Origin of the sequence: Mesorhizobium sp. LSJC285A00, from assembly GCF_000503155.1 — a bacterium.
GTDB lineage: Bacteria > Pseudomonadota > Alphaproteobacteria > Rhizobiales > Rhizobiaceae > Mesorhizobium.
Map to the genome: position 1 here is coordinate 54949 of NZ_AYVK01000008.1, position 56593 is coordinate 111541.

Consider the following 56593-nt stretch of genomic DNA (forward strand, 5'->3'; position numbering starts at 1 on the left):
ACCGCAAGCTGGTCCGGAAGGATAGGTATCATTCGATACCAACTGTCGTTCACTGGGTCGGTTGATGTTCCTAGATGATTGAAAAGTCACGTTGGAGGGATGGCCGAGCGGTTTAAGGCACCGGTCTTGAAAACCGGCGTGGGTGCAAGCCCACCGTGGGTTCGAATCCCACTCCCTCCGCCAGATATTTGGCTACCGTGCTGAATTGCCTCTGTATTTTCAAAGAGGGCCAAATCTTTCCTAAGTTATTCCTAACTTCCTAAAACGAAGAAGCCTGCCACCGCGAGGCAGCGGGCCAGCGTGAGCGCAAACGTTGCGCCAGCCTCAGGATCAACGTTCGTCCTGGCGATAGAGCCGTTTGGTCGCGCGGTCGCTTTCCATGCGTTCTGCAGGACCACGGTGGCGTCGGGTCATAAGAACGTATGCCATCAATAGGGCCAGCAACAGTGGCCCACCAGCAACGACGATCAACCACATCACACTTTCAAACATGAGGCATCTCCTTCACGTCACAACCGTCAAGGAGAAGAACCGTTCCGTTCAAAGTTACAGCAACACCAGCACCTCCTGCGACTGAGGGCCGTTTTCCCATGTGACCGTTTCGGAAATCCGGGCTCCGCTGCAACAAAAGGCTGCGGCTGCACGTTGCGGTTGATCATTCAACCAGGAGCAAAGCAAATGGCTGACGACAAAACGAAGACGGACTTCCGCGATCGGGACCGCGTCTCTGCCGATGAGGATTATGAAGTCGAGTATTTCGCCACCAAGGCCGGCATCACCCCGCAGCAGGTCAAGGAATTGATCGCGAAGCACGGCAACCGACGCGAGACGCTGGAGCGGGAAGCGAAGGCTCTGGGGAGCGGTAGGTAGGCCGGCATGCCAGAGTACCAGGTGGAAGAGTGGCATGGAGAGGAGTGTGTCTCAACTCAGGCCACGAGCGCCGATGATCCGTTATCTGCGGTAGAGAAGGTCACGGGCCAAAGGGTGTCGCCTAGAGCGCTTCAGGAGCATTGGTTTCGTGTGGTCGATGAAGATGCGCGAAGCACGCATGAATTCAGCCTTGAGGACGGCGGCCCGGCTGGAGATTTCGCAAAATAGCCATGACCAGAATCTCGGACCTGCATTGGGACCAACGCTGCAGATAGGCGAGAAAGGTGCAGCCGCCGGGCGGACCCGACGGCTTATCGTCGATTGGATCGCTGCCGCCGCATGGGGCCTTAAGGCGCGGCCGGCGCCAGCTTGGCGGCTACTTGGTCGATCTTGTCGGCAAGTACGCTATTGGCCCAATCTGTCACCTCAGGGTCAACGGGCTTGTTGGCCATTTGGGCAAGGGCTGCATCGATCGATGGGACGTTGGCAGCGGCAGCTGTGGCGGCGGTCTGAGCAGCGGCCGCATCCTGGGTGGCGTCATCGAGCGCTGCCTGTGCTGCATCGAGGTCGGCCTGCGTCGGGACATCTTCGGGCGGGGTATTCGGGTCAGCCGCTTTCGCATTCAGCGCGTCGAGCGCCGCTTTGGCGTCGGCAACCGCCTGATTAGCGGCATCGAGCGCCGATTGAGCGTTCTTGGCTATTGCCGACTGTGTCACAAAAGCCTGCACGCCAGCGAAGTTCTTGCTCTTGGAGTGCATAAAGGCGTTGGCGTTGCGCTGCAGTGAGTTCAATCGGCCCAGCTTGGCATGGATATTCTTTTCCTTGGACACTGAACCGGTAGCGGCCTTGGCGACCTGGCCCTTGGCGGATGCCGACTTGCCGAGCGAACCGCCGCCTCCGCCATTGCCGCCAGCATTACCGTTTCCTCCGCTATTGCCATTGCCATTACCATTGCCGTTACCATTGCCATGGCCGTTACCATGGCCGTTGCCACCAGCAGCAGCCAGGGCCGGCGACACCAGAAGCGAGAACACCGCAAATGCAGCAAAAAGGGTCTTTCGGGATGTCATAACTACCTCCGAGATTGCCACCGCCACTAACCGCTATAGCGGGCAACATGAGGAATCGCTAACACAAAGGGTAAACTTGGATATAGCTGTGCTTTCATTGCGAGAACGAAGCGGCCGGCCGGCGAAACGCCAACCAGCATAACTCTTTGAAATTGCTGAAGTAGATCACCCTCGTTGGGACCGGCCGGCCTTCCGAACTCAAAGGTCCTAGACCGCTCGGACCAAGGTCTTAAGCCGTGGTTTCGGCCGCGACTCAGAAGTCGTGACGGCGCGGCGACCTTCGGTAGTCGGCACCGTATCGGCCTGAGGCCGAGCTCGACGTCGATCCGCTGCTGTGTCCCAAAACACCGCCTAAGTGGTTGTATTCTCTGTCTTTTGATATAAGCGCTAGTCTGAGGTAAATTTCGACCGGCATCTGGCGGGCTTACGTTATGCAGCATCGAACGTTCTTTCGCGGCAAGGTCACCGAGATCCCCACTTCGTTACATTGCGATCCCAGGGGAATGCTGACCGCTATCGAGTTCAGCCGTTACAATTTCCAAGCCGTGCGGGCGTTCGTCGTCACCGCGCCGCGCGGCACGTCGCGGGGCGGACATGCACACGGCTCGGGCCGGCAATTGATGATGCAGCTGTCGGGCGAGATCGGCATCGAATTTCGCTACCAGGAACAGGTCGAACGGCTGACGCTCACCGCATCGAACCGCGCGGTGCTGGTCGATGCCCCGGTGTGGGCGCTGCAGACCTATGAAGGCGAGAACCCGTCTTTGCTGGTTTTCTGCGATACCGAATACGACCCTGAAAACTACGTATCGGACCCCTGAGGACACTCATCGGGAAAGGAGAGGCCGCGATGCGCGCCAGGACATGACAGCGCCTCGCGGCAGAATGGCTATTCTCGGCGCCGGCATGATGGGCGCCAGCCTCGCTCTCATGATGGCCCGCAGAGGCTACGCGGTGTCCCTCTTCGACAAGGAGAGCGAGCCGATGGCCTGCGCCAGCCGTTGGAACGAGGGCAAGATTCATCTCGGCTATCTCTACGGGAACGATCCCTCGCTGCTGACCGCCCGGCATCTGCTTTCGGGAGGACTGTGTTTCGGCAGGCTTGTTTCCGAGCTGATCGGAAGCAATCTGGAAGCGCACACGACCTTTTCGGAAGACCTTTATCTGGTCCATCGCAACTCGATCGTCGCTGCCGAGGCGCTGGGGGCGATCTTTGAACGTGTGGATGTATTGGTGCGCAGCCACGCTGACGCCACCAGCTACCTTGCCGACGTATCGGCGGCGCGATCGAATCGGCTTTCCAAAACTGAATTGGCCGATGTCACCAACTCGGACCAGATCGTCGGGGGCTTCCAGGTGCCGGAGCGATCCGTCAACACGCGATGGGTTGCCGACCGGCTTTGCGCCGTGCTTCGGGGTGAACCCAACATCAGCTTGCGGATGACGTCCAAAGTCCTGTCGGCACAGCCGGTGGACGGAATTGACGGGAAATGGCGCGTGGCGGTCGCAGGCGAGAAAAGCGAGGCGTTCAACATCGTCGTCAATTGCCTTTGGGAGGGGCGGCTGGCTGTCGACCGCACGGCCGGCATCGAGCCGGTTCTCGGATGGTCGCACCGCTACAGGCTTTGCCTGTTCGGCCGCACCAGGCAGCCTGTCGATGTGCCGTGCGCGGTCGTCGCCCTTGGCCCGTTCGGCGACATAAAAAACTATGACGGGCGCAACTTCTATCTCTCCTGGTCCCCGAGCGGGTTGCTTGCGGAGAGTGGCGAATTGTCGATCGAAACGCCGCAAGCGCTCGATGCCGACGCACGACAGCGGTTCATCGGCGACGTTCGCGCCACGCTCGCCCGGTTGGTGCCCAGTGTTTCCAGCATGTTCGACGATGCCGAGGAGCTTGAGGTACGCGGCGGCTTCGTGTTTGCGCAAGGGCGTGGTTCGCTCAGCGACCCGAAAGCCACGATCCATCGCCGCGACCAATTCGGGGTCAACCGCCTGGGCAACTACATCTCGGTCGACACAGGTAAATATTCGACGGCGCCGTGGCTTGCCGACAGGCTGGCGCGGCAAATCTGCGGGATCGAGTGAATGGGTGAGACAGAACAGGGCGGCGCGAAGCAGGTAGCGCAGAAACAAGTCCAGCTTCGATCCGGCTGGCGGCCGAAGGTCACGGCGCTGGTGCCATGCTACAATTCGGCGGCATTCATTTCGCGTACGCTGGACAGCCTCGCCGCGCAGACCTGGGACAATATCGAGATCCTGGTCGGCGAGGACAATTCGACCGACGCGACATTCGAGATGGTTTCAGCCTTCGCCAGCGGCCGCGACGATGTCCGTATCCTGCGCCGGGACAAAAACCTGGGATGGCTGAAGAATTCCAACGATCTGATGGCCAATGCCAGCGGCGAATTGATGTTCTTTGCCTTCCATGACGACGTCATCGATCCAACCTATATCGAGGCGTTGGTGCGGGCGCTCGATGCCAATCCCGAGGCCGTACTGTCGTTCAGCGATGTCGAAGTGATCGAAGTAAGCGGCGAAAGTGCCACGTGGAAGTTCGACCTGCTGAAGGGCTTGCAGGACGGTTTTGCGCGTGGCCGGGCGATGGCGCGCCAGCCGCATGGATGGTGGGTTCCCAATCGTGGGATATTCAGGGCCTGGGCGTTCCACCGTAGCGGCGGGATCAAGCCCAACAGCCAAGGCGAATTCAGCGCCGACTGGACCTGGCTTCTGCATCTGTCGCTGCTCGGCGGCTTTGTCCGCGTGCCGCAAGTGCTCTGCCACAAATACTACCGGGCGGGCAGCATCAGCCGGCGCTGGGACCGCAACAGCACCCAACGAAGGGCCTTGCGGGCGGCGGGGATAAGGGAGGTCTGGCACAGCGAGGCCGGCCTTGCACAAAGAGCCTTCCTCGCTGTCTATATCGCCTTGCGGCCGTGGCGGTGGGTGCCGCGATCGCGAGAAGCGCAAAGACGGCGAAACAGGCAATCGGTGCATGGCAGCCCGGACAAATAAGAATGGCGCCGGCGACGTATCAAAGCGGCTGCGCCTGCCCGGCTAACGGCGATTCCAGGCATATCCGGCTGCCCCAAAATGGCACTCCGGTTGATTTTTCACGCGAGTTATGGTCGTTCTCCCGTCCATGAAAAAACTATTCCTTGCGGCGCTGGCCTCGGTGACGCTGGCTTTACCCGCCCACGCGATGGACGCCGCCCTGCGCGCCGGCCTGCTGAAACTCGACCCGGAGACCCGGCTGGAGCAGAGATGCGACGCCGAAGTGCTCGACCGCATCAGCCATGACGACCACAAGTACAAGGCAGACCGCGTCGTCGCCTACGCCTTCGCGACGCCGGAAATGAAGGCCGATGCCATCCGCAGCCCGGGCGCTGCCTTCCGCAGCAAGGGGCAGTGGTACCGGCTGAAGTTCAAATGCGAGACGGCGCCTGACCATATGGAGGTCCTGCAGTTCCGTTACCGCATCGGCGACGAGATTCCGGAAGCCGACTGGGCGAAGTACAATCTCTACGACTGAATTCGCTGCGACCAGAATTCTCTCTGGCAGAACGACCTTCCCTATTCCCGTGGCTTTCAGCGTCGGCCGTTGGAGCGGTTCAGCTTTTTATAGAGCAGCTGACCCACCTAAAGCGCGTCGCGTTTGAACGGACTCAGGCGACGCGCTTTAGGTCTTTGTTTTTATGCATGTCGTTGTCTCAAAACCGGGGCCACTTTTGAGCGACATGCACTAACTCTTTGTTTTTGCATAATTCCGGACGGAAAGCCGCTACGCACTTTTCCTGGAATTGCGCCGGCAGTCTCTTGACGCGCGGGAACCATACACGTTAGGGCGTCGGCATATCCGACGACGAACACGCCGATACAGCAAGGGGCTCCGGTCGATGGACATTTTCAGCGCTGCAAGCATGACGGCCCTCCTCCAGGTCATCGCCATCGATCTGGTGCTTGCCGGCGACAATGCCATCGTCATCGGCCTTGCCGCCGCCGGCCTGCCGGTCGAGCAGCGCAAGAAAGCCATCCTGATCGGCGTGTTGGCGGCGACTGTGCTGCGCATCCTGTTTGCCGCCGTCACCGTCAAGCTTCTTGCCATTGTCGGCCTGCTGCTGGCCGGCGGCATCCTTTTGTTGTGGGTGTGCTGGAAGATGTGGCGCGAGCTGCGGACGTCGCATGCCGACGAGTTCGAGGCGACCGAGGCGCTGTCCGATTCCGACCTCAATAGCGACAGAACGGTGGGTGGCAAGGCGCCGCGCAAGACGCTCGGCCAGGCGGCCCTGCAGATCGTCGTCGCCGATGTTTCGATGTCGCTGGACAATGTGCTGGCGGTCGCCGGTGCGGCGCGCGATCATTTTCCGGTGCTTGTCATAGGCCTGGTGCTGTCGATCGCCTTGATGGGCTTGGCCGCGAGCTTCATTGCCAAGCTGCTGCATCGCCACCGCTGGATCGCCTATGTCGGCTTGCTGATCATTCTTTACGTCGCGATCGATATGGTCTATCGCGGCGTTGTCGAGGTCTGGCCGCATGTCAGTCCTGTGGTGAGCTGACGCAGCCGGTCCCACAGCTTCTGTAGCAGCATGGGTATCTGCCGGAGGCAGTGGTCGCGTTCGCCGCAGCCGCTGCCCATACCAATGCCGCAATAAGTGTGGTACTGGCCGCCGATCCCGAAAAACCCGGAATGTTTTCTCATGTCTGCGCCTCGCGTCAGTTTCGTCAGCCTTGGATGCCCGAAGGCCCTTGTGGATTCCGAGCGCATCATCACGCGCCTGCGCGCCGAAGGCTATGAGATCGCGCGCAAGCATGACGGCGCCGACCTTGTCGTCGTCAACACCTGCGGCTTTCTCGATTCAGCCCGCGACGAATCGCTCAACGCCATTGGTTCGGCGCTTTCGGAAAACGGCCGGGTGATCGTCACCGGCTGCCTCGGCGCCGAGCCGGACGTCATCCGAGAGAAGCACCCCAACGTCCTCGCCATCACCGGCCCGCAGGCCTATGAGAGCGTGATGGCCGCGGTGCATGAGGCGGCGCCGCCCAGCCACGATCCGTATATCGACCTTCTGCCGCCGCAAGGCGTCAAGCTGACGCCGCGCCACTACGCCTATCTCAAGATTTCCGAAGGCTGCAACAACCGCTGCACCTTCTGCATCATTCCCGCACTGCGCGGCGACCTCGTCTCGCGCCCGGCGGCCGATGTGCTGCGCGAGGCCGAGAAGCTGGCCAAGGCCGGCGTCAAGGAACTGCTGGTCATCTCGCAGGACACAAGCGCCTACGGCATCGACATCAAGTACCAGACGTCGATGTTCGGCGACCGCGAAGTGCGGGCGAAATTCCTCGACCTGTCGGAGGAGCTGGGCAAGCTCGGCATCTGGGTACGCATGCACTATGTCTACCCCTACCCGCATGTCGCCGATGTCATCCCGCTAATGGCGGATGGAAAAATCCTTCCCTATCTGGACATCCCCTTCCAGCACGCCTCGCCGCAGGTGCTGAAGAACATGCGTCGGCCCGCGCATGGCGAAAAGACGCTGGAGCGCATTCGCGGCTGGCGCGAGGTGTGCCCGGATCTGGCGATACGCTCGACCTTCATCGTCGGTTTCCCCGGCGAGACCGACGAGGATTTCGAGATGCTGCTCGACTGGCTGGACGAGGCCAGGATCGATCGCGCCGGCTGCTTTAAATACGAGCCGGTACGCGGCGCCCGCTCCAACGATCTCGGCCTCGAACAGGTGCCGCAGGAGATCAAGGAAGCGCGCTGGCATCGCTTCATGCAGCGCCAGCAGAAGATATCGGCGACGCAGTTGGCCAAGAAGCTCGGCAAGCGCCTGCCGGTGCTGATCGACGAGGCGCATGGCACGTCTGCCAAGGGCCGGACAAAATACGACGCGCCCGAGATCGACGGTTCGGTGCATATCCAGTCGCGCCGCCCGCTGCGCCAAGGCGACATCGTCACGGTCAAGATCGACCGCGCCGACGCCTACGACCTTTACGGCTCGGCGGTTTAGAAAATTACCAAAAAGGGCGCCTCCCGGCGCCCTCGGATTTTTGGCACAGCCCTCGGCGCGGTTTCGCAGTCGAAGCGTGCAGCCCGCGAATGAAAAAAGGGCGCCGGGCGGCGCCCCTTCTCTTTTGCGTTTCCGATACTTACTGCGGCAACTTGTCGTCGACGCCCTTCACATAGAAGTTCATGCCGAGCAGCGTGCCGTCGTCGGCTACTTCGCCGTCCTTGAGCCACGGCGTGCCGTCCTGCTTGGCGACCGGTCCGGTGAAGGGGTTCCAGCCATCTGCGATTTTCTTCGCGGTTGCCTCGGCCATCGCCTTCACGTCGTCCGGCATGTTGGTGAAGGGCGCCAGCTTGACGGCGCCGTCCTTGATGCCGAGCCAGACATTGTCCGGCTTCCAGGTGCCGTCGAGCGCTGCCTGGACGCGGCTGATGTAGTACGGCCCCCATTCGTCTGTCAGCGAGGTCAGCTGCGCGTTCGGCGCGAACTTGATCATGTCGGAGGACTGGCCGAAGCCGTGCAGCTTGCGCTCTTCCGCCACCTGCAGTGCCGCAGTGGAATCGGTGTGCTGGACGATGATGTCGGCGCCCTGGTCGAACAGCGCCTTGGCCGCGTCGGCTTCCTTGCCCGGATCGAACCAGGAGTTCACCCAGACGATCTTGGCCTTGAAGTTCGGGTTGACCGACTGCGCGCCGAGCATGAAGGAGTTGATGCCCATCACCACTTCGGGGATCGGGAAAGAAACGATATAGCCGGCGACCCCTGCCTTCGATTCCTTGGCGGCGATCTGGCCGAGCACGTAGCGGCCCTCGTAGAAGCGCGCATTGTAGATGCCGAGATTGTCAGCGGTCTTGTAGCCGGTGGCGTGCTCGAACATCACTTTGGGGAACTTCTTGGCGACCTTCACTTCCGGGTCCATGAAGCCGAAAGAGGTGCCGAAGATGATCTTGCAGCCTTCGCGCGCCAGACGCTCGAAAGCGCGGTCGGCATCGGGACCTTCCGAGACGTTCTCGAGATAGGCGGTTTCGACCTTGTCGCCGAGGGCCTTCTCCACCTCGAGGCGGCCTTGGTCGTGCTGGTAGGAATAGCCGAAATCGCCGATCGGGCCGGTGTAGACCCAGCATGCCTTCAACTTGTCGGCGGCCTGCGCCGACGCCGCCAGTGACATGGCGGCGGTCGTGGTCATCAACGCGATAAACAGTTTTTTCATTGTGTTACCTCTCTGAGTTTAGCCTTGGAGCTTCCCGTTTGTTTTTGTTGTCAACGATCCGGAACGAATGGCTGCCCCAAGGAAGCCGGCGTGTTCATCATCGTCAGACGCTTGTTGCGCGAGATTAGAACGAGAACCACGACGGTTGCCAGATAGGGCAGAGAAGAAAGCAGCTGCGAAGGCACCGGAATGCCAAATGCCTGTGCATGAAGCTGGCCGATCCACACCGCGCCGAAGATGTAGGCGCCGGCGAGCACGCGCCACGGCCGCCAGGAGGCGAAGACGACCAGCGCCAGCGCGATCCAGCCGCGGCCCGCGCTCATGTTCTCCACCCATTGCGGCGTGTAGACCAGCGACAGGTGGCCGCCGGCAAGGCCGGCGCAGGCGCCGCCGAAGATGACCGCGAGATAGCGGTAGCGGATGACCTTGATGCCGAGCGCATGCGCCGATGTGTGGCTGTCTCCGATCGAGCGCAGGGTGAGGCCGGTGCGGGTCTTGAACAGGAACCACATGACGGCCGCCGTCAGCGCGATCGAGATGTAGAAGATCGGGTCCTGGCCGAACAACAGCCTGCCGACCACGGGAATGTCGGTGAGCACCGGAACGTAGAGGTTTGGCAGCCGCTCGCCGGGCTGGCCGACGAAGCTGGTCCCCATCATGCCGGACAGGCCGAGGCCAAGCAGCGTCAATGACAGGCCGGTCGCCACCTGGTTGGTGGCGAGCGACAGCGTCATCACCGCAAACAGCAGCGAGAACACCGCGCCCATGGCAATTGCCGCCAACAGGCCGATCCAGGGCGATCCCGTGAGATAGCCGGCTCCGAAGCCGCCGACGGCGCCCATGATCATCATGCCTTCGACGCCGAGGTTGAGCACGCCGGAGCGCTCGACCACCAGTTCGCCGATGGCCGCTATTAAAAGCGGCGTTGCCGCCGTGGCGATGGTCAAAAGGATGTTGACGGCGATGTCCATCAGCGGGCTTCCTTCAACTTCGGCGCGGCTTCAAGCTTCGCCGCGCTTTTCGTCAGCGCCATGCCGACCAGGCGAATGCGGTAATGGATGAGCGTGTCGCAGCCGAGCACGAAGAACAAAAGCATGCCCTGGAACACGCGCGCCACTTTGTCGGAAATGCCGAGCGCGCTCTGCACCGCCTCGCCGCCGAGATACGTCAGCGCCAGCACCAGGCCCGCGGCGACAATGCCGAGCGGATTGAGCCGGCCGAGGAACGCGACAATAATGGCGGTGAAGCCGTAGCCGGGCGAGATCACCGGTTGCAGCTGGCCGATGGCGCCGGAGACTTCCGAGATACCTGCAAGCCCGGCCAGCGCGCCTGACAGCAGGAAGGCGAAGAAGACCATGCGGTTGAGGCCGAAGCCGGCGAACCGCCCTGCCCTCGGGCTGGAGCCGAGCACGCGGACCTCAAAACCCTTGAGCAGGCGGCTCATCAGCACCCAGATCAGCACGGCTGCGATGAGAGCGAAGACAAAACCCCAATTTGCGCGGCCGGCATCCGGCATCAGTTCCGGCAGCACCGCCGAGTCGTTGAACTGGATGGTCTGCGGGAAGCCGTGGCCCTGTGGATCGCGCCAGGGACCGCGCACCAGCCAGTCGAGGAAAAGCTGGGCGACATAGACCAGCATCAGGCTGGTCAGGATTTCGTTGGTGCCGAAGCGCGTCTTCAAGAGAGCCGGGATTGCAGCGTAGGCGGCGCCGCCGACCATGCCGAACAACAGCATCAGCGGCAGCACAAGCGGGCCTTCGAACCCGGGAAACAGCACCGGAATGGCCGAGCCGAAAATGCCGCCGAGGATGAACTGTCCCTCGGCGCCGATGTTCCAGATGTTGGCCTTGTAGCAGACCGACAGGCCGACCGCGATCAGGATCAACGGCGCGGCCTTGATCGCCAGCTCATGCAGCTGCCAGACCTGGCTGATCGGCTCGATGAAGTAAATCCCGAAAGCAGTCAGCGGGTTGACGCCGAGCAGCGCGAACAGAACCGCGCCGGCGATGATCGTCAGAGCGAAGGCGATGAAAGGCGACAGCGCCGAAAACAGCATCGAGCGCTGTGGGCGTTTGACGAGTTCGAGGCGCATCATGCCGTCTCCAGACCATGTTCGGCGTGGCCGGGCTCGGCGCCGCCCATCAACAGGCCGATCTTCTCGAAAGTGGCCTCGGCGATCGGCAGCGGCTTCGACAATTCGCCGTTGTGCATGACCGCGATCGCGTCCGAAATCTCGAACAGCTCATCGAGGTCCTGGCTGATGACCAGAACCGCCGAGCCACTGCGCGCCAGTTCGATCAGCGCTTGGCGGATATGAGCGGCGGCGCCGGCGTCGACGCCCCAGGTAGGTTGGTTGACGACCATGACGGCAGGGCTGCGGTCGAGTTCGCGACCGACGATGAATTTCTGCAGATTGCCGCCCGAAAGGGCCGCAGCTTCCGGATCGGGCGCGCTCTTGCGCACATCCATCGCCACGATGATGCGCTGGGCGGCGGCATAGACCGCACCGCTTTTGACGGCGCCGCCGGCGCCGACAAAAACCTTGCCGTCGGTGGCGTGCCGCGACAGAAGCAGATTTTCCGAAAGCTTCATGCGTGGCGCGGCGCCATGGCCGAGGCGTTCTTCCGGCACGAAGGCAGCGCCCATCAGCCGCCGGCCTGTGATCGAGAGCGAGCCGGCATCCTTGCCGCGGATGCGCACGGATGCGGCGTCCTGCTGCAGCACCTCGCCGGAGACGGATTCGAAGAACTCGCCCTGGCCGTTGCCGGCGACACCGGCAATGCCGATCACTTCGCCGGCGCGCACAGTGAGGGTTATGTTCTTCAGCGGGATCGAAAACGGGGTTGCCGGCTTGCGGCTGAGGGCGCGGATTTCGAGCAATGGCTGCGCGGTCTCGATGCCTTCGGCCGGCGCACGCACCACGGCCTTCACCTCGCTGCCGACCATCATGCGGGCCAGCGACGAAGCCGTTTCCTCGCGCGGGTTGCAATGGCCGACGACCTTGCCGTGACGCAGCACGGTGGCGCGGTCGCAGATGCGTTTGACCTCTTCCAGCCGGTGCGAAATGTAGAGGATGGATTTGCCCTCCGAGCGCAGGCGCTCAAGCGTTTCGAACAGCTTGTCGGCTTCCTGCGGCGTCAGCACCGAGGTCGGCTCGTCGAGGATGATGAGCTGCGGCGTCTGCAACAGGCAGCGGATGATCTCGATGCGCTGGCGTTCGCCGACCGAGAGATCGCCGACCAGCGAGTCCGGATCGAGCGGAAGGCCATAGCTGAAGGAAAGCGCCCTCGCCTTGGCCGCGATCGAGCTGATCGGTGAGCCGTCATCCAGAGACAGAGCGATATTCTCGGCCGCGGTCAGCGCCTCGAACAGCGAAAAGTGCTGAAACACCATGCCGATGCCGAGCTTCTTCGCCATGCCCGGACTGGTGATCCGCACCGCTTCGCCGTTCCAGAATATCTCGCCGGAATTGGGCTCCAGCGAGCCGAACAGCATCTTGACCAGCGTCGACTTGCCGGCGCCGTTTTCGCCAAGCAGCGCGTGGATCTCGCCCTTGGCGATGTTGAGGTCGATATGATCGCACGCCGTCAGCGTGCCGAATATCTTAGTCAGGCCACGAACCTCAAGCAGGTTCGCTCCATCATGATCTGCACTCACAGTGCCTCCCATCCGGTTCCCGGACATGTTCTGTGTTCCCGCCAGCATGGTATGCGCTGGCCGCTCTCGTGCGAAAGCAGCACCCACCTTGAAAGAGCTTCAAGAATTTCAGCGGAAACTCAAGAGGTAAAGACCGACCTGCTTCGTACAACAGACCGATCGCCCGGTTTTTCGTGCAAACAGTGCCTGGCGTCGCGGCAAAACGCTGAAAGCAAGGCAGATCAGGGGATCAGTATGGTCGTGCCCGTGGTCTTGCGCCCTTCGAGATCGGCTTGCGCCTTGCCGGCGTCCTTCAGAGCATAACGCTGGTTGATCTTGATCTCGACCGCACCGCTCAACACCACGTCGAACAATGCCGCGGCGGAGACTTCGAGGTCTTCACGCTTGGCGTTGTAGACGAACAAAGTCGGCCTGGTAGCGAACAGCGAGCCCTTCTGCGCCAGCAGCGACATCGAAAATGGCGGGATCGGTCCAGAGGACTGACCGAAAGAGACAAACATGCCGAGCGGCTTCAGACAGTCGAGCGAGGCCGGGAATGTGTCGTTGCCGACCGAATCGTAGACGACGTCACATTTCTTGCCGCCGGTGATGGCGGCGACCCCGGCGACGAAATCCTGCTCCTTGTAGTTGATGACATGGCCGAAGCCATGCGCCTTGGCGAGCTCGATCTTGTCGGTTGAGCTTGCCGTGCCGATCACGGTGGCGCCGAGATGTTTTGCCCATTGCCCCAGGATCAGCCCGACGCCGCCGGCGGCGGCATGGAACAGGATGGTGTCGCCTGCCTTCACCTTGAAGGTCCGGCGCAACAGATACTCCGCCGTCATGCCTTTAAGCATCATGCCGGCGGCCTGTTCGTCGCTGATGCGGTCCGGCACCTTGACGACGCGGTCGGCGGCGACGACGCGCTGTTCGGCATAGGCGCCGACGTTGACGGCATAGGCGATGCGGTCGCCCGGCTTCAGCCAGTCGATGCCTGCGCCGACCTCGAGAACCACACCTGCCGCCTCGCCGCCGGGGATCAGCGGGAAGCCGCCGGGCGGCGGATAGAGGCCGATGCGGTGATAGACATCGATGAAATTGAGGCCGATCGCGGTGTGCCTGACCAGGATCTGCCCGGCGCCGGGTTGTCCCGGATCGGCGTCTTCATAGGTCAGGACTTCCGGACCGCCATGGGCGTGGATACGGACTGCTTTGGACATTGTGGGCTTTCCTGCGGTCAGGCTTTCTTAGTGTCCGGCTTGGCGCCGAGTTTGGGGAAGAACTGCATGATACCGCCGATGCAGGCGAGGTAAAGTCCGGTGATGGTGATGCCGACCTTGGTAAAGACGCTGACCTGTTCGCCCAAAACGCCGATCTGGTCGTAGAAGGCGGCAAGGGCCGCCTGCGCCAGCGCCAGCGCACCGAAAGCACACCAGAGCAGCGTCATGCCAAGATTGATTGGCCGCAGCCGCACCACCCGCACGGGGTGAATGAAGTTGATCGGCACGAAGGTGAGGATGCCGGCCGCCACGACGACGCCGAAGGACACCCACTGTCCGGGCTCGATGACGAACAGCGTGAACACGACCATGTTCCAAACGACCGGAAAGCCTTTGAAGAAGTTCTCCTTCGTCTTCATTCCGGTGTCGGCATAATAGATGGCGCTGGACACCACGATGATGGCCGCCGACAGGAAAGACAGCCCTTCGCCCATGAAGCCGCGCTGGTAGAGCGCGAAGGCGGGGATCAGCACATAGGTGACATAGTCGATGATGTTGTCGAGGAGTTCGCCCGACCAGGTCGGCAGGATCTCCTTGACCTCAAGCTTGCGCGCGATCGGCCCGTCTATGCCGTCGACGAACAGCGCCAGCCCCAGCCACCAGAACATCGCCGTCCAGCGTTGCTCGCTTGCCGCCACCAGAGACAGGAAGGCCAGGAACGAGCCAGACGCGGTCAACAGATGCACCGAGAATGCCCGCGCCTGCGGCCAGGTGACCTTTTTCTTCGGCCTCGGAATCCGGTCGGTGATCTTTTTGGCGGCGTTTCTGGCCGTTGTGTTCTTGCTCACGGGCCCCGCCAATCCAGTTTGCAGATTTCGGCCGAGCGGCCGGCAAAGTTCCAGTTGCGGCCGAAAGCCCGCATCTTGCTCTTGTCGGACCTGGCCACGATGATCTCCGGCGCGATCCAGTATTCCGAGTTGCCGATCACGGTATCCTTCTCGCGATCCTTGCCGGGAATCGGTGTGACCGCCCCGTCGATGGTCTTCGGTATCTGGAAAATACGGGTCTTGTCACGCGTCTCGTAGGTGATCGGCACCTGCTCGACGCCGAGGAACTTGCCGACAAGGATCGACAACAGCGCGGTGGTTCCGCCGGCCTTCCCGGTGAAGATCCTGGTCAGCGCTTTCACCGCATAGACGGAGGCTTGCTTGTCGATGAACAGGCCTGCGGTCCAGTTGCCGCGGCTCATACAGCCTGGGATTTCCATGACCAGACCGAGATTGAGGCCGGACAGGTCGACCTCGCCGAAATGGCCTGCGTCGATGCGGAAGCCCGCCCAGGTCTGGCAATAACCCTCCGTCGGCGGATGGCTGCCAAGCGACAGTACGCAAGGACAAAAAACCGTGCAATTGCAGGAGAGTACGAGCTCTCCTTTCATTGCCCAGCCTTGCTCTGCCATGGAATTATCCCCCGTCATGCCGAGACTACTAGCAGGGCGACTGCCCAGACAAGCAGTATCGCACCGGCCACTCGGGTTGGAAGGCTGCCGGTGGTCTGTTTTTCGATCAAGGTGAACAGGCCGATCAGCGCCATCCAGAACACGTTCATCGCGCCGACGGCAAACATCACCAGCATCAGCGCCCAGCAGCAGCCAAGGCACCACAGGCCCTGCTTCAGCCCTAGCCGGAAGATGCCACCCGGCTCCGCGCTCCAGTTGGAAAACAGTGTCGAGAACGGGTTCCGGCATTTTGTCAGGCAGGCCTGCTTGAGGCTGCTGAACTGGTAGAGGCCGGCAACCAGCAGCGCGGCCGCCGCGGCAAGGCCGCTCACCGGATCGAGCAATCGAGCGGAGGACGCAAATGCGTGGACGAGCAACGTCAGCACCGCGAAGCCGATAGAGGCGACAAGCCATGTCGAGAGGTAGCCGGCAGCCAGGACCAGCGGGTGGACCACCGGTTCGCCCTTGATGCGGGCGGTGTCGGCGATTTCACAATAGGTACGGATCATCGGCGCCGCCGACGGCAGCATCGTCGCCACAGCCATCGAAAACCACATCACGATCAACGCCAGAAGCTGTGCGCCGCCGGCATCAAGTGGTGCGGGCGTCAGGCACATGCCGAAGAAGCGGTCGAGGACATCCGGCAGCGGCAGTTGCGGCAGATATCGCAGGACCACATCGCCTGGTACGCCGGGGAGCCGGCCTTCGGCGTCGCGGATCGCCATGGCGCCGAGAATGAACCAGGCGAGCAGAATGCCGCCGGCGATGGCGATGTTGACCGTCAGGCGGGGGCTGCAGGCCAGGCTTGCCGTGGCGCGGCCGGCGCGGTCGAGATGGCTGAAATCGTCCTGCTGGCCGGTCATGACAACCGAATGAGCCTAATCGCCGCGTTGATCAAGCCGCATGGTCTGACCTATATCCATGGGTAGACACCTGCATCGCAAACTGGAAGTCCAATTTGGATCATCGCGAGACAGCACGGATACTGGTAGCCGGCAGCGGCCCTGCCGGACTGATCGCGGCGCTCGGTTTCGCCGAGGCGGGCTTTCCGGTAACCCTGGTCGGACCCGAAGCAGGCGGGCCCGATGGCCGGACCACGGCGCTGATGAACCCTGCTCTCAAGGTTCTCGATCGGCTGGGCGTGCTGGCCGAACTTGCGCCGAAGGCCGCGCCGCTGAAGGTCATGCGCATCGTTGATGCGACCAGCCGGCTGATCCGCAGCCCGGTGGTGACTTTTCGCGCCATAGAGATCGGCGAGGAGCAGTTCGGGCTCAACCTGCCCAACAGTGCGCTGAACCCGACGCTGGCCAAGTCCGTCGCGGCGCATCCCGGCATCGAATGGCTGACGTCGATGGTCGAGAGTTGGCGTCTGGACGCCGATCAGGCGCATGCCGTCTTGACTGATGGTCGCGAAGTCTCGGCCGCGCTTGCGGTCGCTGCCGATGGGCGCCTGTCGCCGGCGCGCGAGGCGGCAGGCATAGTGGCCTCGGTGCGATCCTACCGCCAAGCGGCGCTGGTGCTGAATTTTGGCCATCGCAGCGAACACGGCTTCACCTCGACCGAGTTCCACACAGAGACCGGGCCGTTCACCCAGGTGCCGCTGCCCGGCAACCGCTCCAGCCTCGTCTGGGTGGTGAAACCGGAGGCGGCGAAGGACCTCGCCGCACTCGATGACGCGACGCTTTCCGAGCGTGTCGAGCAGCAGATGCAGTCGATGCTGGGCCGGGTGTCGGTCGAGCCCGGCCGACAAATTTACCCGCTTTCAGCGGCATCACCGGGGCGCTTCGCGCAAAACCGTGTGGCGCTGGTCGGCGAGGCTGCACATGTGTTCCCGCCGATCGGGGCCCAAGGTCTAAACCTCGGCATCAGGGACGTCGAGGATCTGATTGGAATCGCACGCGAAAATCGCAGCGACCCTGGCGCCGCAAGGGCTTTGGCCGCCTATGATTCCAGGCGCCGTCCCGACGTTCTGGCGCGTTCGGGCGCGGTCAACCTGCTTAACATGTCGTTGCTGTCGGACATATTGCCGGCGCAGATGGCACGCAGCGCCGGCCTCAATGTGCTCGGCAGTTTCGCGCCGCTGCGCGCCTTTTTCATGCGCGAAGGCTTGAGGCCGGGCAGCGGCCTTGCGGCGCTTACCGGCGGTTCAGGGAAACAGGTCCGGCGGTAAGATGCCGTGGCGGATCATGTAGAGCAGCCCGGTCACCGTCAGCACCGAGAGGCAGGTTGTGATCAGCACGCTGGCCGACGCGCGTTGCACCCAGACGCCATATTGCTGGGCGATGACGAAGACGTTGGTTGCGGTCGGTAATGCCGCCAAAAGCACGGCTGAAAAAACCCAGATTTCGGAAAAGTTCCCGATCCAGCTCAGCACGACGTAGCAGAGCGATGGATGCAGGATCAGCTTCAGCGCCGCGATCGACGCCAACTCATGCGGCACGCGGTTGAGGGGCCGGAGCGCAAGCGTCACGCCCATGGCAAACAGGGCGCAAGGGGCGGCCGCCCGAGACAGATATTCGAGCAGGCGATCGACCGGCTGCGGTGGGTGAAAGCCGAGATAGGCGGCGCCGACGCCAAGCGCGGTCGCGATGATGAACGGGTGCAGGACGATTTTCCTGACTACGCCGAGGATGAGCCGCCACGGCGATGTCTTGTCGTCGCCCGACAGCGCCATCATCATCGGCGCGATGGCGAAATGCATGATATTTTCGAAGCAGAAGATCAGCGCAACGGGGACCGCCGCTTGTTCGCCGAAGGCGAGCAGCGCCAGCCCCGGCCCCATATAGCCGATATTGCCGTAGGCCGCGGCCAGCGCCTTGATCGTCGACTGGGCGATCTCCCCGCGCGACGCCGTCACCGACCATACGAACATGATCGAGAAGATCGTGTAGGTGGAAAACACCGAGCCGAAGATGAAGCGCCATTCGGTCAACTGTTCGAACGGCGTGCGGGCCAGCAACTGGAAGAACAGGGCAGGAAGCGCGACATAGACGATGAAGGTGTTCATCCAGCCAAGCGCTTCCAGCGGCTGCCTGGTCATGCGCGCGACCAGAAAGCCGATGAAAATCAGCCCGAAAAACGGAAGAACAAGACCGACGACGTCAGACATTTTTGCCTTCGCCCGAAACCCCTGAGCCCGGCTAACCCGTAGCTTCTCCGGGCGTCAAGCGCTTCGGCATTGAATTGATACACGGCCTGCGTCGATAGAACCTGAAACCAGCCCTAAAGTCGGGCTCGATTTTTGATCGCAGCGCGTGTAAATTCAAAGCCTTAGAGGGTCTGCCGCGCATTCCGAGGGACGCCGGGCGCTTTTAAGGCTTAGTGGTGAGTACGATGAAAACAGCCAAATTCTCGATCGGACAAGTGGTTCGCCACCGGCTGTTTCCATTCCGCGGCATCATTTTCGATGTCGATCCGCAATTTGCCAACACCGACGAATGGTACGAAGCGATCCCGGCCGACGTGCGGCCGCGCAAGGACCAGCCGTTCTATCACCTGCTCGCCGAGAATTCGGAAACCGAATACATCGCCTATGTCTCCGAGCAGAACCTGCTCGAGGATCAATCGGGCGAACCGGTCCGGCATCCGCAGATCGGCGAGATGTTCGACAAGCGGCCGGATGGACGCTACGAGCCGAAACGCCAGTCGAGACACTGACATCACCTTGCATCGACGTGACGACAACAAAAAAGCGGGGCATGACCCCGCTTTTTGTGCGCTCCGGTATCTGTCCCGGCGATTAGTTGGCAGCTTTGGCCTTGGCCTGCTCGTCCTTGAGCTTCTTGGCGAAGTCCTGGTTGTTCTTGACGACGAAATCCTGAAGTTTTTTCTGCCGATCCTCGATGTCCGACTGCTGCAGCGGCGCGCCGTCAAAGGCGCCGCTGAAGCCGGTCAAGGCAACCTTGATGGGATTTGGTTGACTTTGGAAGTTGATCGAGGTCAGCGTGATCGCCTGTCCCTTCTTGAAGGACGCGACGAGCGCGTCGGTCAGCGGCACTTCGGCAACGCAACGGTCGGCGAAGCAAATGACATAATCCAGCTTCGTCGCCTTGCCGGCGTCTATTTGCAGGGCGATGCCGGGGGGCACCAGGCGACCTGGGGGAACCGTGACCTGGAAGACCTTGCGGTTTACCTTGCCCTTCAACTCGATCAGGCTGACGCCGGTGACGAACTGGCCGTTGCCGGCAGTGATGATGTTCTGGACATTGCAGATGTCGACATCTTCCTGCTTGGTGCAGGCCTTGAACCAACCCTGCGGAATCTGTTGCTGTGCCGAAGCGGTGGGAAGTCCGGCGCCCAGAAAGCCGACCACGCCCGCGGCCAGGACCGAAAGGCGGTATGCGTTGCTGTTCAGGCTCGTCATGTCGTGCATTTCCTCTCAAATGATCCCGGGACCGGCTTCTTCGCGCCGTGTGGTCCTGCTACCTGTTGCCGAATTGAGGCAACAGAATGACTTCGGAGCGCGTGTTACACTGCATGAGCAGCCGAATCCAGCCCGCCGCCTGCAATTCTTGGCCTCGCAATTTGGGTCGTGCGATTTGGGTTGATGTATCTGGCCGGAGCGCCGCGGCGCCATGTTAGGGTGCACTCCGAATCATCAAGCCGCCCAGTAAGGAGACGGTCATGGGCCGCATTCTTGTTTGGCTGATCGCCGCAATTTCGTTCTTCGCCTTTGCACCCGGCGTGGCGATGTCGGAACCGAAACATGCCATCGCCATGCAGGGCGAGCCGGCGCTGCCAGCCGACTACCAGCATTTCGACTACGTCAATCCCGATGCGCCGAAGGGCGGCAACATCACTTACTGCGTCGTCGGCAGCTTCGACAATCTGAACCCGTTCATCCTGAAGAGCCTGCGCACCACGGCGCGCGGCATGCAGGACCTCATTTTCGGCAATCTCGTCTTCGAGCCGTTGATGATGCGCAACTACGACGAGGCCTTCAGCCTCTATGGCCTGCTCGCAGACACAGCCGATATGGATCCCGAGCGCAAGTGGATCGAGTTCCATCTCAACCCAAATGCAAAGTGGTCCGATGGCGAGCCGGTGACGCCGGATGACGTGCTGTTCACCTACGATGTCTTCACCGACAAGGGCCGCCCGCCCTACAGGGATCGCATGAGCCTGATCGCCAAGCTCGAAAAGACCGGCGATCACAGCGTGCGCTTCACCTTCAACGACAAGGCCAATCGCGAGACCCCCTTGATCATCGCGCTGACGCCGATCATCCCAAAGCACGCCTTCAACAAGGATACCTTCGACAAGACGACGTTGAAGCCGGTGATCGGCAGCGGTCCCTATACCATCGACAAGGTGCAGCCGGGACAGCGCATCGTCTTCAAGCGCAATCCAAATTACTGGGGCAAGGACATCCCTTCCAAGCGCGGCTTCGACAATTACGACCAGATCACCATCGAGTACTTCCTCAACGCCAACGCCAAGACGGAAGCGTTCAAGAAAGGCATCTGCGCCATTTACGATGAGGGCGATCCGATCAAGCGCGAGCGCGATATCGATTTTCCCGCCTTCCATCGCGGCGAGGTGATCGCCGAGACCTTCGACACCGGCATACCGCCCGTGGTGACCGGGTTCCTGTTCAACACGCGGCTGGAGAAGTTTTCCAATCCGGAGGTGCGGCGCGCACTCGGCATGCTCTACGACTTCGAATGGGCCAACAAGAACCTGTTCGGCGGCAAGTACACGCGCACGATGAGCTACTGGCAGAATTCCGAACTTTCCGCGCTCGGCCATCCCGCCAGCGACAGGGAAAAGGCGCTGCTGGCGCCCTACCCCGGCCGCGTGCCGGCCGATGTCATGGACGGCAGCTGGCGCCCGCCGGTGAATGACGGCACCGGCCAGGACCGCAAGGTGCTGAAGCTGGCGTTCGACCTGCTGAAGAGTCAGGGCTACGCCGTTAGGGATGGTGTCCTGCTGGACCCAAAGGGAACTCCCTTCGGTTTCGAGATCCTGACGGCCTCGCAGGACGAGGAACGCTTTGCCGCCATCTATCAGCGCTCGCTGGAAAAGATCGGCATCGCGGTGACCATCCGCAGCCTCGAGGCCGACCAGATCCAGTCGCGCAAGCAGCGTTTCGACTTTGAGGTTCTTGTCGGGTCCAGCGGGTTCAGCAACTCGCTGTCTCCCGGTATGGAGCAGAACCTTCGCTGGGGTTCTTCAGAGGCCAAAAGAGAAGGTTCATTCAATCTGGCCGGCGTCGCCGATCCGGCGGTCGACGCGGCGATCGACGCGATGCTGAGAGCACGGACCAAGGAAGACTATGTCGCCGCCGTGCGCGTGCTCGACCGATTGCTGATCTCCGGCAATTACATGGTGCCGATGCAGTACAACGCGCAGCAATGGCTCGCTTACTGGAACTACCTGGACCATCCCAAAAAGACGCCCATATTCGGTTATCAATGGCCGACCTGGTGGCGCAAGCCGAACTGAGCGTGGCCGAGATCGGTCTCGCTGAAACGTTCGGCTGCAGGAGATCAAGATGAGCGATGACAATTCCATTACGGTCGACGTGGTTTCCGACGTCGTCTGCCCCTGGTGCTTCGTCGGCCAGAAGCGGCTGGATAAAGCGATTGCCGCTGCCGGCGACGTTGAGGTTCATGTGCGCTGGCGGCCGTTCCAGCTCGACCCGACCATCCCGCCCGAGGGCAAGGACCGGCGCGAATACATGCTGGCCAAATTCGGCAGCGACGAGCGCATCCGCCAGATGCATGCCCGCATAGAGCCGCTCGGCGAAGCCGAAGGCATCGATTTCGCTTTCGACGCCATCAAGGTCGCCGCCAACACGCTGGACGCGCATCGTGTCATCCGCTGGGCCGGTGCCGCCGGTGAAGCCGTGCAGAACCGGCTCGTGCGCCGGCTGTTCCAACTGTATTTCGAGAAAGGCGGCAATATTGGCAACCACGCCGTGCTGATCGATGCCGCCCGCGAGGCCGGCATGGACGCTGCCGTGGTCGAAACGCTGTTGCCGACCGATGCCGACGTCGAGGAGGTGCGCACAGAAATCGCCACGGCATCGCGGATGGGGATCACCGGCGTGCCGTGTTTCCTGCTCGAAGGCAAATACGCCGTCATGGGCGCGCAGGACGCCGACACGCTGACTGATGCCATCCGCCAGGTCGCGGCTGCAAAGGCCAAGGGCGAGCTGGAAAAGGCCGGCTAGAGCCTGTTCCATCCCGATGGAAATCGGGATGGGGCTCTATTCTCCTTGTTTGAGCATGATCTCTGGACAAAACGGTTCCCGTTTGTCCGAGAAAACCGGCAACCACTTTTCGGGATCATGCTCGGGTTATTTCACCGTTACCTTGGCTTTGCTGAGGAAGAATCCGTGGCCGTTGCTGCCCGTGCAGGTCAGTCCCTTGGTTGACGACTGGCAGGTAAACGGCCCTTTGCTCCAGCTGTTGCCATAGGCCAGCTTCGCCACATCGCTGCAGCAGCCCTGCTCGCCCGGATTCTTGATCAATGTCGCCGGGCCGTTCGGCCCAAGGATCACGGTGACGTAGCTGGGCTCGACGCGCGAACAGCTCAGTTCCGGACCGCCATCCTGTGGCTCGTAGGTGCTGGTGCCGCCCTTCGGCGTGTAGATGCAGCCGATGTTCCCGGACGGAGCATTGAACTCGATTTGCCCTTCGGCGCTTGCCGGAATGGTCTGGCTGCCGGCATGCGCAAGAGGCAGCCAGGCAAAGAGCGTCACGATTGCGGGAACGGCTGCGCGTGCAAGCATTGGGGAGCTTCCTTGTTAGGGACCGGACATGCATTGGTGCCGACAGTGCCCGGCAAGGTTCATTCCAGTGCGCTTGATTGTCAAACGGTGTTGAACTGCAGCTAAAAAGCGCGTGCCACCTCATGAACAGTCGCTTTACAGCAGCGACGATCTTGCGTGCCCAACCATGATGGCCGGTGAGATGATTCGGGCGGCCTGGGGCGATCATGGACGGCAATTTTTCGGGCGATCCGGTTAGCGCGCGGTGGGAAAACCGGCCGACGGGCAGGCCTTTTGGTCACAAAGCCGTGTATGAGCCTTCCCTCAGGGAATATATTCGCACATCTGAACGTTCTCGCAACACATTGAAACAAAGGACAAATTGGGCCCAAAGACGGCGGTCTCGCAGCACCAACTGTTGCCCGATCGCAACGGCGGGTGGGCTGCCTCACATTCGCCGGGATAAAATTCATAGAAAATGATCAATTGGTGTTACTATCCGTAACAAAACTAAAAAAGGTTTGGGCGGGATTGTGATTCGGGTCGACAGACCGCGACGTTCAATATCGGCACTTTGGAACCGCGACGCCCCCGCCGGGCCGTCGCCCCTGACGCCAGTATCGTCGATGCGGACCTTCTGGGGACTGATGCGGGCCTACTGGTTCTCGGACCGGTGGAGGGAAGCCTGGGCGCTGACCTTGGTGGTCGCGGCGCTAACTGCTCTATCGAGCAAGGCCGACGTCTGGTTCACGGTGGCGATGGGAAAGCTGTCAAACTCCATCGCTTTTTTCCACGATGCTGCGAATACTGCGCCGCTTGAATCGCTTCTTACCAATGCCGGGCTGCTGGTACTGCTGGTCGTGGTCAAGGATGCGGGCATCACTTCCATCAAAAGCCTTGTCTCTGCGACACTGCATCGCAAATGGCGCGGCTGGCTGGATGGCCGCTTCAATGAAGCTCTCCTCGATAACAACCACACGCACTACCACGCCCAGAATGGCTCGGCCGGCACGCCGGCACCCGACAACATCGATCAGCGCGTGCAGGAATCGATTAAAGATATGACTGGTGGCGCCCTGGGGCTTGCACAGGGTGTGTTCGGCGTCTTTACCTCGCTGTACTTTGTGGGGGGAGCTTTGCTTGCAAACTCCGTGGAGGTAAAAGGGCTGGAGTTCCTCGGCAGCTACGGTAGCGTCGTGCTCGCTCTTCTAGCGGTCGCTATCTACGTGCCGTTCAACACTTGGATCGCAGTCAAACTTGGCGGAATGCTCGAGTGGCTCAACATCAGGATGCAGAAGGCGGAAGGCAGCTATCGCGGCGAACTGCTCACGCTACTGCGCCGGAGCTTCCATGTGTCAGCGGCGCGAGGCGAAGAAGTCCAGAAGAAAATACATGGTCGGCTCTATCTCGACATCGACCGAACTTGGTCGAAGTTCAATATTGTCAACAATATCTATTCAGGATTCGAATCGGTCTATAATTTTGTTGCGGCCAAAATTGTCGCTTTTGCTCCGGGCCTTGTGCCTTTCATCAACAACAAGGTTGATTTCACAGGGTATGTAACCGGCTCCGAGCAGGTCAACGCGCTGATCAGCAAGTGCTCGTGGTTCATCCATGTCATGCCGAGTCTCGCCACGTTGCGGGCCAACAGCCAGCGCGTCATTGAGTTGGCGAACGCCATCGAAAACGTCCAGCAGCCGCAAGACTTCTACAGCCAGACCGGCCAGTCCGACTTCCACTATGCCAGCCAGAACCCCGTCTTCGGCCTGACCATCCAGAAGCTCGAACTGGCGCATCAGGGCGAGGACGCCACGCCATTCCTGAGTGCTGCCAATCTGCGCTTCCGGCGCGGCGAGTGGGCATTCCTCAAGGGCGAATCCGGCTGCGGCAAAACTTCGCTGATCAAGGCGATCAACGGCTTGTGGCCTCATGGCCGCGGCACCATCGTCTTCCCTGACGGTGTGAGGAGCTTCTATGCCGCCCAGGAGGTCAAGCTGCAGCAGGTGTCGCTGAAGCAGCTGGTGTGCCTGCCCGGCTCCGAGGACGACTATGGCGATGCGCAGGTCGCGGCAGCCCTGCACAAGGCCGGCCTTGGCGATTTCATCGAACACATGGCCGATGAAAGCCGCGAGGGAAAGATCTGGGACCAGCTGCTGTCCGGCGGCCAGAAGCAGAAGCTGGTTGTGGCCCGCATCGTGCTGCAGCAACCGGGACTGTTGTTCCTCGACGAAGCGACCGGCGCGCTCGATCCGGATGGCAAGATCGCCTTCCACCAGGCCATCAAGGACAATTGTCCCGATGTCACGGTGATCAGCATCATGCACGAGGCGGTGGCGCCACGCTCGGCCTCGGGCGAGGAATTCTACCACAGCGTGGTCGCGATCGCCGACGGCGTCGCCACCAAGAGGCCGCTTGTTCCGAACCTTCCGCGCGAGCTCACCACCATCCTTACGCAGCCGCGGCCGGTCGAGGACAAATGGATGCGTTTTTCACGCCGGCTGAAGCAGAAATAGCAGCCACGCCGAAGCGCGTTCCGCCACTGGCGGCGGGGCACTCGCTCCCTCCCCCTTCAATAATCATCACAGTCTCGCGATTGGGCCGGCTCCCGGCTGTATTCCGCCACTCCCGCGATTGACTCGCCAAGATGCGCTCCTATGTTGCGCCCGCTCGCTGAATTCCAACTCGAACCCGCGAGCAGAAAGGTCACCGCGCCATGCCTGGCGACAGTAGTCGAACGCAACCGCCGTCCGCCTCGATGTGACCTCTAACGGCTCACGTCCCGCCGGACGGCAAGGAGTGAGCCATGAACGAATTTACCCCCGTCGTAGCGGGCGACGATGCCGTCGCTATCGCGCGTATCCTTGCCAATGATCACGTCGCCGATGTCGTCGAGGCCCTGAACCGGGAATCTCGCGATACCGCGATAGAACTGCTTTGCGAAATGCCGTTCGAGCGGCTCGTCGAGATCTTCGACCAGCCTGAACTCGACGGCGCCTCCGATCTGGCCGAGGCGCTGCCGCGCGCCAAGGCGTGCAAGCTCCTGACCGCCATGTCGGTCGACCGCGCCGCCGATATCCTGCGCGAACTGGACGAACCGGCGCGCTCCGAGCTGCTCGGCGGGTTGGTCCCGCCGCTGCGGGCAACGCTGCTTTCCATTCTCGGCTATCCCGAAGGCAGCGCCGCCTCGATCATGACGACCGAATTCGTCAGCGTGCCGTCGGACTGGACCGTCGGGCGCACGCTCGACTACATCCGCAAGGTGGAGCGGACGCGGGAGACCGTCTACGCCATCTACATCGTCGATCCAGACACGCATGTGCTGGTGCGCTCGACCGGCCTGCGCCGGCTGATCACCGGCGAGCCGGACGATCCGATCCTGTCGGTGGCGCCGGATCGCGCCCCGGTGACGGTGACGCCGCTGACCGATCGCGAAACACTGGCGCAGACGATCTCCAAATACGACCTGCTCGCGGTTCCCGTCGTCGACCACGGCAAGATCCTCGGCATCGTCACCATGGACGACATCATCGACACCATGATCGAGGAGACGACCGAGGACGCGCATCGCTTCGGCGGCATGGAGGCGCTCGACGAGCCCTACATGAAGATGAGCTTTCTCGCCATGATCAAGAAGCGCGGCGGCTGGCTGTGCGCGCTGTTCATCTCGGAGATGCTGACCGCCAATGCCATGCAAAGCTATGAAGGCGAACTGCAAAAAGCGATCGTGCTCACTCTGTTCATCCCGCTGATCATGAGCTCGGGCGGCAATTCCGGTTCGCAGGCGACCTCGCTCGTCATTCGCGCGCTGGCGCTGCGCGAGATCGGCCTTCGCGACTGGTGGCGGGTGGCGTTACGCGAATTGCCCACCGGCTTCGTGCTCGGCGCCATGCTTGGCGTGGTCGGCATCTGCCGCATCGCGCTCTGGCAATATATGGGCTTCTACGATTATGGGCCGCATTGGCCGCTGATCGCGGCGACCGTGGGGGCAGCACTCGTCGGCATCGTCACCTTCGGCTCGCTGTCGGGGTCGATGCTGCCGTTCGCGCTGAAACGGATCGGCTTCGATCCGGCGAGCGCCTCGGCGCCGTTCGTCGCCACGCTGGTCGATGTCACCGGCCTGGTGATCTATTTCTCGGTGGCGCTGGTCATCCTGCGCGGCACTTTGTTGTAATAAGCTTCAGGCCTCCCATCGCGGTGGCAACAGCGGCTGCCATGGGGGGTTCTTCAAGATCGAGCGCGCGGGCGTCAATCGACCCGCACGCCGTTCTTCACGCGGTAGGTGGGCTTGTACATGGTGACCAGTTCCTCCGCTGCCGTCGGGTGGACGGCCATGGTGCGGTCGAAATCATCCTTGGTGACGCCGGCCTTCAGCGGAATGCCGAGCAACTGCGCCATCTCGCCGGCGTCCGGCCCGAGGATGTGCGCGCCGAGCACTTTTCGCGTGGCGCCATCGACCACCAGCTTCGTCAGCATCTTTTCGTCGCGGCCCGACAGCGTGTGCCGCATCGGCCGGAATGTGGCGCGGTAGATTTCGATATCGGAGTAGCGCTTGACGGCATCGTCCTCGGACAGCCCGACGGTGCCGATCTCCGGCTGTGAGAAGACGGCGGTCGGAATGGTGTCGTGGTCGGGCGCGGTCGGATTGCCCTTGAATGCGGTCTCGATGAAGCACATGGCTTCGTGGATCGCCACAGGCGTCAACTGCACGCGGTTGGTGACGTCGCCGATCGCCCAGATGTTGTCGATGTTGGTGCGGGAATACTGGTCGACAACGATGGCGCCGGTTATGCCGAGCTCGATACCGACGCCTTCCAGGCCCATATTCTCGGTGTTTGGGAGGCGGCCGATGGCGAGCATGACCTGGTCGATCGTCAGCACCTTGCCGCCGGTGACCAACGCATCCAGCCTGCCGTCCGGCCGTTTGCGGACCCATTCCGACACGGCGTGGCAGAGGATCTTGATCCCCTTCTTTTCCATGGTTTCGTGCAGCATGTGCCGCAGGTCCATGTCGAAGCGCGACAATATCTCCTTGCCGCGATAGACCAGCGTGGTGTCGACGCCCAAGCCATGGAAGATATTGGCGAATTCGACGGCGATGTAGCCTCCGCCCTCGATCATGATCGCCTTCGGCAGTTGCTTGAGGTCGAAAACCTCATTGGAAAAGATGCAATGCTCGTGACCGGGCAGCGCCGGGTGCGGCGCCGGCCGGCCGCCGGTGGCGATCAGGATCTGGTCGGCGGTGACGGTGCGGTCATCGCCCAGGAGATGCACGACATGCGGGTCGACCAGCATGGCGCGCGAGTGGAACGTCTCGCCGCCGGCGCCTTTCACGTTCTTTTCGTAGATCGCTTCCAGACGGGCAATCTCGCGGTCCTTGTTGGCGACCAGCGTCGGCCAGTCGAAGCTCGCCTCCGGCACCGTCCAGCCATAGCCGGCGGCGTCGGCAAAATGCTCGGGAAATTGCGAGGCATAGACATAGAGTTTTTTCGGCACGCAGCCACGGATGACGCAGGTGCCGCCATAGCGGTATTCCTCCGCGATGCCGACACGTTTGCCGATCGCTGCCGCTACGCGCGCCGCCCGAACCCCGCCGGAGCCGCCGCCGATGACGAAGAGATCGTAGTCGTAGCCGGCCATGCTGCTGTTCCTTGCCCCAAGAAATGTTTGAGACAGGTAGGCTGCATGAAGCCAAAAGAAAAGCCCGGTTTCCACCGGGCTTTCTGGTCCAGCGGCAAGGATGCCGGTGGCGAAATCAGACGTCTTAGTTCTTCGGCGCTTCCGGCTGGTCACCGTCTGCGGGCGCATCGCCGTCGGCAGGTGCAGCGCCATCGGCGGGGGCAGTTGCGTTATCCGGCGCAGGCGCGGCCGGAGCAGCGGCCTTCGCGGCGGCTGCCAGCGTTTCGCCGACCTGCTGGGCGAGATCGCGCGCCAGGCCGTTCTGCCAGATGTCGGCGGCTTTGACCAGTTCGCGCGTCACGTTGGGGCCGTTGTCGAGCAGCTTCTTGCCGGCATCGGAATTGTAGAAGGCGGCGATGTCGGTGAGATCCTTCTCGGAGAACACCTTGGCATAGGCGAGCGCTGCTTCCTTCTCCAGATCGGCACGGCGCGAGGCCAGCGCCAGTGCCTTTTCGCTGACGGTCTTGCCGATCAGCTCCTGCATATCAGGGTTCTTCTGGATGAGCTGCTGCTCGAGCGAGGCCGCCGCTTGCGGCAGGATGTTGTCGAACGAGTCGGTCGCGTGGATTGCCGTGACCGCCGCCCGTGCCGCCTTCAGATGCGATTCCGTGATCTCCTGCGAGAACGCCGGGGAAGAGAAGGCGAAAACGGCCGAAGCCGCCAGAACGGCGCAAAGATTGCGAACCCGGTTATGCAACATCATGATCGGTAGAACTCCCTGGTTTTCGGGCGGCATGGACTGTTTGGATGCCGTCGCCGCCGGCGATGATGGCCGCTGACGCCAGCCCGATGAAAAGACCATGCTCGACCACACCAGGAATGGCATGGAGAGCATTAGAAAGCGCTCTTGTATCCGGAATGCGGCCAAAAGATGCATCGAGGATAAAATGGCCGCCGTCTGTAACAAAAGGCTGGCCCCCCGTCATCCTCAATGTAACCGGGCCGGAAAGGCCGAGACTTTTGGCCGCTGCCGCGACCGCGATTTCGGTCGCGCACAGGCCGAATTGGTTGACTTCGATCGGCAAGGGAAACCGGCCAAGGGTGTCGACCATCTTCGAGCGATCGGCAATGACGATCATGCGCTGAGATGCCGCCGCGACGATCTTCTCGCGCAGCAGCGCGCCGCCGCCGCCCTTGATCAGTGTCAGCGCCGCGTCGATCTCGTCGGCGCCGTCGACGGTAAGGTCGAGCTCGGGCGTTTCCTCAAGCGTCGACAGCGGCACGCCAAGTTCGCGGCAAAGGGCTGCGGTGCGCTCCGACGTCGGCACGCCGATGACGGTCAAGCCCGCGGCGATCTTTTCGGCCAGCAGCCGCACGAATTCGTCGGCCGTCGTCCCGGTGCCGATGCCGATGCGCATGCCGTCGCTGACATGGGCAAGGGCTGCCCGCGCGGCCTCGACTTTCAACTGCCTCGCATCCATGCTCGCCCCAGGGGTTTGGCTTGGTTCTGATTTTTCTGGATGCGCGCTCCTAGCACTTTTGCCCGCAGGGTCAAAGACTTTGGCTCGCACCGGCTTGCCTGAAAGAAGCGCAGCCGCTATCGCCTGCCTGCAATGCATCAGCCACAGGACAGGCCATGACCCAACCGATCATCGTGTTCGACCTCGACGGGACGCTGATCGACACGGCGCCGGATCTGCTCGACAGCCTCAACCACAGCCTTGCCGCCAGCGAGCTTGCCGCTGTCGACGAGGCCGGCTTCCGGCGTTTTGTCGGCCAGGGCGGACGGGTGATGATCGAGCGCGCGCATACCGCGCAGCAGAAATCGCTGGCGGTGGAGGAGCACGACAGGCTGCTGAAGGTGTTCCTCGACCACTACACACTCAACATCCCCGGCAAGTCGCGCCCCTACCCCGGTGTCGTCGAAGCCATCGCCCGCTTCGAGAAGGCCGGCTATCTGCTCGCCATCTGCACCAACAAATATGAGGCGAATTCGAAAGCGCTGATCGAGGCGCTCGGCCTGACAAAGCATTTCGCCGCGATCGCCGGCCAGGACACGTTCGCCTTCCGCAAGCCCGACCCGCGCCATCTGACCGAGACCATCCGGCTCGCCGGCGGCGATCCGCATCATGCGCTGATGGTCGGCGATTCGCACATCGACATCGACACCGCCAAGGCCGCCGGCATTCCGGTCGTCGCCGTCGATTTCGGCTACACCGACCGCCATGTCAGGGAATTCGAGCCATCGGCGGTGATTTCGCATTTCGACGCGCTGACGCTCGACCTGGCGGAACGGCTGATTGCAGCGGCGGCCGGCTGAGCGAAACGGGGATTCCGCGGCAGCGCCTGTCCTCGGCTATTTCAGGCACAGAAGGCCGGCGCATCTCCTTGACTTCACGACCCTGCCTCCCTTATATCGCGGCTCGCTTGGCCTTCGGGCAACGAGCGGGCGATTAGCTCAGCGGGAGAGCACACCCTTCACACGGGTGGGGTCGCAGGTTCAATCCCTGCATCGCCCACCATTTTCTTTCCCGGAACAGCACACTCCAAGCCAGCACTCCTAGCAGCTGCAACTCGCCCCTTCCCCACCAAAATTCTTCTGCGCAAAGTTCAACGCGCTTGAGTAGCTCGTGTAGCTCTGGAACTGGCATACATCGGATCCGTTCCGCACCTTCATCTGCTCGAGATCCCAGAACGAAACCTCGATGTGATCGTTGGCGCAGTAGACCGTGTATTTTTCAGGCTCCAGCGCGTTGGCTTTCTGCAGCGGCATGGAGACGGCTGGAATGCAAAACGCGGAAAGTGCAAGCATGACGGCGTGACGCGTGCGCATGTAAAAACCTCTGGAGTGAGAACAGCCCGTATTTGTCGCGACGATAGTGAGCGGCGCATCGCGGCTTTTTTACGCGCCCTTGTCTTCGCCCCGCTCGGGCCTTCAGTGTTTCTATATGCTGGTCCATATCTCCAATGTGTTGGCCTTGATGATCGGCACCGCACGGGCTGTCACCAGTCGGCCAGCGGCAACCGTGAGGTCGGCGGCCAGCAGTTCGGCGGCGCCACGGTCGGCGTCGTTGTAGGGGTTGTAGCGAACTTCGTTCTTGCCGGCGGCAGCGGCGACACGTTCTTCGCCAGGGTTTGGAATGCCCCAGCCCAAGGCCCGCATTTTTGCGGAAAGCGCCCCGGCGTCCTCGCGCGCCATGCCGGCGAACTGGACGTAAACCGTCTGTGGGCTCTGCTGGATACGCAGCCGGTCCTTCAGCGTGTTGAGTGCGTTGCGATCCTGCTCACCGATAACAGTCTGGCCGTCGGCTGCCGAAAGGGCGAGATCGGCAACCGCCCGGCGCGCGCCGGCAAACACAGCCAGCCAGTCCGGGCGTTCCCACAATTCAGGCGGTACCCCAAGCAGGGTCTCAAGCACGTTGCGGCGCCCCGCCGGTGTCAGCCCGCTTATGCTTTGCAGGCCGGCCATCTCGACGAGAGCCGCGACGATCTTCTGCCGTTCGACCACCGGAAGGTCTGCGTCTTCGAGGACGGCAATCAGGTCACCGCGCAGTGCATCATTTGCGCCGTCGAGCAGCTTGACGCGAGCCGCCAGTTCGTCGGCCGCGGTTCCATTGGGGCCGCGGTTCTTCAGTGAATCCGTCCATTCGATGAGAGGGTCGAAATTGAGGCTCGTGAGCCTTTCAAGCTCGGCAACCGGGAGCCGATACTGCTCGACGTTGAACGCCCCCGTAGCGTCGGCTGGAATGAAGAACGCATCGACCTCAAATTCCGGCTCCCTCACCTCTCCCTTCACGGCCGCCGACACCGAGGACACCGCGAGCTTCCAATAGGCATAAGGGACCGGCACGCCGTCGACCGGCTGGTCCGCGGGCCGGAAGACAGGACCACTGAAGATGGTCACCCGATTGGCGAGCGGATTGTGCTGCGAGCGAACCCAGTTTTCGAGCGGCACCCATCGGCTGCCGTAGAAAGTACGCGGCTGCGGCATCGTGTTTGGCAGGAAAGAGGCATACTGCGCCAGCTTGAGCGCCGCCGTTGCCGGATCGCCGGCGAACTCCGGACCCCAGGCGATGTCGCTGGCACTTGCAAATCGCGCCGCCAGCCAGGGCCGGTCCGCGCGAAAGTACCAGCTGGGACGAGGCTGGTAGTCGACCGACAATCGGCTGTCGGGTTTCAGTCTGCTGGCGGTGAATTGCAGCGGCAACCTCTGCGACCGATCCAGGTTGACGGCCGAATAGATGGCCATGCGATGAGTTCGGCACATGACCAGCGAGTAGTTGATGTAATCAAGCGGCGGCGCCACGGCGTCGTTGGCCAGGTCGTCGGTTATCCTGGGCAAGCCGATCGTGGCCCCTATGAAATCGACCTTGTATCCCGAAAGAACGTTAGGCTGTTTGTCTATGTCTTTGCCAAGCAGCGGTTCAAGCGCGGCGCGCAGCGGCGCCGGCAATTGGTCGAGCGCGACCTCGCCGCTTTTGACCTGCCCGGCCAGCTCGACCAGCACCCCCTGTCGCAAATCGGGCGCCAACTTGTCCAGGGACACGCTGCCGAGTTTGAGCTGTTCGACCACAAGCAAGATCGCGGATCGCAAAGTGGCCTGCGTGGCTTGCTGCTCGGCCAGCGTCTTGGCGGCGTCTTCCGCCTTCTTCTCGGCAACGGCAAGTGCAGCCTCGGCTCGCTGGCGTGCGTCTTCCGTCTTTTCAAGGGCGGTGGAAAGCTTTCCATTGAGCTTTGCGACCTCACTCGCCGTCGTCTCGGCATCCTTGCGCGCGTCAACAGCGTCATTTCTCTGGACGTAGGCGAAATAGGTGGTTGCCCCAAGGATCGCGGCCAGGATGGCAAACAGCGCGATCAATATATTCTTGCTGCGATCGCGCTGCTTCTGGCTGTCGGTCTCCGCCTTGGCGCTCGCCTCGACGAACTCGGCGATGTCCGGCCCCTGCGGCAGCTCCGCCGCCTCCTTCAGCGCTTCGCCGCGCAGGAGATAGCCGGGATAGCCGGTGTTCTTCCATTGCCGCGCCTGGGCGGCCACGCGAATGCGAAAGCGCTCGGTCAGCTCGTCCGAACTCAGTTCGTCGTCGGATGCGAAGCCGTCGCCGGATTCGGCACCGTCTTTGGTCGCGACGGCCATTGATTCAGGAACGGCGATGGCGACCGTTCCTGAATCGTTGATTTCACGCGATGCCGATTCGGAGTCAACCGCGACGGCAATTGGCTCTGTTGTTTCGAGCCCACCGCCACCTGCGAAAGACGCGAGCCGCACCGGGCTGACGTCGGCTGAGGTGATGCCCGGCCGCGTGACTAGTTCGGCGGACCAATAATCGAGTATGCGCTGCGCCGCGCGCCGGTCGGATTCCCGCGCGATGGTGCTGCCGGCGCGCCGTGCCTTGGCCAGGAAGTCGCGGATGGCCTGCGCATCGGGGGCCGTGTTGTCGATGCTGGCTTCCGTCGTCTCGGCGCCGGCCTTGTCGCTGCGGCTCATCGATGGGTCGACGGCTTCATTGCTGCTGGCGATGCGCATCAGCTCGAGATGTGCGATCCGGATGTCGCTCAGCGAAATAAAATCGGCCGGAGTTTCGGTCTCCGTGCCTGTCGCAAGTTCATCGCTCATGGCCCCAGGTCCTCAATGATCTTGTGCAAAGGCGTGCTGACGCGGACGATCGAGGCGCATTCCGTTTTCAGCGCCAGATCGACCTGGACGAAGCGTTGCTGGGCCTCGTCCCGATAGGCTTCGAAGGCAAGGATGAAGGCGGTATCGACGGTCTCGCGCGATAGCTGGTCGTTGACGTCGGTGGAGTAGTCGACGAGCGTCGCCCGCCACGCTCCAGTGGGGTCGAGGTCGGCAAGAACCTTGACCTTCACTTCCAGGTTTCGCCACAGCGGCGAAAACTGGAACGGCAGCGACTTGTCCGCCGCAGCGCCCCCTTCTATCGGCTCGATCATGTCGGTAAGGCTGGCCAGCTTGTTGTCGATGTCCTGCCATAGCTTGTGCTCGACGACGCGCGCATAGATGGTCGAGGACAGCACCATGATCGCGTCATGCGCGGCCTTGATCAAGGGCACGGACGGCTCTTCTGCAGGAAGTTTGCCGGCTATCGTATCTAGACCGGTGGCCAAAAGTCCGAAGGGCAGGTTCTTTGCCGTGACGAAAATCTGCTGGTTGAGCCGCGACGGCACGACGCGCAGCACGGTGCGCACGTCAAACAGCGCGTCGTAGGCGTCCGGAGACTTGTTATCGATGGCAGCCTGCAACTTGATCGCAGCCGCCTTGAGGTCGTCGAGCCAGGCCTGCTCGATATCGTGAAGCGCCGGCCCCGCCGGCAGCTCCATGACCGACTCTCCGATAGAGACACAGAAGAGCTTCAATATTTTGAGGAAATTGCGCATGACGCGGACCTGCTCCAGGTCGGCCCCCATGTCGCGGGCGGCGACCAGCAGGTTCTGGAAGCTGCCGATGCCGTATTGAAAACTCTGCAGATGGTCATGCAGGTCCTTGTAGGTCTTGAGGACATCGATCTGGCTGGTGACATTGGTGAGGCCGTTGTCGGCGGCAAGCGTGGCCTGAATGTCCTTGGACTGCTGGTTGACGGCGTTGAAGCCTGCGAGCGCGGTGTTGACCCGATCGTCGGTCGTCAGGCCGGGCAACTCGGCCGTCGGTTTCTGGCCCGCGGCGAGTTCGTCCAGATAGGCCTTGAACCGGGCCGCGCACTGCGGATTTTGCGCCACGACGGCAGTCATAAGCGCCTGCGACAGTTTATTGGTCAACGCATAGTCAAGGATGTTGAACCAGACTGTAAGCGCCGCCCCCTGGAGGTTGATGGCGCCAGCGACGATTCCAGCGTCCTTGGTTACCTGCAACCAATCGGGAGGCAATGGGTAGAGATCAGCCAGTTGAAGCCTGAGGTCGAAATAGGCGCTGATCTCTGAACTCCCTGGTGTTTGGTGTCTGGCGTTATAAACCGTCACATCCGAAAAAATTTACATGCCGTAGTCCCAAATCGCCGCGCATCGAGCTGCGCCATCGGTCTGCATAGCTCACCATCTACACAGGCTTGGCCGCGAGGTCCTGGATGATGGTGTCGATCACGATGCCTTCGTTGCGATAATATGTGCTTTTGGTAGGCGCGTTGGGCTCGGTGAGCCAGCCTCCGCTGTGATGCAGCGCAATCAGGTTCCAGTCGGTGTCGAAGACCGGCGAGCCCGACGAACCCGGCAGTGTGTCGGTCAGATACTGGACGCGGCCGCCGCCGACGAAGGCCACGACATTGGCGACGAACGAAATCTGTTTCTGCGCACCGCCGGGATGCTGGATGATATTGACGTGATCGCCGACCTTCACGGCCATGGGCTTCATGTCCAGCTCGCCCCACTTGGAAGCATCGCCCTTGATGCGGACGGCTGACCAATCATTGTCGTTGGAGGTACGAAGAGGCACGGCGGTGTCGATGTCGAACTGGTCGAGCGGCGCGTCGAGCCCGGCAACGGTGCGCTGATAGTTGAACTGGACCACCGTGCCCGCCAATGAAGCGTCGTCAGGCAAGACATGGTTGTTGGTGATCAGTATCCCGCCGGTGGTCATGAAGCCGGTGCCGGAGCTGCCATCCGCACGCTTGATGCGCACCACCGATCTTGCCCTGACAAGGCCGAGTTCGAGATAGCTGATCGGCACCAGCGTGCTCTTGTCGCCAAGGATTTTTTCGAGCTGGGCCGGCGCCGTCGCGCCGCTCCAATTGGCGGTCGCGGGGCCTTCGACCGGCGGCGGCGGGGCGTGCTGCTTTGCCTGCAGCAGTGCTTGGTCGCCGGGATTCTCATCGAGTGCAAAGGCGACGAGGTCGTCGGCCCTGGTCTCCTGCTTTGCGCGCTGGACAATCGCAAACCAGTTGTTGATCGCCTTGTTGTCAAAGGCGATCTGGGCAGTCGAAAGACCGACACCTTTGGCAACACGCACGCCGTCGCCGATCATCGGGTAGAGGTTGGCAAGGATGCGGTTGAGACTGTTCAGTTCGGATTGCGTCCATTCGGTCATGGGATTTCCTCCGACCCTAAGCCTTCTTCTTCCGCTTGCGTGATCCCGCCCGCATCGCAATTTCGGTGCCGCGAACCGTTTCGTACTGGTCGGCGTCGATCAGCGACTGGTCGAAGCTGACGCCGGTCATCTCGGAGATTTCGGTCAGCGGGTACATGGCGCCGATGAATTCTTCGGAGACGGCAAACTCAAGCTGCGTGTCCGACAGATCCTGTTCGAGCACGAAGCCATAACTGGCGATGCCGTCACTGACGCGGGCGACCACCACCTTCCAGAAGCGGCGTGGCACCGGCGCGCGAAGACTGGTGCCTTTGGGACCCTTGCCGGCAAAGGTCCGGTCATCATCGGCGAGGACCGGCCCGGCGAAGACGCAAAGCCGCTCGCTCGCCGCCTCCGACAGGACGTGGTTCTCAAGATCGCCCCAGTTCTTCTCGCCGCTGTCGGAGCGGTTGTAGCCCTCGACCTGGGGCGAGCAATTGGTGACATGGAAGGAGCAGACATTGCCCCTGAGCAGCAGCTCGAAGGTGCTGCCCCAGGCCACGTCATCGCGCCTGACGATATGGCCCTTGTCGAAGGCGCCCTGATCCTGGGTGTAGAAGACGTCGGGGATCTGGTACTTGTCGTCGAGCCGCAGATCCGGGAACCAGCGCTCGCTGAACAGGCCGCCGCGCGAATAGTTGCGGCCCTTTTCCGGCTCGCGCAGATTGCTCTCCTCGGTGACGTTGGAGGCGGTGAACAGCGCCAGCCGCCGCTTGGCGTGCATCTTGAGTGAAAAATTCTGGTAATCTAGCCGCGTGCCCCCTGCCTTGAGCTGCGCCAGCACGGACAGGTCGGTGGCCTCCGGCATCGGCACCACGACGGGCGCGAGCTTGGTGCCGCCGGACAGGAATTTTTCGTCGTAGCCCTTATAGCCGGCATAGTCCGCGACCGTTTTGGGAACGAATGCGCCGCCTGGAGGGGTCGGCTTGGCCGCTTCCAGTTCGACCGATTCCGTGACCGCTTCATGGCCAGGCGTTGCGCCGAGCGAGACGGTGATGCGCAACGGCACTTCGAAGGTGACGCTGCCGCCCGGCGAAACGACGACGCCTCCGGATGGAGGCGTCTGGGTGGCGACGCCCGGGATCTGCTGGGCGCCGCCGACTTCAACCAGGTTTACGCCCTCGGCCGGCGACCCACTGTCCGCCTTGTTCCACCATGCGCCCCAATCGTTGGGGCCGCCGCTGGCGGCGCCGGCGAAATTGAGGCCGAGGTCGACGACACGCTGGTCCTTGGCGAGCGCGCCGGTGGGCACGGCGTAGTTGCGCTCGAGATAGCGGCCGGCAAAATGCAGCGCCACGACCTCGCCGGTGGCGAGGTTGATCATGGCGGTGCCGGAGTTGCCGCCAGTGGTCGAGCAATCATGTGTCGCCGCGCTGACGATCTTGCCGAAACTCTCCGTATCGAAGCCGCCCTGCAGCATGCCCGGTTGCAGGCGCTTGACCTGGAAACGATTGCGCATGAGCTCGTTCTGGACATCGACCGCGTTGCGATTGTCGAACGCCGGATAGCCGATGGCGACGACTTCCTGGCGCAGCATATCGCGCGCGTCGGCGACCGCGAGCGACAGCGGCGTGATGTTGTCGGGCAGGCCTTCGACTTCGAGAATCGCCATGTCCCAATAGGGATGGATCATCCGGACATTGCGGATCTTGAAGACGTTTCCTGCCGCCGAATCGCGCTTGAAGTCGATGCCGGCGGCGCGGCCGTTGATGAATTGCACATTGCGGTCGCCAAGGCCGTCCGCAAATATCTGCGCCACATGACGGTTGGTCATCAGCAGGTTGCGGCCGACGACGAAGCCCGTGCCGCCGTAAGGGATATTGGTGTCCCACAACAGTTCGATACGCCCGATCGCCGGCAGGGCGGCTTCGATGCGCTGCTTCAATGCGGCCTCGCTGGTAAGCTTCGTCCACAGCGAATGGCCAGGTGTCGGAGCGCCGTCGAAAGTCAGCGTCGTAAAGGTGCCATCCTTGATGTCATAGACCGGCCGCAACTCCGGGATGATTATGGCTTCCAGATCGGAAAGCTGCTCGGGCGCGACTTCGGCGCCCCGCGCGAGGCTCTCCATGCCAGCGCGCGCCGATTCAAACGCCGCCTCCGTCTTGCCGGCTTCCGCAGGCGCAAGGGATTCCAGAGCGCCGCCTGCCATCGTCTCCACGTTGCCGAGGACTGATTCAGTCCCCTCGCCCCCGGTGACGAGATCGAGATATTGACGGATTCGCTGCTCTCTGCTGACCGGCATAGTCGCCCTCAAAGGTTCTGTCGAAGAAAAGAAATGTATTGCCCCATTTTAGACTGGTGCAATTCTGACTGGCAGGCAAGGAAACAAATCAACTCGCGTCGAAGATGACCGGAGTGCAACGTCGGCATGTCTCTTTGCCGCAGTCGCTCGCGCGATGTATGACGCTCGCATTATTTCAGCGATGCTGTATGTGATCTCCGTCACAGACGCTCACGCTGTTTGCGCCCACCTATCGCAACGGGTGGAAGGGCCATTGCGGCCGCTCGGTTTTACAGAAATTTTATCACCTATCCATTTTTATCAGTTGGCGCCTGCACGCGCGGCTCCTCTCGCCGCGCGTGCAGGCGGCTTTCCGCCCCGCACGAGCCAGGCACTGGGCGCGACCACTGCGCCAAGCCTTTACAAGGCGTAATCGCAAGGGATGAACGCCGGCCTTTGACGCGGTGCACTCTTGCCTTAGACTTCGGCCCTTAAACTTCGCCGATTGCGGCAATTGGGAATTTGGAACATGGCTTTTGGCGGCCCAAACGACAGAAACGATTTGCCGCGCCTGGCACGCATCGATCCAAAGCTGTTCGATATCCTGTTCAGCGGCTGCAAGGTCGAGCGCTACGCCGCCGGCCAGCATCTGTTCGTCCAGGAAGATGCCGCCGACCGAATCTACGGGGTGATGAGCGGCACGGTGGAAATCTCGATCTATTCGCCTGGCGGGCAGAAGCTGGTGGCCAATATCGAGCTGTCGCGCAGCCTCGTCGGCGAGATCGGCGCGCTTGACGGGCGGCCACGCACCGCCACCGCCATCTGCCTGACCGCTTGCGAGCTGGTTTCGCTCAGCAGGACACAACTCTTTGATCGCATTGAGAGAAATCCACCGCTGGCACGCGCGATGATCGAACTTCTGTGCGCCCGGCTGCGCTGGGTCAGCGGCGAACTCGGCGACCAGGCCTTCTTCGGCATCGAGGCGAGGCTCGCCAAACGCCTGGTCTTCCTGGCCAAGGTGATGGCCGACAGCGCCGGCTGGATCCCGATCTCGCAATCGGAACTCGGAGAGTTCCTCGGCGCCACGCGCGAGTCCGTCAACAAGACGCTCAACGACTGGCGCAACCGCTCGTTCATTGCCATCAAACGCGGCGGCCTGCGCATCACCGACACCGGGGCGCTGCGCCATATCGCCGAATCGCAGGACGACGACTGACGCCGATCCCGAATCAGCCCCGGCTAAGACTCAGAGCCGCGAAATCAGGTAGCGCAGCGCCGAGCGGCTGGGCATGAAGAAGTATCCACCACCCTTGGTGGTGACGAATTGCGGCATGTCACGGAGCGTCGTGACCTTTTCCCATGACGGAATGGTGAACCTGCCATCACCGCTGCGCGAACCAATCGTCGGGTCCTTTTCAGCGACGAGGCCCTGGAACGTGGCCGACGAAACCCAGGTCTGCTGAATGAATTCGTACTGGCGCTCTATGTCGGCGTTGAGGCACATGAACAGCAGCCCTTTTTCGACCTTGCCATTCTTGCCGTCCTGCTTCTCATAGGTACGGCCGACCCGCAGGATACGATGGCGCTTGCCGATATTGATCTGCGTATCGCGGTCCTCACCCAGCGAGTCGCGTGGGTTGGAACGGCGAATGTGGGCACCAAGCGGGCAGCGATGGCCTTGCGGATCCTCGGCGCCAGCGGCGAAGTCGTTGTCGATGACGCGTCCCGGATGATCGGGGTTTCGCACCAGCGAGCTACCGTTCTGCCAGCGGCCGAGCATCTTGGCGGCAATCCAGTCTTGCGTGATGGCTTGGTTGCCGAGTTGGCTCGCGACCAAGGCTGCAGCCTTTTTGCAGTAGTTGTTGAAGACGTCGACGTGCTGCTCGAACTGGCGAATAACCAGGAATGAACCGTTGCGCCCGAAATCGCGCGGCGGTGGCGGCAGGCCCGGAATCAGCCGGCTACGGCGCACCTGCGAAAGGATTCCGGTCCGATCGCGTGATGCGCTTACCGAGGGCGAGGCTGGATAGAACCCATGCTCATCACGATAGCCGAACAGGAACTCGCCGGGCGCGACCAGATGCATGGGCGCGGCGCCCCTGCTGGCGCGGGTCGTGCCGCGGACAATCGGCTGCGAAATCCCGTCCGCGAAACCGAAATGCTCGTAGGCTGGCCCACGTTCCGACCGATCGTCACGCTTTGCCCCGTCGGACGATTTCGTCTTCGTGTCGGTCGGACCCCGGTTTACGGCGAGCGGCAGTTCGGCGACGACCTTCATGCCTGCACCGGTCGTCTTTCGTCTCACGGTGGCAATCTCGGTCTTCAACCGTCCCGGGTCTTCAGCATAGCAGACGATGACCAGGTCCACAGGGTTCTCCAACGACCCCCACTCCCATTCGTCCGGGCCGTCGCGGCCTCGGTCGTCCAGTATGCGCCCACGCTCGGGATTGCCCATGCCATGGCGAAAGGCGATCGGAAATGTTTCCAGTGGATCGCCCTCCACACCCTCGTCGAGCCCAAACTGCCGCAGGCCACCGGGACCAAAGGCGACTATCATAGCTCGCCCGGCGGGCCTGCCTTCGCCGAAACTCGTCTGCTCGACAACGAAATCGAGCCAGGCTCTGCGCTTGGGCGCCGGCAACTTGTCCGGCACCCGGATCGCAAGCATATGCGAATAAGCGAGCGGGCCGAGCGGGCCGAAGAAGATGGACTGGATCTCGCCGGTTTCCAGCTGCTGCTCGAGAGGCGCCGGAAAGGCAGAGCTGATATTGGCCAGCAGCGAAGTGGTCTTTTGAACGGTGGTTGTTTCGCTCGCCGGGCGCCGTAGCGAACCGAACAAGCTCAGCCAGTCGCGCGCCTCGTTGCCGACGGCGGAAGCAATGCCGCGCCTGACCTGGGAATTGATCCGGATGCGCTCTGTGTTGATTTGGGGATAGGCGGAGTACCAGAACAGGGTCGGCACCTGCTGGCGCCGCGCCCAGCGCTTGAAACGATCGCCGTCGCGCGCGCCGTCCAGGAACAGCCATCGTGTGCGTGGATAGCCCACGGTGTTGCTCCACACGCCGGTGAGGCCAGCGGACGCCTTGGCGATGAAGTCCTCAAGATAGCTTTCCCAGCTGCCGCCGTAGTTGGAGAAGAACATCAATCGGTTGGAGCCGGGCAGCAGTATCCAGCGGGCGAAATGGATGGTGTTGATGGTGTTGAGGAAGCCTGGCTTGAATACCTTCTGGGCAGCTATCGAGATCAGGTAGAAGGAAAACCTGAGCGCCAGCCGCCGCAGAATGCCGGCCTTCATCGTCGAAATCGCAGTCAGATGGTTTTGTGCCGCGTGGCCCTCCTTGACGAGTATCGCGTTCAATTCAGATATGCCGATCGATGTGCTTTCCGGCCGATCCCTGTCCTCGCGGCGTCGCAGCGCCAGCAAGCACGAAAACGCCAGCAGCGCCGCTGCCACCAACACTCCAAGTCCCGACAACAGAAGTGAGGTGATTGCTACGGCTATGGCGGTGAAGGAGATTTCCTGGGAACTGATGTCGATAGATCTGCCGAACACCACACCGTAGGTCATATACCAGCAAGCAGCCCAGATGATCGCCACCGTGACGAAGACCGGCGGTACCAGCAACGTCGTCATCAGGGCACGGCCCCAATGACCCGGCGGCTTTTCCAGCAGGCTCTCGGCCGGCTCGAACGCCCAGGCAAACGTCCGTAATGACTGGACATGCTGGCGAACTTCAGCGAGCACGGCAGGAGCGTTGCCGGCGCCTTTGCGTGGCCGCTCGACGATGTCGCGCACGGCTTCGAAAAGCTGCTGCTCGGCCTTGATACGCTGGACCGAGTGCCCCGGCGTGCCCGAAAACACCAGTCCGGCATTGCTGCCGAAGGACGGCGATATGTCGACATTGTGCTTGCGCAGGAAATCGTTCAATGCGCCGCCATCGCGCAGATCGCAGACATCCTTGAAGATCGGCCGCAGCCGGTGCCCGATGGCGTGCGTGACCGCATCGATGACATCGTCGATGCTGCCGTCACCGGAAATCTCGAGAACCAGAGCTCCTTTTTCCTGACCGGAATCAGCGCCGATCTCGCCGGTGCCGACCACGGTCAGGCTGGTGAAGTGGACGGTGCCGGCAATGTCGAGCGCGGTGCGGATATCTTCGACGGCCGGGTTGCCGAGGCTGGCAACCTTGTCGCGGACAGCATCCAGCGACGCGGATCGGGTGACCGGGCAGACCACCGTCACCATAGACTGCGTTACGGTGCGGCAGAGTTCTGCCCGTTCGAAATCGACCTTGAGCGTTTCGGGATAGGCGCCGATGCGGGTCATCCGCCCGGCCTTGCCGGGCATGCGGCGCACGCCCTGCTTCTGGAACAGGGCGCGCAGGCTTTCGCCGATCTGGATCCTGGCAATCTCGGCGCCGATGCACTGATGAATGCCGTGGCCGAAGACCATGTAGTCGCGATACGGGCGCGATGTGTCGAACTGGTCCGGGTTCTGCACGGCGTCGGCATCGAACATCGCCGACAGCGTCGCCGGCATCACCACCGTGCCGGCCTTCACCAGGCGCTCGCGGCGCGTACCCTTGCCGATGATCGCGTCGCGGGCCGTGTAGCGCCAGGGGCCGACCCAGATCGGCTTGAAGCGCATGGCTTCAAGGACGGCCCTGTCGAGCTTGGCGGTATCGTTTTCGGCCAATGCGGCATCGATAGCCTGCCGTGCGTCGGGCCGCGACAGGATCACGTCGAGGCAATTGCCGGCGGCCAACACATTGGTCGGGACGAAGCCGGCGATCATGCCCAGCATGATCGAATTGAGGTCGTCCCGCGACAGGCGGCCCTGATCCGTCTGGACAACCAGCCTCGCCAGCGGTTGCTCGGCCTTCAAGCCCCGGTCCCTCGCCGACTGGATGGAGCGATCGATGACTTTGAGAAGACGGTCGCCCGCCACCACTGCGAGTTCGCGCATGACGGGGCTCGCCGTCGGGTCCGAAAAGAACAGCGCACTCAGCGCGATCGCCCAGTCGGCGAATTCGGATTCATCGTCGATTTCGACGCCGAAATAATCGCGGCAGATGTGCACCGGGACGATCTTCATCAACTTGGAGATCGCATCGAAGCCGGGGCTGGCGCGCGTCATGATCTCTTGCGAATGACGCGCCGCGATCGGCCTGACGGCGGCTTCGACCTCGGCCGGCGGGAATGCACTCAGCACCGACGATTTCATGCGCCGGTAGTCGGCGCCGTCCTGCATGCCGAGGATGAAGTTGGATCCCCGGGCAAGCTCGGTCATTTCCGGGCCGTATGGGGTCTGGAATTCGTCGCCGCGCTCCAATATGTCGCGGACATCGGCGTTCTTGGTGACCACGAGAACACCGAAGAGCTTGCCGGTCGGCCGGAAACGCCGCAACAAGGAAAGCGCCCAGCGGGGGTCTTCGGCCAGAGACCCGACGATGCGCGCAATCAGCCCTGTCTTCCGGATCCGGCCGAGATCGAAGGGCGGCATTTCCGACAGCGGGCGCTGGTTTTTCTGGGCCGCGCGAATAGCGTCGAAATACTTCAGTTCGGTCATGCGCGTTCAAGCCCCCCGGCTATCCACGTTATTGCGATGCCGGCCGTTCAACGCCTAGGTTTGCATCGGTTGCACGTATGTGAATCTTTTCACAGTTGGTCCATGTTCCAGCCAGCATTGACGCCATGTTCATTTGGCCAGTCGGAAATTGGCGACGAGGAACTCGTTCGCGGCCTTGTCGGTGAAAGGTATCCAGCGCACACGCTGTTCTGAAAAATCAGGATGCCGGGTGGTGAAAATGGTCATCTCGCGCCGCGCCTGTTCCGGCCGGCCGCTTCGCATCAGCGCGCCGATCTTCAGGAACCTGGAATAAAAATAGCCGGGAGACAGGTTGAGCGAGCGATCGGCGGCAGCGATCGCCGCCGGCCAGTTCTCGACCAAACAGTAGGCCGCCGTCAGTTCCCCCAGATTGTGGAAGCGGTAGAGGTCGAACGGGCTCAATCGCTCGGTATCGAGAAAGAACGGTATCGCTGACGCGGCATTGCCGAGCAGCAGCTGGGCGCTGCCCATGGCCGAGCGCGCGAAGGCAAAGCTCGGATTGATGTGGATCGCTTCCTCGAAATGGTCGACGGCCGATCGCGGTTCGCCGCGCATGATGTCGACGGCGCCGAGATGGGCGTGCGGGCGTGCATCCAGGCTGTCCACCAGCAACGCCTTGCGGGCAAACTGCTCGACCTTGTTCAAATCGTCGCTGTCGCCGAAACGCAGCCATGCCCGCCAGAAATACCACCACGCCAGTTCATTGAGCACGGCGCTCGAGTTGGCGTCCTCGCGGTACGCCTTCTGGAAGAACTCGAGTGCGGTTTCGGTGTCGCCACGGGTGCGCCGGTTCATGTGCCAGCGGCCGCGTCGCACCAGTTGCCAGGTCTCCAGGCTTTCCCAGGGAACCTGGAAGGTGCGTGCCTGTTCCGCCCGGTCGACCTCCTTGTCGAGGATCGAAACAATCTCAGCGCCGATCTGGTCGCGCAGGTTGAAGATGTCGACCAGATCGCGATCGAAGCGCTGCGACCACACCAGCCGCCCGTTGGACGCGTCGGCCAGCGAGGTGTTGAGGCGGATCTGGCCACCATTGCGCATCAGCGTGCCGCTGACGATGTAGCGCGCGCCGAGCGCGTTGCCGATCACCCGGGTGCCCAGCGTGTCGTCGCGGAACTGGAAGCTGGAGCCCTTGGCGATGACCGAGAGCCATCTGGTGTTGGATAGACCATAGATGATGTCCTCGGCGATGCCGTCGGCCATGTAGCCGATGTCATGCTCGCCGCCATCGGCGTGGAAGGGCAGGACGGCGATCGCCGGCGGCCCCTTGGACGACAGCTTCTGCTGCGCATTGGCCTGGGGAATGGCCGCGAACGACGCCGCCGGCGAGGATCCGTTGCCGCTGCGGCCGGCGATCAGAACGCGCACCGGCAAGGCGATGTTCTTCAGCCTGAATTCGCCGAGATCGGTGAATTCGGCCGCCGTCTTGTCCTTCACATGGTGCCAGGTCGTCTCCGAAACGGCGAGACCGTCGCCCGGCGCGAATTCCTGGATTCTCGCGGCGATGTTGACGTCGTCGCCGTAGAGGCGGCCACCACGCACGATGACGTCGCCGGTGTTGATGCCGGCGCGAAACGGCATGCGCATATCGTCGGCAACCTCGGCGTTGAGGGCGACGATGCGGCCCTGGAAATCAAAGGCCGCGCGCAACGCCTCGATCGGATTGCCGAACTCGGCCATGATGCTGTCGCCGGCGTCGCCGAACGTGCGGCCGCCAAATGTGCCACAGCTGTCGGCGATGATGTCGCGCCGTTCCTCGAATGCCGCGACAGCAGACTCGTCGTCGATGCCCATCAGCCGGGAGAACCCGACGGCATCGATAGAAATGATTGTCGCCAGCTGACGGGTGTAGTTCCGTACAGCCATGTTCGAGCCCCCGCTCCCTTTCTGGTTCTGGTCCAGCACAGGCGACGACCCGTTCCTGAAACACTTCGCCGCGCGCTGAGAGATGAAGATTCCGGCGGGGTTGGCGCGCCATGCCACCCCGCCAGGACCAGAAGTCTAGCAGGGTCTTGGGCAAAGCTCTACCACCATCGGGTTGTCCAGCGCGGGCCGTGGCAGCACTCATGGTTGGCCGGCGGTTGGCGCAAATATTGGCGTGCCGTAGCTCTGAGCGCGGCGATCCAGGGCTTCACGGAACCTGCGCGACGTCAGCACTCGGAACAAACTGTGCTGCCTGCGAGTTTCCGGTGCGGTTCATACCAACGTGAAATGAGGGTAATCATGCGAAATCTTGTTCTGGCGACCGGCGTCGTCGTTCTTCTGGCCGGCTCGACGGCCTTTGCCGCGGATGACAGCCCACTGCCGCCGACGAATGCCCAGAAACTGTCGGCAATCATCGCCAAGGTCGAGCAGCGCGACGGCTTTCGCTATGTGAAGGAGGTCGACTGGGACAAGGACGGGTACACCGTCACCTATTACACCGCCGACAAGGCGAAAGTCGAAATCACCTTCGATCCCGTAACAGCCGAACCGAAATAGCGCTGATACCGCACCGCTTCGGCAATTCCGTCCGCCGCGTTTTTTGCCTACGATGGTGGCAGTTGTCGGACAACGGGGCGACCATGCTTTCTTCCAATCGAATTGCCAACTCGCTTGCGCTTGTCGTTGCACTGGCTGGCGCGGCGGTCTGCCTTGGTCCAGCGCGTGCCGACGGGCCATCCTTCGACTGCCGCAAAGCCAGCCTGCCGGTGGAAAAGGCGATCTGTGCCGACCCGCAACTGTCGGCAATTGATGCCTTGGTCGCCAAGGCCTTTACGGGTTTCGAGCCAGCCTTTGGCCGCGACAAGCGCAAGATCGCCCGTGCGCTCATCACTGACAGGAACGCCTGCGGGCAGGATGCCGCCTGCATCGTCAGCGCCCAGAACAATGCGCTGCAGACCTACGGCAATGCGCCGTCCTGGGTGCAGGATTACAACATCGCCCTGATCGGCAAGAAGGCGCTCGACACCGCAGCCCGCCATCCAGGCAGCCCCGACCAGCCCCTGCCCTCGTCGATCGGGCAATGCGCCTTCACCCACATCACGGCGCTGACTACGCGGCTTGGCGACGACCCGCTGGAAACGGCCAGTCCTGAAGCCGGCAGTGTGACGCGGTTCAGCAATGGCGGCGCCGGGGTTTCCTACGAGCGGGAGCCTGGCCTTGCCAGTTCGAAAGCCGGCGATCCTGTCGTCATGTGCCTGATATCGATCCCGAGGGATTGTCCGCAGGGCGACGAGCGCGGGCGGGTCTATTACGGCGTCGACCTCACGATAAAAGGCACATGGATTTTGCCGGATTCGCAACATCTATGCGGCGGCGCCTGAAGATTTGCCGCAAAGCACTGCTGGATGCACTCTTGCGCCGATCCGCCTTTGATGGCTGAGTGCGCGTAACAGTTGCAGGGCACGGGGGTGCATGGCCATGGTTAAGCATGTTTTGAAGCGCATCCTGATGATGCTTGCCGGCTATTTCGTTTCGGTGCTGATCGGATTGTTCGCGGTCGTGGCGATATATTGCGCACTCGCCGTATTGCCCAACGCGCCGGACTATTTCGGCGCCATGCAATTTTCGCCCATTGTCGTGCTGCTGTGGCCGCCGCTCGGCATGGTCGTCTATTTCTTGACGATCGTGCTGACCGGCCTGCAGACGCTGATCTTCGCGCTGCTCGCCGAATTCTTTGCCCTGCGCAATTTCCTGGTGCACATGCTGTTTGGCGCCGCTGCCGCTGCAGCCGGCTTTTTCCTGGTCTGGCCGGCCGCGGAAGAGGATGCCGGACGCTGGGCCGATATCGGCATCATCGCCGCCGCCGGCCTCGTAGCCGGTCTGGTCTATTGGCTGATCGCGGGCCGCGACGCCGGCTTCCGGCGTCCGCTCATCCAGCGCTGATCGCAGGAAACGGGCGACCGTCCATCGGCCAAAAATCTAATAAAACCAGAGAGACAAAGTGAGTTCCTCGTTCGTTGAACGAGGAACTCCGCTGGTTTCAGCTCGTCGGCGAGCGCACCGCTTCAGTCGCTTCCAGCGCCTGCATCAGCCGCGTGTCGCGGTCGTAGACATCGTTGAAATATTCGACTTTGCCGGACAGGTCCGGCCAGGCAGTGAAGTAGGAGACATAGACGGGAATCGTGCGTGTCACGTCTTCGCTGGCATGGCCGTGCTTGAGCTTTTCGGCGATGTCGTCGACCGAGACGCCGAGCACCGCCGCCGCCATCCCACGTGGATCCTGAAGGCGAATACAGCCATGGCTGAGCGCCCGCATATCGCGCTGGAAGAAGGATTTTTGCGGCGTGTCGTGCATGTAGATGGCGTGCTTGTTGGGGAACAGGATCTTCAGTTCGCCCAGCGCATTGGCTTCGCTCGGCTGCTGGCGCACGCTGTAGGGAATGTTGGCGCCGTAGGCGCCCCAATTGACCGAGGAAGAGGGAACCCGCCTGCCGCGCGAATCGGTCACCTCGTAGCCGGCACGGTCGAGATAGCCCGGATCGCCACGCAGCCTTGGCAGCATCTCGTTGACGATGATCGACTGCGGCACGCCCCAATAGGGATGGAAATCGACCTGCTTGATCTCCTTGAAGAAGAAGGCGGTCTGGTTGGTGGTCCGGCCGATGACGACGCGGGTCTTCAGCTTCTCCTCGCCATTGTCGATATAGCTGGCGGTGAAGGCGGGCTGGTTGATGAAGACCCGCGGGCTGCCGAGATCGGACGGCATCCAGCGCAATTCTTCCAGCGCGACCTGCACCTTCTGCAGCCTGTCGGCCTTGGACGTGCCGGCGAGCGAGGCGACGGTGCGCGGGCCGATGACCCCATCGCCCTTCATGCCGGCCTTCACCTGCACGGCCTTGATGATCGGAACCAGTTCGGGAACATAGACATCGCTGGTGCCGAGACGAGACAGGATCTCGCCATAGGCGCCGCCCATCTCGTCATCGAGATTGCGCGCGATCAGCGTCAGCAGCTTCGGCAGTTCGGCGCTGGTCTCGCCGGGCTTCAGCAACAGCTTGGGATCGACGACGATTTCGTTTTCGGCGCTCGCCTGCAGCGATTCAAGTTCGACGCGCAGCGCCTGATATTCCGCGTTCTGCGGGTGCCGCGATTCGAGGTAGGTGCGCACTTCCTGGGTGTGAGCCAGCGTCTTGAGCGCGCCTTCCATGTCGACCGGCTTCGGCGGAAATTCATAGTAGCCGGTGATGCGATTGGGATCGACGCGCCCGCTCTGGGCGTCACGGGCATAGCGCAGTACGCGCGCCGACAGCGCCATCTCGAAGCGGACGAGTTCCTTCAGATGGGCGTCGGCATCGACTGCCGATGCGTTGGCTGCCGGCACCTCGACCGTGTAGTCGGCCGACGTGAGACCATAGCTTGCGGCTTCGCCAAGCACCCGCACCGCATCCTGGGCGCGGGCATTGGGATTGCCCTCGTTCACCCAGATGAAATCAGGATTGGCAGAGTAATAGGCAATCAGTGCCTTGGCGATATCGGGCTCGGCATAGAGTTCATAGTCACTAAGGCCTGCAACGGCTTCGCGGAAGGCAGTGCTGGTCGCCGACGGCACAAAGGCGGCGTCTTCAGCTGTTGCCACCTGGGGAGGTGCTGCCACCAACGCGGCAAAGTCGACGCGCACCAGCCGGTCGGCCTTGTAGGTGTAGTAGGACGGGCTGCTGATCCTGGTGCCGCCGCCGCCCGATACGGCGGGCTTCGGCTTGCGCTTTGGCGGCGGCGGGAATTCGCCTTGCGGCCTGTGCTTGACGCCACCGCCGAACAGCATGTCGAACAGGCCTTGCGCGCTTGCCTGCGGCACACCGAAGGCCAGTGCTGCCGCCACTGCAAGCGGCATCACGGTGGCTTTATTTCCGAGGAATTTCATTAATCACCCGCTCCGGCTGCAAGCCGGCTCCCGTTCCGCGCCGCTAGACGATCTTGCCAACCGCATGGCGGATGTAAGGCGCTACTATACCGATTCATACCGATTTCGTTAAGCTTCCATAAATTTCCGCAGGCCTGTTGCAGAACGGTTTCACAACATCGTGACGTCTGGAGCGGCGTTGCCGCTCCAGACCGGTCAAAGCGGCTGCTGCTTCAGGCGTTGGCGCCACCGTCGATGGTGAGCGCGGCGCCGGTGACGAAGCGCCCTTCCGGACCGGCGAGCCAGGCAACCATGCCGGCGATCTCGTCAGCCTTGCCGAAGCGGGGCGTCGCCATCTTCCGCCGCTGGTGTTCGGCATGCGGGCCTTCGGCCGGGTTCATGTCGGTGTCGGTCGAACCGGGATGAACGACGTTGGCGGTGATGCCGCGCGGACCGAGGTCTCGCGCCAGCGCCTTGGTCAGGCCGACCAGCGCAGCCTTGCTGGTCGAATAGGCGCTGAGGCTGGTGTCGGTGACGCGCTCGGCCAGATTGCTGCCGATCGAAATGATGCGGCCGCCCTCGCCCATGTGAGCCGCTGCCGCCTTCGAGGCCACGAACGGCGCTCTCAGATTGACCTCAATGGTCTCGTCAAAGTCGGCCAGCGACATCTGTTCGATGGGCGCCGCGCGCCAGATGCCGGCGCTGTTGACCAGGATGTCGAGCTGGCCGAAGGCATTCACCGCCTCGGCGACCGAGCCTTCGATGGCGGCGGCGTCGCGATTGTCGGCTTGGATGGCGATCGCGCGACCACCTGCCGCTATAATCTCGGCGACGACAGCTTGGGCCGGCGCCGAGCTGTTGACGTAGGTGATGGCGACGTCGGCGCCATCGGCCGCAAGCCGTTTTGCTATCGCAGCACCTATGCCGCGGCTGCCGCCGGTGACCAGTGCTGCCTTGCCGTTCAATCCGTTCGCTGACATGTCATTCTCCGTTATGTAACGATCGATACATAAATATCTGGCAACCTTGCCTGGCGACGTCAAGTGAATTATGTATCGATCAACACAGAAAAGATCGTCATGCCGGAAAGAGGCCGTCCCCGCACCTTCGATCGAACCGCCGCCTTGCGGCAGGCGATGGAGCTGTTCTGGGCCAAAGGCTATGAGGGCACCTCGATCGCCGACCTGACCGCGGCGATGGGGATCAGCTCGCCCAGCCTCTATGCCGCCTTCGGCAGCAAGGAGGCGCTGTTTCTGGAAGCGACCGAGTATTACACCCGCAACGAAGGCACCGAGATCTGGAGCGCGCTGGACGAAGCGCCGACGGCATGCCAGGCGATCGAGAATTTCCTGCGTCAGACGGCAAAAGCGTACTCTCAGGACGACCGCCCGCAGGGCTGTCTCATCGCACTGGGCGCACTGCACCAGGATTCAAGCAGCGGCGCGATCTGCGATGATTTGCGCCGCCGCCGCGCCGAAAACCACACCCTCTTGCTGAGACGGCTGGAACGCGGTGTGGCGGAAGGCGAATTGCCGGCGGGCTTCGACAGCAACGCGGCGGCGACCTTCTATGCGACGGTCCAGCACGGCATGTCGATTCAGGCCCGCGACGGCGCCTCGTGCGACGCGCTCATGGCCACAGTGGCCGGAGCGATGGCGGCGTGGCAGGGGCTGGTCGGAACAGCGTGACAAAGCGCGGAGCTTGTGCTGGAAATCCAGTCGGCGGCGAAATGCGCCGGGAGGGATCATCCGTGAAAAAAGGGTATCGCGAGTTGCTCGACGAGGCCAATGCCGAGATCGAGGTGGTCTCGCCCGAGGAAGCGGCCGGGCTGCTCGACGACGAGGACACCATCTTCGTCGACCTGCGCGATCCACGCGAGATCGAGCGGGACGGCCAGATCCCCGGCGCCAAACATGTCACTCGCGGCATGCTGGAATTCTGGATCGATNGATCGAGCGGGACGGCCAGATCCCCGGCGCCAAACATGTCACTCGCGGCATGCTGGAATTCTGGATCGATCCCGAAAGCCCCTACCACAAGCCGTTCTTCGCCTCGGGCAAAAGCTTCGTCTTCTTTTGCGCCGGCGGCTGGCGCTCGGCGCTGGCCACCAAGACGGCGCAGGATATGGGGCTGTCGCCGGTCAAGCACATCCTTGGCGGCTATACCGCCTGGAAGGCGGCCGGATTGCCCGTCGAGCCGGGCGGCAAGAAGAACGGTTAGCTCACCGCTCCGGCGTTGTCGGAGTCGACAATACACCCATTGGAATCAATGCAGTATCGGCTCGCGCTCGTTTTTGACAAAAGTCACAGCGCGTTCGACAACACCTTTGTCGGCGAGAATGCGACGGTGGCCGAGCCCATCGGCCCAGTGCAGCCGCACATGGCTGCCGGCGCCGGCATAACGTGTGGCATGATCGGCGGGGACTTCGCGGTCGTCCGGCGCGTGGATGACCAGCGTCGGCACCGGCGCCTCAGCCAACTGGCGGTCGCCGGTGAATTCATGCAGCGGCCGGCCCGACAGCCTTTTCACCTGATCGGCCATGGAAACCTGCGAACGCGGACCGACATTGAGCATGCGGCTGAAGTCGGCGAAGATCGCCGGCAGGGAACTTGGCGCGGCGACCAGCACCAGCCGCTCGGCCGCGACGGGCTGGATACCCTTGATCGAACCGGCAATGGCATTGGCGGCGACGGCGCCACCGAAGGAATGGCCGACTATCGCCTTGAACGGACCGAACCATTCGCCGGCGACCCTGACCGCCTCGACCGCATTGACCATGTTGAGATGACGGCCCAGCGACTGGCCATGGCCCGGCAGGTCGAGCGAGGCGACCCGGTAGCCCGCATCGCGAAAGCCTTCGATCAGAGCGCGCATATATTCCGTGCGCGAACGCCAGCCATGGACGACCAGCACCGTGCCGGCGGACGCCCTGCCCGGCTCGGGCCGGAATTCGTGCACCATGACGCAGCCGGCCTTGGTCGTAAGCCGATGATGGCGCGCCTCGGCCATGAAGCCGGCGGCGCGGTCGACCGCACGCCGCTCGCCGTCACTGAGCGCCTTCACGCTCGGCGTGCGGCAGAACAGTTCGAAGGCGGCGCGCCCGCTCAGGCGGGGCGCCACATGCTCGGCGGCGCGGAACACGCCCCGGATGACCTTCAGTCCAAATGATGCCATAGTGGCGATCCATCCATTCCGTTCAAGCATGAACATAATAGTTCAAACATGAACATTAAACAAGAGCTGCCCTGGGACAACCCGCGCTTTCGCAACTGGGTCGCGGTGGCGCGCGCCTGCCATGTGCTGGAGCGTGCGCTGGCGGTAAAGCTGGCGCCGCTGGATCTCAAGCCGGCGCAGCTCGACGTGCTGATGAACCTCTATCGCCATCCCGGCATGTCGCAGCACGATCTCGCCCGCAAACTGCTGGTCGGCCGCTCCAACATCACCATGCTGTTGCCGCAGCTCGAGGCGCGCGGCCTGCTGCGCCGCGAAGGCGACGAGAAGGACAAGCGCGTCCTGCGGCTGACGCTTACCGAGGCCGGCACGGAGCTTTTGATGAAGGCGCTGAAGGTGCATATGGCGCTGATCGAAAAGGCGATGAGCCAGTCGACAGCGGAACAGTGCGACATGATCGGCGAACAGATGCGCAAGATCTATGACGTGTTGAAGGATACCTGAGCCGTTCGATCCACGCGCCTCCCACCTCACCACATCGTCTTCTTCGCCCGCTCCGGCCATTCCTTGTCGTAAGTACCGGCATCGATATTCTTGCGGCTGGTGACTTCCAGGATTGTTCCGGGTGTCGGCAGCGATTTCGGGTCGACGTGCTTTGCCGGGTTCCACAGCTCCGAGCGAACGATGGCGCGGGCGCACTGGAAATAGACCGAATCGACATCGACCAAGGTGACCGAGCGCGCCGGCTTGCCTTCGACGGCGAAGGAGGCGCAAAGCGCGGCGTCGGTGGTGATGCGGGCGCGGCCGTTGACGCGCAGCGTCGTGCCCGAACCCGGCACAAGAAACAGCAGCCCGACGCGAGGATCGCGGATGATGTTCTTAAGCGAATCGGCGCGGTTGTTGCCGCGCCTGTCCGGCATCATCAGCGTTTTCGGGTCATGCATGCGCACAAAGCCGGCGAGATCGCCGCGCGGCGAACAGTCCAGCCCTTCCGGCCCGCTCGTCGCCAGGGCGACAAAAGGCGAGGCTTCGATGAAGGCGGCATATTCGGGAATGACGTGGTCGAGTTCCTTGACCGTCGACGCTTCGCCGGGCAGGCCGTAGAGGGCTTCGAGCTGTTCGACCGTGGTGATGTCAGACATTTTCCCGTCTCCGAACCGTTGCCAGCGTTACCCCCAGTCAATGACGTTTTGCCGACAGTGCCGAACTAGCGGTCGCGGCTCAGTCCCTTCTCCTGGAGCTCGGCGAGATAGGCATTCCAGCGCGCGTCCTTTTCGTGGCCAAGCGTGTGCAGGTAATTCCAGGTGAAGATGCCGGTGTCGTGAAAATCGTCAAAGGTGATGCGCACGGCGTAGTTGCCGACCGGCTCGATCTTGAGGATGGCCACGTTGCGCTTGCCGGGAACCGTCACCCGCTGGTCCGGCGAATGGCCCTGCACCTCGGCCGAGGGTGAAGCGACGCGCAGCAGTTCGGCCGGCAATTCGAACGGCCGATGATCGGGAAAGGTGACGGACAGCAGTTTTCTGTCCTTCGAGACCCTGAGTTCCTTCGGCGCCGTCATTGTTCTGCATCCCGTCAATCCGCCCTTCCCTACGCTGCTTCGCGCGAGCGGAAAAGGCCATTTGGACCCGGCCGACACCGGATGTCGGCCAGGGAATGTCACCAAAGATCGAGAGCGGCTATCTTGAATGGCGGGTTGGATCGTATCACATAGCCGTATATAACGGCGCCACTCGCAGCCACGGGAATGCTTGAACGCATGGACATGATCGATCCCTTCGGTCGCACGATCAGCTACTTGCGCGTGTCGGTCACCGACCGCTGCGATTTCCGCTGCACCTATTGCATGGCCGAGGACATGGCGTTCCTGCCCAAGAAGGACCTGCTGTCGCTCGAGGAACTCGACCGGCTCTGCACCGTCTTCATCGAAAAGGGCGTGCGCAAACTGCGCCTCACCGGCGGCGAGCCGCTGGTGCGCAAGAACATCATGCATCTGGTGCGCCAGCTGTCGCGGCACCTGAAGAGCGGCGCGCTGGAAGAGTTGACGCTGACCACCAATGGCTCGCAGCTGTCGCGCTTTGCCGCCGAGCTTGCCGATTGCGGTGTCGAGCGCATCAATGTCTCGCTGGATACGCTCGATGCCGACAAGTTCCACGCCATCACCCGCTGGGGCCATCTCGGCAAGGTCATGCAAGGCATCGATGCCGCGCAGGCGGCGGGGCTGAAGGTGAAGCTCAACGCCGTTGCGCTGAAGGACTTCAACGACGTCGAGCTGCCGGAGATGATGCGCTGGGCGCATGGCCGCGGCATGGACTTGACCGTCATCGAAACCATGCCGATGGGCGAGATCGACGCCGACCGGACCGACCAGTATCTGCCGCTATCGCTGCTGCGCGCTTCGCTCGAGCGCCAGTTCACGCTGAGCGACATCCCCTACAAGACCGGCGGTCCGGCCCGCTACGTCCATGTCGCAGAGACCGGCGGCAGGCTGGGCTTCATCACGCCGATGACGCATAATTTCTGCGAAAGCTGCAACCGCGTGCGGCTGACCTGCACCGGCACGCTCTATATGTGCCTGGGCCAGGAGGATGCCGCCGACCTGCGCGCGCCGTTGCGTACCTCGGAAGGCAACGAACTGGTCGCTGCTGCCATCGACGAAGCGATCGGCCGCAAGCCGAAGGGCCATGATTTCATCATCGACCGCCGCACGAGCCGCCCCTCGGTATCGAGGCATATGAGCGTCACCGGCGGCTGATTTTTCCGCGATTTGGTGCAAGGAGTGTCTCCATAGAGCAGTTCACCGTTTCACGGCGAACCGCTCTATGTCTTTGTTTTTTGCGCAATTCCGGACGGAAAACCGATCAC

The 56593-nt window shown here is 62.2% G+C and carries 49 protein-coding genes, 2 tRNA genes and 1 pseudogene; 24 read left to right on the plus strand and 28 right to left on the minus strand.

Annotation, left to right across the window (positions count from 1 at the left end; all coding sequences use genetic code 11):
- Window positions 1-93: 93 nt before the first annotated feature.
- Window positions 94-183: transfer RNA gene (locus tag X726_RS159360), tRNA-Ser, on the plus strand.
- A gap of 147 nt (window positions 184-330) precedes the next feature.
- On the opposite strand, the gene X726_RS1000000171045 is transcribed toward X726_RS159360, so the two are convergent.
- Window positions 331-492: a hypothetical protein gene (locus X726_RS1000000171045; RefSeq protein WP_023691300.1), complete on the minus strand. Its 162-nt coding sequence runs from the start codon at window positions 490-492 to the stop codon at window positions 331-333.
- A gap of 186 nt (window positions 493-678) precedes the next feature.
- Between X726_RS1000000171045 and X726_RS159355 the strand changes: the two genes are divergently transcribed.
- Window positions 679-870, plus strand: coding sequence for a DUF3606 domain-containing protein (locus tag X726_RS159355; RefSeq protein WP_023668952.1), 192 nt, complete (start codon window positions 679-681; stop codon window positions 868-870).
- Between the two features lie 347 nt (window positions 871-1217).
- On the opposite strand, the gene X726_RS159350 is transcribed toward X726_RS159355, so the two are convergent.
- Window positions 1218-1940, minus strand: a complete 723-nt coding sequence (locus X726_RS159350) for a hypothetical protein (protein WP_023668954.1) — start codon at window positions 1938-1940, stop codon at window positions 1218-1220.
- Between the two features lie 431 nt (window positions 1941-2371).
- Here X726_RS159350 and X726_RS1000000167965 point away from each other — a divergent pair, with 431 nt between their 5' ends.
- The 6 genes from X726_RS1000000167965 (at window position 2372) to rimO (ending at window position 7948) form a co-directional block, all read left to right on the plus strand.
- Window positions 2372-2761, plus strand: a complete 390-nt coding sequence (locus X726_RS1000000167965) for an FdtA/QdtA family cupin domain-containing protein (protein ID WP_023668955.1) — start codon at window positions 2372-2374, stop codon at window positions 2759-2761.
- A 64-nt stretch (window positions 2762-2825) separates the two neighbouring features.
- Window positions 2826-4025: an FAD-dependent oxidoreductase gene (locus tag X726_RS159345; protein WP_023668956.1), complete on the plus strand. Its 1200-nt coding sequence runs from the start codon at window positions 2826-2828 to the stop codon at window positions 4023-4025.
- Window positions 4026-4952: a glycosyltransferase family 2 protein gene (locus X726_RS159340; protein WP_023668957.1), complete on the plus strand. Its 927-nt coding sequence runs from the start codon at window positions 4026-4028 to the stop codon at window positions 4950-4952.
- Between the two features lie 109 nt (window positions 4953-5061).
- Entirely contained in the window at window positions 5062-5469 is a 408-nt protein-coding gene (locus tag X726_RS159335; protein ID WP_032887044.1) for a DUF930 domain-containing protein, read from the plus strand.
- A gap of 364 nt (window positions 5470-5833) precedes the next feature.
- Window positions 5834-6493 carry a TerC family protein gene (locus X726_RS159330; protein ID WP_023668959.1) on the plus strand — a complete coding sequence of 220 codons (660 nt, stop codon included), beginning with the start codon at window positions 5834-5836 and terminating at the stop codon, window positions 6491-6493.
- 141 nt (window positions 6494-6634) lie between these two features.
- Window positions 6635-7948 (plus strand): 30S ribosomal protein S12 methylthiotransferase RimO, encoded by a 1314-nt coding sequence (gene rimO, locus X726_RS159325; RefSeq protein WP_023668960.1) that lies wholly within the window; start codon window positions 6635-6637, stop codon window positions 7946-7948.
- Window positions 7949-8087: 139 nt separating this feature from the next.
- Here rimO and X726_RS159320 read toward each other — a convergent pair whose 3' ends face one another.
- From X726_RS159320 to X726_RS159285, 8 genes are all read right to left on the minus strand, one after another.
- Window positions 8088-9155 (minus strand): BMP family ABC transporter substrate-binding protein, encoded by a 1068-nt coding sequence (locus X726_RS159320; RefSeq protein ID WP_023668961.1) that lies wholly within the window; start codon window positions 9153-9155, stop codon window positions 8088-8090.
- 50 nt (window positions 9156-9205) lie between these two features.
- On the minus strand, window positions 9206-10126 hold the full coding sequence (locus X726_RS159315; protein WP_023668962.1) for an ABC transporter permease: 921 nt from the start codon (window positions 10124-10126) through the stop codon (window positions 9206-9208).
- Complete coding sequence (locus tag X726_RS159310; protein ID WP_027050893.1) at window positions 10126-11250, minus strand: ABC transporter permease; 1125 nt, start codon at window positions 11248-11250, stop codon at window positions 10126-10128. Before X726_RS159310 ends, X726_RS159315 begins: the two co-directional genes overlap by 1 nt.
- The gene (locus X726_RS159305; RefSeq protein ID WP_023668964.1) at window positions 11247-12824 is read right to left on the minus strand and encodes an ABC transporter ATP-binding protein; all 1578 of its coding nucleotides are present in this window, start codon (window positions 12822-12824) and stop codon (window positions 11247-11249) included. Before X726_RS159305 ends, X726_RS159310 begins: the two co-directional genes overlap by 4 nt.
- Before the next feature lie 209 nt (window positions 12825-13033).
- Entirely contained in the window at window positions 13034-14011 is a 978-nt protein-coding gene (locus tag X726_RS159300) for a quinone oxidoreductase (RefSeq protein ID WP_023668965.1), read from the minus strand.
- A gap of 17 nt (window positions 14012-14028) precedes the next feature.
- On the minus strand, window positions 14029-14859 hold the full coding sequence (pcsA, locus tag X726_RS159295; RefSeq protein ID WP_023668966.1) for a phosphatidylcholine synthase: 831 nt from the start codon (window positions 14857-14859) through the stop codon (window positions 14029-14031).
- Window positions 14856-15470: a DUF1326 domain-containing protein gene (locus tag X726_RS159290; RefSeq protein WP_023668967.1), complete on the minus strand. Its 615-nt coding sequence runs from the start codon at window positions 15468-15470 to the stop codon at window positions 14856-14858. The genes pcsA and X726_RS159290 overlap by 4 nt, the downstream gene beginning before the upstream one ends.
- A gap of 14 nt (window positions 15471-15484) precedes the next feature.
- Window positions 15485-16372 (minus strand): DUF2182 domain-containing protein, encoded by an 888-nt coding sequence (locus tag X726_RS159285; protein WP_023668968.1) that lies wholly within the window; start codon window positions 16370-16372, stop codon window positions 15485-15487.
- A gap of 95 nt (window positions 16373-16467) precedes the next feature.
- Between X726_RS159285 and X726_RS159280 the strand changes: the two genes are divergently transcribed.
- Window positions 16468-17679, plus strand: a complete 1212-nt coding sequence (locus X726_RS159280; protein WP_023668969.1) for a UbiH/UbiF family hydroxylase — start codon at window positions 16468-16470, stop codon at window positions 17677-17679.
- On the opposite strand, the gene X726_RS159275 is transcribed toward X726_RS159280, so the two are convergent.
- Window positions 17656-18618 (minus strand): AEC family transporter, encoded by a 963-nt coding sequence (locus X726_RS159275; protein ID WP_023668970.1) that lies wholly within the window; start codon window positions 18616-18618, stop codon window positions 17656-17658. The two genes, X726_RS159280 and X726_RS159275, sit on opposite strands and share 24 nt — an antisense overlap.
- Window positions 18619-18842: 224 nt before the next feature.
- On the opposite strand from X726_RS159275, the gene hspQ reads away from it, so the two are divergent.
- The gene (hspQ, locus tag X726_RS159270; protein ID WP_023668971.1) at window positions 18843-19166 is read left to right on the plus strand and encodes a heat shock protein HspQ; all 324 of its coding nucleotides are present in this window, start codon (window positions 18843-18845) and stop codon (window positions 19164-19166) included.
- Window positions 19167-19248: 82 nt separating this feature from the next.
- On the opposite strand, the gene X726_RS159265 is transcribed toward hspQ, so the two are convergent.
- Window positions 19249-19872, minus strand: coding sequence for an invasion associated locus B family protein (locus X726_RS159265; protein ID WP_023668972.1), 624 nt, complete (start codon window positions 19870-19872; stop codon window positions 19249-19251).
- A gap of 260 nt (window positions 19873-20132) precedes the next feature.
- Here X726_RS159265 and X726_RS159260 point away from each other — a divergent pair, with 260 nt between their 5' ends.
- Window positions 20133-21953, plus strand: a complete 1821-nt coding sequence (locus X726_RS159260; protein WP_023668973.1) for an extracellular solute-binding protein — start codon at window positions 20133-20135, stop codon at window positions 21951-21953.
- Window positions 21954-22002: 49 nt separating this feature from the next.
- Window positions 22003-22683: a DsbA family protein gene (locus X726_RS159255; RefSeq protein ID WP_023668974.1), complete on the plus strand. Its 681-nt coding sequence runs from the start codon at window positions 22003-22005 to the stop codon at window positions 22681-22683.
- A gap of 126 nt (window positions 22684-22809) precedes the next feature.
- On the opposite strand, the gene X726_RS159250 is transcribed toward X726_RS159255, so the two are convergent.
- Window positions 22810-23244, minus strand: a complete 435-nt coding sequence (locus X726_RS159250; protein WP_023668975.1) for a hypothetical protein — start codon at window positions 23242-23244, stop codon at window positions 22810-22812.
- A gap of 605 nt (window positions 23245-23849) precedes the next feature.
- Between X726_RS159250 and X726_RS159245 the strand changes: the two genes are divergently transcribed.
- Window positions 23850-25736 (plus strand): ABC transporter ATP-binding protein/permease, encoded by a 1887-nt coding sequence (locus tag X726_RS159245; RefSeq protein WP_023668976.1) that lies wholly within the window; start codon window positions 23850-23852, stop codon window positions 25734-25736.
- 290 nt (window positions 25737-26026) lie between these two features.
- On the plus strand, window positions 26027-27394 hold the full coding sequence (gene mgtE / locus X726_RS159240) for a magnesium transporter (protein ID WP_023668977.1): 1368 nt from the start codon (window positions 26027-26029) through the stop codon (window positions 27392-27394).
- Between the two features lie 74 nt (window positions 27395-27468).
- Here mgtE and gor read toward each other — a convergent pair whose 3' ends face one another.
- From gor to rpiA, 3 genes are all read right to left on the minus strand, one after another.
- Complete coding sequence (gene gor / locus X726_RS159235) at window positions 27469-28860, minus strand: glutathione-disulfide reductase (RefSeq protein WP_023668978.1); 1392 nt, start codon at window positions 28858-28860, stop codon at window positions 27469-27471.
- 124 nt (window positions 28861-28984) lie between these two features.
- Window positions 28985-29602 carry a DUF2059 domain-containing protein gene (locus tag X726_RS159230; protein WP_023668979.1) on the minus strand — a complete coding sequence of 206 codons (618 nt, stop codon included), beginning with the start codon at window positions 29600-29602 and terminating at the stop codon, window positions 28985-28987.
- The gene (gene rpiA, locus X726_RS159225) at window positions 29589-30320 is read right to left on the minus strand and encodes a ribose-5-phosphate isomerase RpiA (RefSeq protein ID WP_023668980.1); all 732 of its coding nucleotides are present in this window, start codon (window positions 30318-30320) and stop codon (window positions 29589-29591) included. Before rpiA ends, X726_RS159230 begins: the two co-directional genes overlap by 14 nt.
- Window positions 30321-30475: 155 nt before the next feature.
- On the opposite strand from rpiA, the gene X726_RS159220 reads away from it, so the two are divergent.
- Together X726_RS159220 and X726_RS159215 are read left to right on the plus strand one after the other, a co-directional pair.
- On the plus strand, window positions 30476-31159 hold the full coding sequence (locus X726_RS159220) for a phosphoglycolate phosphatase (RefSeq protein ID WP_023668981.1): 684 nt from the start codon (window positions 30476-30478) through the stop codon (window positions 31157-31159).
- 127 nt (window positions 31160-31286) lie between these two features.
- Window positions 31287-31361, plus strand: a tRNA-Val gene (locus X726_RS159215).
- Window positions 31362-31399: 38 nt separating this feature from the next.
- Here the strand turns inward: X726_RS159215 and X726_RS0134775 are convergent.
- The 5 genes from X726_RS0134775 to X726_RS1000000167970 all read right to left on the minus strand — a co-directional run bounded on the left by X726_RS0134775 (window position 31400) and on the right by X726_RS1000000167970 (window position 39149).
- Window positions 31400-31672, minus strand: coding sequence for a hypothetical protein (locus X726_RS0134775; RefSeq protein WP_023668982.1), 273 nt, complete (start codon window positions 31670-31672; stop codon window positions 31400-31402).
- A 111-nt stretch (window positions 31673-31783) separates the two neighbouring features.
- A complete protein-coding gene (locus tag X726_RS159210; protein ID WP_023668983.1) occupies window positions 31784-34453 on the minus strand; it encodes a DNA/RNA non-specific endonuclease in 2670 nt (889 codons plus the stop codon).
- A complete protein-coding gene (locus X726_RS159205) occupies window positions 34450-35580 on the minus strand; it encodes a hypothetical protein (RefSeq protein WP_155929699.1) in 1131 nt (376 codons plus the stop codon). Before X726_RS159205 ends, X726_RS159210 begins: the two co-directional genes overlap by 4 nt.
- A 304-nt stretch (window positions 35581-35884) precedes the next feature.
- A complete protein-coding gene (locus tag X726_RS159200) occupies window positions 35885-36868 on the minus strand; it encodes a trypsin-like peptidase domain-containing protein (protein WP_023668985.1) in 984 nt (327 codons plus the stop codon).
- 16 nt (window positions 36869-36884) lie between these two features.
- Entirely contained in the window at window positions 36885-39149 is a 2265-nt protein-coding gene (locus X726_RS1000000167970) for a DNA/RNA non-specific endonuclease (RefSeq protein WP_023668986.1), read from the minus strand.
- A 508-nt stretch (window positions 39150-39657) separates the two neighbouring features.
- On the opposite strand from X726_RS1000000167970, the gene X726_RS159195 reads away from it, so the two are divergent.
- Entirely contained in the window at window positions 39658-40344 is a 687-nt protein-coding gene (locus X726_RS159195; RefSeq protein ID WP_023668987.1) for a Crp/Fnr family transcriptional regulator, read from the plus strand.
- A 30-nt stretch (window positions 40345-40374) separates the two neighbouring features.
- Here the strand turns inward: X726_RS159195 and X726_RS159190 are convergent, their stop codons facing one another.
- Complete coding sequence (locus X726_RS159190; RefSeq protein ID WP_023668988.1) at window positions 40375-44697, minus strand: cytochrome P450; 4323 nt, start codon at window positions 44695-44697, stop codon at window positions 40375-40377.
- 129 nt (window positions 44698-44826) lie between these two features.
- Window positions 44827-46599, minus strand: a complete 1773-nt coding sequence (locus X726_RS159185) for an adenylate/guanylate cyclase domain-containing protein (RefSeq protein WP_023668989.1) — start codon at window positions 46597-46599, stop codon at window positions 44827-44829.
- Between the two features lie 357 nt (window positions 46600-46956).
- Here X726_RS159185 and X726_RS159180 point away from each other — a divergent pair, with 357 nt between their 5' ends.
- The 3 genes from X726_RS159180 to X726_RS159170 all read left to right on the plus strand — a co-directional run bounded on the left by X726_RS159180 (window position 46957) and on the right by X726_RS159170 (window position 48600).
- Window positions 46957-47214 (plus strand): PepSY domain-containing protein, encoded by a 258-nt coding sequence (locus tag X726_RS159180; protein WP_023668990.1) that lies wholly within the window; start codon window positions 46957-46959, stop codon window positions 47212-47214.
- 83 nt (window positions 47215-47297) lie between these two features.
- Window positions 47298-48038, plus strand: a complete 741-nt coding sequence (locus X726_RS159175) for a lysozyme inhibitor LprI family protein (RefSeq protein ID WP_023710496.1) — start codon at window positions 47298-47300, stop codon at window positions 48036-48038.
- A 91-nt stretch (window positions 48039-48129) separates the two neighbouring features.
- A complete protein-coding gene (locus X726_RS159170) occupies window positions 48130-48600 on the plus strand; it encodes a hypothetical protein (RefSeq protein WP_023668992.1) in 471 nt (156 codons plus the stop codon).
- A gap of 97 nt (window positions 48601-48697) precedes the next feature.
- Here the strand turns inward: X726_RS159170 and X726_RS159165 are convergent, their stop codons facing one another.
- Both X726_RS159165 and X726_RS159160 read right to left on the minus strand, forming a co-directional pair.
- On the minus strand, window positions 48698-50578 hold the full coding sequence (locus X726_RS159165; protein WP_023668993.1) for a murein L,D-transpeptidase: 1881 nt from the start codon (window positions 50576-50578) through the stop codon (window positions 48698-48700).
- A 212-nt stretch (window positions 50579-50790) separates the two neighbouring features.
- Window positions 50791-51537, minus strand: a complete 747-nt coding sequence (locus X726_RS159160; protein ID WP_023668994.1) for a 3-oxoacyl-ACP reductase family protein — start codon at window positions 51535-51537, stop codon at window positions 50791-50793.
- A 99-nt stretch (window positions 51538-51636) separates the two neighbouring features.
- On the opposite strand from X726_RS159160, the gene X726_RS159155 reads away from it, so the two are divergent.
- Window positions 51637-52245 carry a TetR/AcrR family transcriptional regulator gene (locus X726_RS159155; RefSeq protein WP_023668995.1) on the plus strand — a complete coding sequence of 203 codons (609 nt, stop codon included), beginning with the start codon at window positions 51637-51639 and terminating at the stop codon, window positions 52243-52245.
- A 62-nt stretch (window positions 52246-52307) separates the two neighbouring features.
- A pseudogene (locus tag X726_RS01000000166755) lies at window positions 52308-52777 on the plus strand (rhodanese-like domain-containing protein).
- A gap of 45 nt (window positions 52778-52822) precedes the next feature.
- On the opposite strand, the gene X726_RS159150 reads toward X726_RS01000000166755, so the two are convergent.
- Entirely contained in the window at window positions 52823-53731 is a 909-nt protein-coding gene (locus X726_RS159150) for an alpha/beta fold hydrolase (protein WP_023668996.1), read from the minus strand.
- Window positions 53732-53779: 48 nt separating this feature from the next.
- Here X726_RS159150 and X726_RS159145 point away from each other — a divergent pair, with 48 nt between their 5' ends.
- Window positions 53780-54232, plus strand: a complete 453-nt coding sequence (locus X726_RS159145) for a MarR family transcriptional regulator (protein ID WP_023668997.1) — start codon at window positions 53780-53782, stop codon at window positions 54230-54232.
- Between the two features lie 26 nt (window positions 54233-54258).
- On the opposite strand, the gene X726_RS159140 is transcribed toward X726_RS159145, so the two are convergent.
- Both X726_RS159140 and X726_RS159135 read right to left on the minus strand, forming a co-directional pair.
- Window positions 54259-54870, minus strand: coding sequence for a pyridoxamine 5'-phosphate oxidase family protein (locus X726_RS159140; protein ID WP_023668998.1), 612 nt, complete (start codon window positions 54868-54870; stop codon window positions 54259-54261).
- Between the two features lie 65 nt (window positions 54871-54935).
- Complete coding sequence (locus X726_RS159135) at window positions 54936-55289, minus strand: DUF971 domain-containing protein (protein WP_023668999.1); 354 nt, start codon at window positions 55287-55289, stop codon at window positions 54936-54938.
- 198 nt (window positions 55290-55487) lie between these two features.
- On the opposite strand from X726_RS159135, the gene moaA reads away from it, so the two are divergent.
- Entirely contained in the window at window positions 55488-56483 is a 996-nt protein-coding gene (gene moaA / locus X726_RS159130) for a GTP 3',8-cyclase MoaA (protein WP_031214771.1), read from the plus strand.
- Window positions 56484-56593 lie beyond the last annotated feature (110 nt).

What these genes read in the sequence shown, in the direction of transcription:
- gor (WP_023668978.1), bottom strand. Translation starts at nt 28,860, where the DNA reads ATGGCCGGCTACGACTACGATCTCTTCGTCATCGGCGGCGGCTCCGGC.
- hspQ (WP_023668971.1), top strand. Translation starts at nt 18,843, where the DNA reads ATGAAAACAGCCAAATTCTCGATCGGACAAGTGGTTCGCCACCGGCTG.
- X726_RS159230 (WP_023668979.1), bottom strand. Translation starts at nt 29,602, where the DNA reads ATGATGTTGCATAACCGGGTTCGCAATCTTTGCGCCGTTCTGGCGGCT.
- X726_RS159140 (WP_023668998.1), bottom strand. Translation starts at nt 54,870, where the DNA reads ATGTCTGACATCACCACGGTCGAACAGCTCGAAGCCCTCTACGGCCTG.
- X726_RS159220 (WP_023668981.1), top strand. Translation starts at nt 30,476, where the DNA reads ATGACCCAACCGATCATCGTGTTCGACCTCGACGGGACGCTGATCGAC.
- X726_RS1000000171045 (WP_023691300.1), bottom strand. Translation starts at nt 492, where the DNA reads ATGTTTGAAAGTGTGATGTGGTTGATCGTCGTTGCTGGTGGGCCACTG.
- X726_RS159265 (WP_023668972.1), bottom strand. Translation starts at nt 19,872, where the DNA reads ATGACGAGCCTGAACAGCAACGCATACCGCCTTTCGGTCCTGGCCGCG.
- X726_RS159135 (WP_023668999.1), bottom strand. Translation starts at nt 55,289, where the DNA reads ATGACGGCGCCGAAGGAACTCAGGGTCTCGAAGGACAGAAAACTGCTG.
- X726_RS159305 (WP_023668964.1), bottom strand. Translation starts at nt 12,824, where the DNA reads ATGGGAGGCACTGTGAGTGCAGATCATGATGGAGCGAACCTGCTTGAG.
- X726_RS159290 (WP_023668967.1), bottom strand. Translation starts at nt 15,470, where the DNA reads ATGGCAGAGCAAGGCTGGGCAATGAAAGGAGAGCTCGTACTCTCCTGC.
- rimO (WP_023668960.1), top strand. Translation starts at nt 6,635, where the DNA reads ATGTCTGCGCCTCGCGTCAGTTTCGTCAGCCTTGGATGCCCGAAGGCC.
- X726_RS159255 (WP_023668974.1), top strand. Translation starts at nt 22,003, where the DNA reads ATGAGCGATGACAATTCCATTACGGTCGACGTGGTTTCCGACGTCGTC.
- X726_RS159340 (WP_023668957.1), top strand. Translation starts at nt 4,026, where the DNA reads ATGGGTGAGACAGAACAGGGCGGCGCGAAGCAGGTAGCGCAGAAACAA.
- moaA (WP_031214771.1), top strand. Translation starts at nt 55,488, where the DNA reads ATGGACATGATCGATCCCTTCGGTCGCACGATCAGCTACTTGCGCGTG.
- X726_RS0134775 (WP_023668982.1), bottom strand. Translation starts at nt 31,672, where the DNA reads ATGCGCACGCGTCACGCCGTCATGCTTGCACTTTCCGCGTTTTGCATT.
- X726_RS159300 (WP_023668965.1), bottom strand. Translation starts at nt 14,011, where the DNA reads ATGTCCAAAGCAGTCCGTATCCACGCCCATGGCGGTCCGGAAGTCCTG.
- X726_RS159310 (WP_027050893.1), bottom strand. Translation starts at nt 11,250, where the DNA reads ATGATGCGCCTCGAACTCGTCAAACGCCCACAGCGCTCGATGCTGTTT.
- mgtE (WP_023668977.1), top strand. Translation starts at nt 26,027, where the DNA reads ATGAACGAATTTACCCCCGTCGTAGCGGGCGACGATGCCGTCGCTATC.
- X726_RS159175 (WP_023710496.1), top strand. Translation starts at nt 47,298, where the DNA reads ATGCTTTCTTCCAATCGAATTGCCAACTCGCTTGCGCTTGTCGTTGCA.
- X726_RS159160 (WP_023668994.1), bottom strand. Translation starts at nt 51,537, where the DNA reads ATGTCAGCGAACGGATTGAACGGCAAGGCAGCACTGGTCACCGGCGGC.
- X726_RS159150 (WP_023668996.1), bottom strand. Translation starts at nt 53,731, where the DNA reads ATGGCATCATTTGGACTGAAGGTCATCCGGGGCGTGTTCCGCGCCGCC.
- X726_RS1000000167970 (WP_023668986.1), bottom strand. Translation starts at nt 39,149, where the DNA reads ATGCCGGTCAGCAGAGAGCAGCGAATCCGTCAATATCTCGATCTCGTC.
- X726_RS159180 (WP_023668990.1), top strand. Translation starts at nt 46,957, where the DNA reads ATGCGAAATCTTGTTCTGGCGACCGGCGTCGTCGTTCTTCTGGCCGGC.
- X726_RS159285 (WP_023668968.1), bottom strand. Translation starts at nt 16,372, where the DNA reads ATGACCGGCCAGCAGGACGATTTCAGCCATCTCGACCGCGCCGGCCGC.
- X726_RS159335 (WP_032887044.1), top strand. Translation starts at nt 5,062, where the DNA reads ATGGTCGTTCTCCCGTCCATGAAAAAACTATTCCTTGCGGCGCTGGCC.
- X726_RS159350 (WP_023668954.1), bottom strand. Translation starts at nt 1,940, where the DNA reads ATGACATCCCGAAAGACCCTTTTTGCTGCATTTGCGGTGTTCTCGCTT.
- X726_RS159200 (WP_023668985.1), bottom strand. Translation starts at nt 36,868, where the DNA reads ATGACCGAATGGACGCAATCCGAACTGAACAGTCTCAACCGCATCCTT.
- X726_RS159185 (WP_023668989.1), bottom strand. Translation starts at nt 46,599, where the DNA reads ATGGCTGTACGGAACTACACCCGTCAGCTGGCGACAATCATTTCTATC.
- X726_RS159260 (WP_023668973.1), top strand. Translation starts at nt 20,133, where the DNA reads ATGGGCCGCATTCTTGTTTGGCTGATCGCCGCAATTTCGTTCTTCGCC.
- X726_RS159355 (WP_023668952.1), top strand. Translation starts at nt 679, where the DNA reads ATGGCTGACGACAAAACGAAGACGGACTTCCGCGATCGGGACCGCGTC.
- rpiA (WP_023668980.1), bottom strand. Translation starts at nt 30,320, where the DNA reads ATGGATGCGAGGCAGTTGAAAGTCGAGGCCGCGCGGGCAGCCCTTGCC.
- X726_RS159145 (WP_023668997.1), top strand. Translation starts at nt 53,780, where the DNA reads ATGAACATTAAACAAGAGCTGCCCTGGGACAACCCGCGCTTTCGCAAC.
- X726_RS159210 (WP_023668983.1), bottom strand. Translation starts at nt 34,453, where the DNA reads ATGAGCGATGAACTTGCGACAGGCACGGAGACCGAAACTCCGGCCGAT.
- X726_RS159170 (WP_023668992.1), top strand. Translation starts at nt 48,130, where the DNA reads ATGGCCATGGTTAAGCATGTTTTGAAGCGCATCCTGATGATGCTTGCC.
- X726_RS159205 (WP_155929699.1), bottom strand. Translation starts at nt 35,580, where the DNA reads ATGACTGCCGTCGTGGCGCAAAATCCGCAGTGCGCGGCCCGGTTCAAG.
- X726_RS1000000167965 (WP_023668955.1), top strand. Translation starts at nt 2,372, where the DNA reads ATGCAGCATCGAACGTTCTTTCGCGGCAAGGTCACCGAGATCCCCACT.
- X726_RS159315 (WP_023668962.1), bottom strand. Translation starts at nt 10,126, where the DNA reads ATGGACATCGCCGTCAACATCCTTTTGACCATCGCCACGGCGGCAACG.
- X726_RS159190 (WP_023668988.1), bottom strand. Translation starts at nt 44,697, where the DNA reads ATGACCGAACTGAAGTATTTCGACGCTATTCGCGCGGCCCAGAAAAAC.
- X726_RS159330 (WP_023668959.1), top strand. Translation starts at nt 5,834, where the DNA reads ATGGACATTTTCAGCGCTGCAAGCATGACGGCCCTCCTCCAGGTCATC.
- X726_RS159275 (WP_023668970.1), bottom strand. Translation starts at nt 18,618, where the DNA reads ATGTCTGACGTCGTCGGTCTTGTTCTTCCGTTTTTCGGGCTGATTTTC.
- X726_RS159320 (WP_023668961.1), bottom strand. Translation starts at nt 9,155, where the DNA reads ATGAAAAAACTGTTTATCGCGTTGATGACCACGACCGCCGCCATGTCA.
- X726_RS159165 (WP_023668993.1), bottom strand. Translation starts at nt 50,578, where the DNA reads ATGAAATTCCTCGGAAATAAAGCCACCGTGATGCCGCTTGCAGTGGCG.
- X726_RS159195 (WP_023668987.1), top strand. Translation starts at nt 39,658, where the DNA reads ATGGCTTTTGGCGGCCCAAACGACAGAAACGATTTGCCGCGCCTGGCA.
- X726_RS159250 (WP_023668975.1), bottom strand. Translation starts at nt 23,244, where the DNA reads ATGCTTGCACGCGCAGCCGTTCCCGCAATCGTGACGCTCTTTGCCTGG.
- X726_RS159345 (WP_023668956.1), top strand. Translation starts at nt 2,826, where the DNA reads ATGGCTATTCTCGGCGCCGGCATGATGGGCGCCAGCCTCGCTCTCATG.
- X726_RS159245 (WP_023668976.1), top strand. Translation starts at nt 23,850, where the DNA reads ATGCGGACCTTCTGGGGACTGATGCGGGCCTACTGGTTCTCGGACCGG.
- X726_RS159155 (WP_023668995.1), top strand. Translation starts at nt 51,637, where the DNA reads ATGCCGGAAAGAGGCCGTCCCCGCACCTTCGATCGAACCGCCGCCTTG.